At 48.5% G+C, this 57,671-nt stretch carries 55 protein-coding genes (2 of these 55 cut by a window edge); 2 read left to right on the top strand and 53 right to left on the bottom strand.

Annotated elements, in window-relative coordinates; genetic code table 11:
* The 7 genes from Q9R23_RS02040 to Q9R23_RS02010 form a co-directional block, all read right to left on the bottom strand.
* Window positions 1-889 carry the beginning of a PTS fructose transporter subunit IIABC gene (locus Q9R23_RS02040; protein ID WP_035408791.1) on the bottom strand. 1,046 nt of this gene lie to the left of the window's left edge, so the window shows 889 of its 1,935 coding nt (coding positions 1-889); its start codon is at window positions 887-889; its stop codon lies beyond the left edge, outside the window.
* A 17-nt stretch (window positions 890-906) separates the two neighbouring features.
* Window positions 907-1,827: a 1-phosphofructokinase gene (gene pfkB, locus Q9R23_RS02035; protein WP_311246323.1), complete on the bottom strand. Its 921-nt coding sequence runs from the start codon at window positions 1,825-1,827 to the stop codon at window positions 907-909.
* On the bottom strand, window positions 1,824-2,570 hold the full coding sequence (locus Q9R23_RS02030) for a DeoR/GlpR family DNA-binding transcription regulator (RefSeq protein ID WP_290782013.1): 747 nt from the start codon (window positions 2,568-2,570) through the stop codon (window positions 1,824-1,826). Before Q9R23_RS02030 ends, pfkB begins: the two co-directional genes overlap by 4 nt.
* Window positions 2,571-2,857: 287 nt before the next feature.
* Complete coding sequence (locus Q9R23_RS02025; protein WP_290755477.1) at window positions 2,858-3,682, bottom strand: fumarylacetoacetate hydrolase family protein; 825 nt, start codon at window positions 3,680-3,682, stop codon at window positions 2,858-2,860.
* A gap of 241 nt (window positions 3,683-3,923) precedes the next feature.
* Window positions 3,924-4,376, bottom strand: a complete 453-nt coding sequence (locus Q9R23_RS02020) for a hypothetical protein (RefSeq protein ID WP_214855308.1) — start codon at window positions 4,374-4,376, stop codon at window positions 3,924-3,926.
* A 197-nt stretch (window positions 4,377-4,573) separates the two neighbouring features.
* Window positions 4,574-6,016, bottom strand: a complete 1,443-nt coding sequence (locus tag Q9R23_RS02015) for a SulP family inorganic anion transporter (RefSeq protein ID WP_311246322.1) — start codon at window positions 6,014-6,016, stop codon at window positions 4,574-4,576.
* Window positions 6,017-6,088: 72 nt separating this feature from the next.
* Complete coding sequence (locus Q9R23_RS02010; protein WP_214855302.1) at window positions 6,089-6,997, bottom strand: TetR/AcrR family transcriptional regulator; 909 nt, start codon at window positions 6,995-6,997, stop codon at window positions 6,089-6,091.
* Between the two features lie 162 nt (window positions 6,998-7,159).
* Here Q9R23_RS02010 and Q9R23_RS02005 point away from each other — a divergent pair, with 162 nt between their 5' ends.
* Window positions 7,160-8,632: a DHA2 family efflux MFS transporter permease subunit gene (locus Q9R23_RS02005; RefSeq protein WP_035408812.1), complete on the top strand. Its 1,473-nt coding sequence runs from the start codon at window positions 7,160-7,162 to the stop codon at window positions 8,630-8,632.
* A gap of 40 nt (window positions 8,633-8,672) precedes the next feature.
* Here Q9R23_RS02005 and Q9R23_RS02000 read toward each other — a convergent pair whose 3' ends face one another.
* The 38 genes from Q9R23_RS02000 to Q9R23_RS01815 all read right to left on the bottom strand — a co-directional run bounded on the left by Q9R23_RS02000 (window position 8,673) and on the right by Q9R23_RS01815 (window position 51,156).
* Window positions 8,673-9,137, bottom strand: coding sequence for a 4Fe-4S single cluster domain-containing protein (locus Q9R23_RS02000; protein WP_035408815.1), 465 nt, complete (start codon window positions 9,135-9,137; stop codon window positions 8,673-8,675).
* On the bottom strand, window positions 9,109-10,938 hold the full coding sequence (locus tag Q9R23_RS01995) for an anaerobic ribonucleoside triphosphate reductase (protein ID WP_251137914.1): 1,830 nt from the start codon (window positions 10,936-10,938) through the stop codon (window positions 9,109-9,111). Before Q9R23_RS01995 ends, Q9R23_RS02000 begins: the two co-directional genes overlap by 29 nt.
* Window positions 10,939-11,175: 237 nt before the next feature.
* A complete protein-coding gene (locus Q9R23_RS01990; RefSeq protein ID WP_214855297.1) occupies window positions 11,176-13,215 on the bottom strand; it encodes an ATP-binding protein in 2,040 nt (679 codons plus the stop codon).
* A 101-nt stretch (window positions 13,216-13,316) separates the two neighbouring features.
* Entirely contained in the window at window positions 13,317-13,856 is a 540-nt protein-coding gene (locus tag Q9R23_RS01985) for an AAA family ATPase (RefSeq protein ID WP_290755467.1), read from the bottom strand.
* 86 nt (window positions 13,857-13,942) lie between these two features.
* A complete protein-coding gene (locus Q9R23_RS01980; protein WP_290755465.1) occupies window positions 13,943-14,626 on the bottom strand; it encodes an LrgB family protein in 684 nt (227 codons plus the stop codon).
* The gene (locus Q9R23_RS01975; protein ID WP_214855291.1) at window positions 14,619-15,008 is read right to left on the bottom strand and encodes a CidA/LrgA family protein; all 390 of its coding nucleotides are present in this window, start codon (window positions 15,006-15,008) and stop codon (window positions 14,619-14,621) included. Before Q9R23_RS01975 ends, Q9R23_RS01980 begins: the two co-directional genes overlap by 8 nt.
* A 432-nt stretch (window positions 15,009-15,440) precedes the next feature.
* A complete protein-coding gene (gene mutL, locus Q9R23_RS01970; protein ID WP_311246321.1) occupies window positions 15,441-17,273 on the bottom strand; it encodes a DNA mismatch repair endonuclease MutL in 1,833 nt (610 codons plus the stop codon).
* Window positions 17,274-17,283: 10 nt separating this feature from the next.
* On the bottom strand, window positions 17,284-19,815 hold the full coding sequence (gene mutS / locus Q9R23_RS01965; protein WP_311246320.1) for a DNA mismatch repair protein MutS: 2,532 nt from the start codon (window positions 19,813-19,815) through the stop codon (window positions 17,284-17,286).
* Window positions 19,816-19,877: 62 nt separating this feature from the next.
* Window positions 19,878-20,315 carry a YlbF/YmcA family competence regulator gene (locus tag Q9R23_RS01960; RefSeq protein ID WP_023467714.1) on the bottom strand — a complete coding sequence of 146 codons (438 nt, stop codon included), beginning with the start codon at window positions 20,313-20,315 and terminating at the stop codon, window positions 19,878-19,880.
* Between the two features lie 112 nt (window positions 20,316-20,427).
* The gene (locus tag Q9R23_RS01955; RefSeq protein WP_311246319.1) at window positions 20,428-21,255 is read right to left on the bottom strand and encodes a DNA-3-methyladenine glycosylase family protein; all 828 of its coding nucleotides are present in this window, start codon (window positions 21,253-21,255) and stop codon (window positions 20,428-20,430) included.
* Window positions 21,252-22,520: a DUF445 domain-containing protein gene (locus Q9R23_RS01950; protein WP_311246318.1), complete on the bottom strand. Its 1,269-nt coding sequence runs from the start codon at window positions 22,518-22,520 to the stop codon at window positions 21,252-21,254. The genes Q9R23_RS01955 and Q9R23_RS01950 overlap by 4 nt, the downstream gene beginning before the upstream one ends.
* A 105-nt stretch (window positions 22,521-22,625) precedes the next feature.
* Entirely contained in the window at window positions 22,626-22,913 is a 288-nt protein-coding gene (locus Q9R23_RS01945; protein ID WP_029341204.1) for a hypothetical protein, read from the bottom strand.
* A gap of 124 nt (window positions 22,914-23,037) precedes the next feature.
* Window positions 23,038-24,492 carry a phytoene desaturase family protein gene (locus tag Q9R23_RS01940; RefSeq protein ID WP_214855281.1) on the bottom strand — a complete coding sequence of 485 codons (1,455 nt, stop codon included), beginning with the start codon at window positions 24,490-24,492 and terminating at the stop codon, window positions 23,038-23,040.
* Window positions 24,489-26,105: an alpha/beta hydrolase gene (locus Q9R23_RS01935; protein WP_214855966.1), complete on the bottom strand. Its 1,617-nt coding sequence runs from the start codon at window positions 26,103-26,105 to the stop codon at window positions 24,489-24,491. The genes Q9R23_RS01940 and Q9R23_RS01935 overlap by 4 nt, the downstream gene beginning before the upstream one ends.
* Window positions 26,106-26,250: 145 nt before the next feature.
* A complete protein-coding gene (locus tag Q9R23_RS01930; RefSeq protein WP_214855278.1) occupies window positions 26,251-27,426 on the bottom strand; it encodes a glycine C-acetyltransferase in 1,176 nt (391 codons plus the stop codon).
* A complete protein-coding gene (gene tdh / locus Q9R23_RS01925) occupies window positions 27,426-28,514 on the bottom strand; it encodes an L-threonine 3-dehydrogenase (protein ID WP_214855275.1) in 1,089 nt (362 codons plus the stop codon). Before tdh ends, Q9R23_RS01930 begins: the two co-directional genes overlap by 1 nt.
* A gap of 99 nt (window positions 28,515-28,613) precedes the next feature.
* Entirely contained in the window at window positions 28,614-29,480 is an 867-nt protein-coding gene (locus Q9R23_RS01920) for a 2-oxoacid:ferredoxin oxidoreductase subunit beta (protein ID WP_023467707.1), read from the bottom strand.
* Window positions 29,467-31,215, bottom strand: a complete 1,749-nt coding sequence (locus Q9R23_RS01915) for a 2-oxoacid:acceptor oxidoreductase subunit alpha (RefSeq protein ID WP_035398188.1) — start codon at window positions 31,213-31,215, stop codon at window positions 29,467-29,469. Before Q9R23_RS01915 ends, Q9R23_RS01920 begins: the two co-directional genes overlap by 14 nt.
* Before the next feature lie 191 nt (window positions 31,216-31,406).
* On the bottom strand, window positions 31,407-31,667 hold the full coding sequence (locus Q9R23_RS01910; protein ID WP_023467705.1) for a stage V sporulation protein S: 261 nt from the start codon (window positions 31,665-31,667) through the stop codon (window positions 31,407-31,409).
* Between the two features lie 29 nt (window positions 31,668-31,696).
* A complete protein-coding gene (locus Q9R23_RS01905; RefSeq protein WP_035408850.1) occupies window positions 31,697-32,491 on the bottom strand; it encodes a TIGR00282 family metallophosphoesterase in 795 nt (264 codons plus the stop codon).
* A gap of 49 nt (window positions 32,492-32,540) precedes the next feature.
* Entirely contained in the window at window positions 32,541-34,103 is a 1,563-nt protein-coding gene (rny, locus tag Q9R23_RS01900) for a ribonuclease Y (protein WP_023467703.1), read from the bottom strand.
* A 193-nt stretch (window positions 34,104-34,296) separates the two neighbouring features.
* Window positions 34,297-35,340: a recombinase RecA gene (gene recA, locus Q9R23_RS01895; RefSeq protein WP_195865458.1), complete on the bottom strand. Its 1,044-nt coding sequence runs from the start codon at window positions 35,338-35,340 to the stop codon at window positions 34,297-34,299.
* A 111-nt stretch (window positions 35,341-35,451) separates the two neighbouring features.
* Window positions 35,452-36,684, bottom strand: a complete 1,233-nt coding sequence (locus Q9R23_RS01890) for a competence/damage-inducible protein A (RefSeq protein ID WP_311246317.1) — start codon at window positions 36,682-36,684, stop codon at window positions 35,452-35,454.
* A gap of 71 nt (window positions 36,685-36,755) precedes the next feature.
* Window positions 36,756-37,334: a CDP-diacylglycerol--glycerol-3-phosphate 3-phosphatidyltransferase gene (pgsA, locus tag Q9R23_RS01885; protein WP_214855267.1), complete on the bottom strand. Its 579-nt coding sequence runs from the start codon at window positions 37,332-37,334 to the stop codon at window positions 36,756-36,758.
* A 64-nt stretch (window positions 37,335-37,398) separates the two neighbouring features.
* On the bottom strand, window positions 37,399-38,298 hold the full coding sequence (locus Q9R23_RS01880; RefSeq protein WP_214855264.1) for a helix-turn-helix domain-containing protein: 900 nt from the start codon (window positions 38,296-38,298) through the stop codon (window positions 37,399-37,401).
* A gap of 27 nt (window positions 38,299-38,325) precedes the next feature.
* Window positions 38,326-39,108, bottom strand: coding sequence for a DUF3388 domain-containing protein (locus tag Q9R23_RS01875; protein WP_023467698.1), 783 nt, complete (start codon window positions 39,106-39,108; stop codon window positions 38,326-38,328).
* 94 nt (window positions 39,109-39,202) lie between these two features.
* Window positions 39,203-39,907, bottom strand: a complete 705-nt coding sequence (gene ymfI / locus Q9R23_RS01870; protein ID WP_214855964.1) for an elongation factor P 5-aminopentanone reductase — start codon at window positions 39,905-39,907, stop codon at window positions 39,203-39,205.
* Window positions 39,907-41,178 (bottom strand): EF-P 5-aminopentanol modification-associated protein YfmH, encoded by a 1,272-nt coding sequence (gene yfmH, locus Q9R23_RS01865; RefSeq protein ID WP_231496875.1) that lies wholly within the window; start codon window positions 41,176-41,178, stop codon window positions 39,907-39,909. Before yfmH ends, ymfI begins: the two co-directional genes overlap by 1 nt.
* A complete protein-coding gene (yfmF, locus tag Q9R23_RS01860) occupies window positions 41,175-42,428 on the bottom strand; it encodes an EF-P 5-aminopentanol modification-associated protein YfmF (RefSeq protein WP_290786313.1) in 1,254 nt (417 codons plus the stop codon). Before yfmF ends, yfmH begins: the two co-directional genes overlap by 4 nt.
* Window positions 42,428-42,976 carry a cob(I)yrinic acid a,c-diamide adenosyltransferase gene (locus Q9R23_RS01855; RefSeq protein ID WP_035408870.1) on the bottom strand — a complete coding sequence of 183 codons (549 nt, stop codon included), beginning with the start codon at window positions 42,974-42,976 and terminating at the stop codon, window positions 42,428-42,430. The genes yfmF and Q9R23_RS01855 overlap by 1 nt, the downstream gene beginning before the upstream one ends.
* A gap of 33 nt (window positions 42,977-43,009) precedes the next feature.
* Entirely contained in the window at window positions 43,010-44,737 is a 1,728-nt protein-coding gene (locus Q9R23_RS01850; RefSeq protein WP_311246316.1) for an ATP-binding protein, read from the bottom strand.
* The gene (locus Q9R23_RS01845; RefSeq protein ID WP_214855255.1) at window positions 44,734-45,456 is read right to left on the bottom strand and encodes a response regulator transcription factor; all 723 of its coding nucleotides are present in this window, start codon (window positions 45,454-45,456) and stop codon (window positions 44,734-44,736) included. The genes Q9R23_RS01850 and Q9R23_RS01845 overlap by 4 nt, the downstream gene beginning before the upstream one ends.
* A gap of 171 nt (window positions 45,457-45,627) precedes the next feature.
* Window positions 45,628-46,794 carry a c-type cytochrome biogenesis protein CcsB gene (gene ccsB / locus Q9R23_RS01840; protein ID WP_035408879.1) on the bottom strand — a complete coding sequence of 389 codons (1,167 nt, stop codon included), beginning with the start codon at window positions 46,792-46,794 and terminating at the stop codon, window positions 45,628-45,630.
* On the bottom strand, window positions 46,791-48,338 hold the full coding sequence (gene resB / locus Q9R23_RS01835; RefSeq protein WP_081780387.1) for a cytochrome c biogenesis protein ResB: 1,548 nt from the start codon (window positions 48,336-48,338) through the stop codon (window positions 46,791-46,793). Before resB ends, ccsB begins: the two co-directional genes overlap by 4 nt.
* Window positions 48,339-48,360: 22 nt before the next feature.
* Window positions 48,361-48,951: a redoxin domain-containing protein gene (locus Q9R23_RS01830; RefSeq protein ID WP_290755429.1), complete on the bottom strand. Its 591-nt coding sequence runs from the start codon at window positions 48,949-48,951 to the stop codon at window positions 48,361-48,363.
* Between the two features lie 126 nt (window positions 48,952-49,077).
* A complete protein-coding gene (locus tag Q9R23_RS01825) occupies window positions 49,078-49,839 on the bottom strand; it encodes a pseudouridine synthase (RefSeq protein WP_023467688.1) in 762 nt (253 codons plus the stop codon).
* The gene (gene scpB / locus Q9R23_RS01820; protein ID WP_056060419.1) at window positions 49,839-50,411 is read right to left on the bottom strand and encodes an SMC-Scp complex subunit ScpB; all 573 of its coding nucleotides are present in this window, start codon (window positions 50,409-50,411) and stop codon (window positions 49,839-49,841) included. Before scpB ends, Q9R23_RS01825 begins: the two co-directional genes overlap by 1 nt.
* Complete coding sequence (locus Q9R23_RS01815; protein WP_035408886.1) at window positions 50,401-51,156, bottom strand: segregation/condensation protein A; 756 nt, start codon at window positions 51,154-51,156, stop codon at window positions 50,401-50,403. Before Q9R23_RS01815 ends, scpB begins: the two co-directional genes overlap by 11 nt.
* A gap of 92 nt (window positions 51,157-51,248) precedes the next feature.
* On the opposite strand from Q9R23_RS01815, the gene Q9R23_RS01810 reads away from it, so the two are divergent.
* Window positions 51,249-51,713, top strand: coding sequence for a DUF309 domain-containing protein (locus Q9R23_RS01810; protein WP_311246315.1), 465 nt, complete (start codon window positions 51,249-51,251; stop codon window positions 51,711-51,713).
* A 17-nt stretch (window positions 51,714-51,730) separates the two neighbouring features.
* Here Q9R23_RS01810 and Q9R23_RS01805 read toward each other — a convergent pair whose 3' ends face one another.
* The 8 genes from Q9R23_RS01805 to deoB all read right to left on the bottom strand — a co-directional run.
* A complete protein-coding gene (locus tag Q9R23_RS01805; RefSeq protein ID WP_214855243.1) occupies window positions 51,731-52,078 on the bottom strand; it encodes a GNAT family N-acetyltransferase in 348 nt (115 codons plus the stop codon).
* A gap of 152 nt (window positions 52,079-52,230) precedes the next feature.
* Window positions 52,231-52,758: a type 1 glutamine amidotransferase domain-containing protein gene (locus tag Q9R23_RS01800; protein WP_035398198.1), complete on the bottom strand. Its 528-nt coding sequence runs from the start codon at window positions 52,756-52,758 to the stop codon at window positions 52,231-52,233.
* Between the two features lie 98 nt (window positions 52,759-52,856).
* The gene (locus tag Q9R23_RS01795) at window positions 52,857-53,294 is read right to left on the bottom strand and encodes a peptidylprolyl isomerase (RefSeq protein WP_023467682.1); all 438 of its coding nucleotides are present in this window, start codon (window positions 53,292-53,294) and stop codon (window positions 52,857-52,859) included.
* Window positions 53,295-53,397: 103 nt separating this feature from the next.
* On the bottom strand, window positions 53,398-54,402 hold the full coding sequence (locus tag Q9R23_RS01790; RefSeq protein ID WP_290755422.1) for a S66 family peptidase: 1,005 nt from the start codon (window positions 54,400-54,402) through the stop codon (window positions 53,398-53,400).
* An 82-nt stretch (window positions 54,403-54,484) separates the two neighbouring features.
* On the bottom strand, window positions 54,485-55,129 hold the full coding sequence (locus Q9R23_RS01785) for a hypothetical protein (protein WP_311246314.1): 645 nt from the start codon (window positions 55,127-55,129) through the stop codon (window positions 54,485-54,487).
* Window positions 55,130-55,235: 106 nt separating this feature from the next.
* Window positions 55,236-56,537: a pyrimidine-nucleoside phosphorylase gene (locus Q9R23_RS01780; RefSeq protein WP_311246313.1), complete on the bottom strand. Its 1,302-nt coding sequence runs from the start codon at window positions 56,535-56,537 to the stop codon at window positions 55,236-55,238.
* A 47-nt stretch (window positions 56,538-56,584) separates the two neighbouring features.
* On the bottom strand, window positions 56,585-57,397 hold the full coding sequence (locus tag Q9R23_RS01775; protein WP_029341181.1) for a purine-nucleoside phosphorylase: 813 nt from the start codon (window positions 57,395-57,397) through the stop codon (window positions 56,585-56,587).
* An 18-nt stretch (window positions 57,398-57,415) separates the two neighbouring features.
* A protein-coding gene (gene deoB / locus Q9R23_RS01770) for a phosphopentomutase (protein ID WP_311246312.1) crosses the window boundary here: on the bottom strand, window positions 57,416-57,671 show its end. Its footprint extends 917 nt past the window's final position; only the last 256 of its 1,173 coding nucleotides appear in the window; its start codon lies off the right edge, out of view; the stop codon is at window positions 57,416-57,418.

Genomic DNA, 57,671 nt, shown 5'->3' with positions numbered 1-57,671 from the left:
CGGATACCCCACTCATCAAATGTTTGTAGAATCCGCCACGAGCTGGTTTTGAGCTTTCGCTTGAACCGCTCGCTTTATAGACAGGTGCATCCTGTTTGACGGCACGGTTGATCAATTCTTGTGGTTTCCGAATTCCTTGTGCAACTGGTACTTCAACGACGTGTTTACCGTTAAAACGATCCATCTCAACTGCTTTATCCGCTGCGACGATGATGGCTGTCGCATCGTTGATATCTTGTTGTGTCAAACCGTTCTTGACGCCTGTCGATCCGTTCGTCTCGACTTTGATACGGACACCCATCTCTTCCGCTTTTTGACGAAGGGCATCAGCTGCCATATACGTGTGTGCGATTCCTGTCGGACAAGCTGTGACGGCAAGGATATATGGTGCGTCTTGATCGACGTTGTCGCTTGAGACGTCAACTGGACCTTCTTCTTCGCGTTCCTTCGCTTCGATTGCTGCGATGACTTCGTCTTTCGTTTTAGCCGCAAGGATCGTATCGCGGAAGTTCATATCCATTAAATAAACGGATAGTTTCGAAAGTGTTTCAAGGTGTGCATTATCTGCGTTCTCACCCGCCGCAATCATGAAGAACAACCGACTTGGTTGACCGTCGAGTGCTTCGTAGTCAACGCCTGCCGAACGCCCGAAAGCGATTGCTGGTGTTTTGACCGCTGCTGTTTTTGCGTGTGGGATGGCAATACCTTCTCCTAAACCTGTCGTACTTTGCGCTTCCCGTGCGAGAATTGCTTCTTTATATGCCGAGCGATCGTTTAGTTTTCCTGCCCGATCGAGGACGTTGACGAGTTCATCGATGACAGCGGCTTTAGATGACGCTTGTAAATCGAGTTGAATCGTATCACGTGTCAAGAGATCAGTAATTTTCATGAGTAGTCACACTCCTTTTAGGATTGAATGAGTTCAACGACGTTGACGTCTTTGATGAGACGATCGATATCTTCTTTCGTACAAAGACCGAAGGAATAAGCAGACGCGCTGCCAGTCGTTACCGCATAGCGGAACGCTTCTTCTGGTGTTTTGCCGAGCGCGTGGCTGGCGACGAATCCAGCGACGAGTGAATCTCCGGCACCGACGGAATTGACGAGCTTTCCTGCCGGTATGTTTGCCGTGTAGGCACCTTGACGATTGACGAGCAGTGCTCCGTCTCCTGCAAATGAGATAACGACATTCTCGGCACCACGCTCGACGAGCTGTTGCGCATATGGAACGGCCATCTCCTTCGACGTAATCTCGACGTCGAAAATTTCACCGAGTTCATGGTGATTCGGCTTGATTAAAAATGGACCGAGCGGTAAGACTTCAAGCATCGCTTCCTTCGTCGTATCGACAGCGAAGCGGACGTTCCGTTCATTCAAGATCGTCGCGATATGACGATAGAGATCATGCGGTAGACTGCTTGGGATACTGCCTGCGAAGACGACGATGTCACCGGCTTGCATCGTCTTGAATCGGGATAATAAATGCTCCAGCTCTTCCGGTTGAATCTTCGGTCCCGCTGCATTCAGCTCAGATTCTTGATCGGCACGAATCTTTACGTTGATCCGCGTCTCATCTTGAATCGGTGTGAAGTCCGTTAACACGCCTCGTTTCTCGAGTTCCGTCCGGATGAATTGTCCGGTACTTCCTCCAAGGAATCCGAGTGCTTGTGTTTCTACCTCATAGTTTTTTAGGACGAGAGAGACGTTGATTCCTTTCCCTCCGGCCACTTTTTCCGCCTGTTCGACACGATTGACTTGTCCTGCCTCAAATACCGGTAACGTGACATAATAGTCGATTGATGGGTTGAGTGTCAGTGTATAAATCATTTCGCGTTCACCACCTCTGTGTATTGACTGTATTTCGCTTCTTGCTCACTGGATGTCGTCGTGATGATCGTCGCCGCTTGCAAGGACGCCACCCGACTGAAGCTGATCGCATCCAGCTTCGTCTCATCGACGAGTACATACGATTGTTTTGCTAATTCGATCGCTGTCTTCTTTACGAGTGCCTCTTCCGGATCTGGTGTCGTGAAGCCTTGTGCTGGATGAACACCGTTCATCCCAAGGAACGCGACATCAAAATGGTAAATCAACATTCCTTCACGTGCGTTGTAACCGACGAGTGCCTGCGTTGAATGCTTGAGTTGCCCTCCGACGACGAACGTCGGGATACGGTGATAGAGTAACGTGTTCGCTAGAGGAAGACTGTTCGTTACGACCGTAATCGCCTTCTCTTCGAGATACGGAACGATGGCAAGCGTCGTCGTTCCGGCATCGAGATAGACATACATACCGTCTTCAATCAGGTCGGCAGCCGCTCGCGCGATCCGTTCCTTCTCTTCGACATGTTGGTCACTCTTCTCGAAGTAACTCAGTTCTTCAATTTGCAAATGATTTGCTGTTGCTCCCCCGTGCACTCGACGCAGGTGACCTGCTGTCTCGAGTTGTGATAAATCCCGACGAATCGTGGATTCACTCGCACCGGTTTGTTCGACGATCTTTTGCATCTTGACGACTTCTTCTCGGGCTAAAAGCTCAAGGATGAGTTGATGGCGTTTTTTGGTTAACATAAGGTTTCCCTCCGCATCTTTAATATAAAGCGTTTACATATAAAAATCAATCAAAAACGTTCAAAATTTATATAAATTCTTTATAAAACGTTCAAAATACGACTTTTTTCGACATGAAACCGTTCTTATAGTTTCATTATACATCAAAAACAGTCATTTTATGACTGTTTTATTTTTTGAAATCAATCATTTTTTAAATTTTTGACGATTTTCACAAAATAAAAAACCACTTTCCAAAGTAACTTGGAAAGCGGTGAATGCAATTCAATCAATTCGGTCATCTTCGTTCACTGGACTTCATTTTGTAAACGACCGATTCCTTCAATCGATACTTCGACGACATCCCCTGTCTGAAGGTAGACCGGTGGTTTCATACCATGTCCGACACCAGCTGGAGTTCCTGTCGCGATGACATCTCCGGCTTCAAGCGTCATCCCACGTGACACTTCCACTAAAATCGTTACGACGTCACGCAACATTAAGGCGGTTGATCCTGACTGTCGGAGTTGCCCGTTCACACGTGTCTCGACGAGGACGTCACTTGGATCAAAGCTATCCGCTGAGACGATGACCGGTCCAAACGGACAGAACCCATCGAGTGATTTACCACGGAAGAACTGGACGTGTTCTTTTTGTAGATCCCGTGCCGTCACGTCATTGACAATACTGTAGCCAAACACATGATCAAGCGCATTTTCTGGTGTCAGATCACGCCCCGTCTTGCCGATGATGATGGCGAGTTCTCCTTCATAATCCAGTTGCTTCGTCAAATCCGCATGCCGTTCGATTGGTTCGAACGGACCAACGATCGATGTCGGTGCTTTCGTGAACAAGACGAATTTCCCCGCTCCCGCTGTATCCATCTCCTTGATGTGATCGGCGTAGTTCTTGCCGACACATATGACGTTTCGTGCCGGTACATAAGGTGTGAGCTGTCGTACATCCCCTTTAAGTAGTGGCGCGATATCTAAATCAAGGTCAACTTCGAACTCACGTGAAATCACTTCAAACAATGAATTCGTATAGACTTGTGCCGTCACATCATATGTAGAGCCATCCCGTTCAACCCCGATACCTACTTTTCCTTCTTGCTCAAATCGAAACCATTTCATTCTAATTGCCCCCTTTGTTTTTAGTATAGCGAAACTGAAAACACGTCGCACTTATCCTCTCCAGCACATGTTCAATCCTCAAATCGTTTTACTATTATTTTTAGTGATAAAACATAATTCATACATGGTATTCAGTCATTCTTTGACTTTTAGTTCGTTTCAACAGTTGAAGATCATATAGATATCTTATAAATCATATCGGACGAGTAGTAGGTTTGAATGTTAAAACATCACACATCATTTATTCTTGTGATAAGAAGTTAAATTTTTCTATAGGAATATGATGAATATTTATAGGACACTTGTACTTTTCTAATACATTTTGGAGTAAAGGAAAAATTTCATCCAAATTATTTTTATGTTTGAAATTACCAATAACTTCAATATCCAAATTCCATCGACACTCTTCTTTATCCTCTAAAAAACCACCTGCCACGGTACATAATTCATCATATGTTTCTTGAGTAACTTTCTCAGGTGAAATAATGATTGCTTTTATAAAATTATCATATCCAAAGTCGTCTTCCGAGATTCCATCAATATTTTTTAAATAAGGAAAATCGTCAATTGTGCTAGGACGTTGATAATCAATCAGTATCATGCAATAAATAGGTGGTGTTAAATAACCAGTTCTCAAAAAATATGCTTCGACCGACCTTAAATTGATTATTCTATTCAGGTGGTAATTTTTCATTTAGTGAACCTCGTTTATTTATTAGAGTGAGTTGAATTAAAGTTTTTTAACGTTAGTTCAGATAACTTTCTTTAATAGTTTACACCTTATCACATCATACAACTATCGGATATATAGTACTTATATGACTCGTCAAGATAATAGAAAGGGGTAGCATTCCCATGTACCTAGGAATGCTACCCCTTTGATAAAATTCATTATGCAATCCGTTGCGCTAATCGATCAACAAGAGCCTGAGACTCTTCATTTAATCCAACAAGTTCGACTTTTTTGCCGAGTCGTTCATATTTCAAGACGACGTTCTCGATCGCTTCGATGGCTGAATCATCAAATAAGTGACACGCTGAGAAATCGAGCGTGATGATCGATGATAGATCAGCATCGAGCTGGAACTGTTCCGCAAATGCAGTCGTCGACGCAAAGAATAACGGTCCACGGATCGTATAACGGACTCGTTCTGTTTGTTCCTTGCGCTCGACTTGGATGCGAGAAATTTTTGACGCGAATAATAACGCTGCAAGCAAAATCCCGACAAGGACACCCATCGATAAGTCATGCGTCAATACCGTCACGAGCACGGTCGCGAGCATGACCGCAGAATCACTTTTCGGTGACGTCTTGAGCATCTTGAATGATCCCCAGTCAAACGTCGCATACGAGACGAAGAACATGACGCCGACGAGCGCTCCCATTGGAATCGTCATCAATAGATCGTTCATCGTGAACATCAATAGCATCAAAAACACACCTGCTGTCAACGTCGACAAGCGACCGCGTCCACCGGATGTGACATTGATGACTGATTGCCCGATCATCGCACAACCTGGCATTCCACCGAACATACCGGCGATGATGTTCGCAATTCCTTGTCCGCGCGATTCCATCGCTTTGTTCGACGTCGTATCCGTCATTTCATCAACGATTCGTGCTGTCAGTAACGATTCGATCAAACCAACGAATGCGAGTGACAAGGCATATGGGAAGATGATTTGAAGCGTCTCGAGTGAGAACGGGACATCTGGCAAGAAGAAGCTTGGTAACGCCGCTTCGATTTGTCCCATATCCCCGATGACACGGGTATCAAGCGAAAAGACGACTGTTAATACCGTCATGATCGTGATCGCAACAAGTGGTGCCGGAATCGCTTTCGTGACCCGTGGAAATAACAAGATGATGGCGAGTGACGCGGCGACCATCGCATACATGATCCAGTTTTGCCCTTCGAACTGTGGCAATTGCGCCGAAAAAATCAGAATGGCGAGCGCATTGACGAATCCGACCATGACAGCTCGAGGAATGAATCGTAATAACTTGGCAATTCCTAAAAAGCCGAACGTGATTTGTAGAATTCCGGCAAGTATACCGGCAGCTAGCAGATAATCAACACCGTGATCTTTGACAAGCTGAACGACGACGAGTGCCATCGCGCCAGTCGCAGCCGAAATCATTCCAGGGCGACCACCAGCAATCGAGATGACAATTGCAATGATAACGGAAGCGTATAGCCCAACCATCGGGTTGACACCAGCGATCAGCGAAAACGCGATTGCTTCCGGGACGAGTGCTAAGGCAACGACGATTCCGGACAACAAATCCGCTTTTGGTTGCAAGAACCACTCTTTTTTCCATTGAGTAAACATATGATGATTGAGACCCCTTTTCTAACATGAATGATCTCAGTGTAATTGGATTAGTTCCAAAAAGCAACCTTTTTAGGAATTTTTGGTCCGAATGCGGGCAATCTCATCGACCATCGTTTTATAAGTCGCCATGATTTCCTGGCCCGCGAAGACCGGATCTTCATCCATCGTCTCGAGTGCCCGGCGCAGGAGATGGATTTTCGGTTTCTTACGTTCGAGCAATTCCTCATAGATGAAATCGAGAACTTCTTCATGTGCTTCCTTCGATTCTTCGGAAATCGAAGACAAGGTGATCAAACGCTTCATGTGTTCGCTCGTCTTTTCGAATAAATCCTTCCGAATGACGACTTCATCTTGTGGACGATCGAGCCAGACCGATAGGAATCGTGGCGGAATCAACTGTTCCTCCGTCCGACTAACGTCTTCGACGAGATGCGTCAACCGATTGAACACATAGCGGACGACCCGTTCCGGTTGAGTGTTCGGCTCAGATTGACGGAAGAAGTACATTGCATATTGCAACATCCCCGTATAAATGACTGCTAAATCTAGAAGGTACGGTTCCTTCGTCTGACCGAATAAATCACGTAATCGTTCGAACGTCCACTCGATCTCAAGAAGACGATTGTTTTCCATGAACGTCTTGAGTTCTTTTTCATTTGAAGCAATCGCCTCTTCGAACAATGTATATAGTTTATATTTTTGCATCAATTCCAAATAACAGTTTCCTTGTTGAATGAACGTCTCGTAATCCGAGACATCCCGTCCGACAAGAATTTCCTTACGCGCGATCCGCATTTTTTCAAAGACGGTATTAAAGACATCAATGAATAATTCGTTTTTAGAGGAGAAGTAATTATAGAACGTCCCTTTAGAAACGTTACTGTGTTCGAGAATATCCTGAATGGATGTCGATTGATAACCCTTTTCGACGAATAGTTGATAGGCAGCATCTAATAATTGTTTCTTTTTTGGATTCATGGTCTTGTCCTTTTCTGTTCATAATTGGTTCGACAACCACTTATTTTAGTGTATAAAGCAAATAATTTGAACTCATTCGACTTCTGCTGGTAAGATAGCCAAGTCAGTCATAGAATTCAAGTCTAACATTTTAGACTCGTAGTACAAAAGGAGCATAACGAAATGCAATCAAGCAAGCAATCATCACGACTTTATTTAATTTTAGCTGTCCTCATGGCAGGTGCGTTCGTTGCGGTCCTAAACTCGACGTTACTCAACATCGCCTTACCATCGATCATGAAATCGTTCGGTATTCAGGCAAGCACCGCCCAGTGGTTGACGACGGGATATATGCTCGTCAATGGAATCATGATTCCGACGTCAGCATTCCTCGTCCAAAAGTTCTCAACGCGCCAACTGTTCTTGACGGCGATGACATTGTTCTCACTCGGAACGATTATCGCCGGACAAGCACACATCTTCCCGCTTCTACTCGGTGCGCGCATGATGCAGGCGTCGGGTTCTGCGATCATGATGCCACTGTTAATGAACGTTCTCTTGACCGGTTTCCCAATTGAAAAGCGTGGGCAAGCGATGGGAATCTTCGGACTCGTCATCACCTTCGCTCCAGCAATCGGACCGACATTGTCCGGGTGGATTCTTGAACATTATGAGTGGCGGATGTTGTTCCATCTCGTCACACCGATCGCATTGCTCGTACTCTTCACGGGTGCTTTCTTATTGAAGAAAGAGACGGTTCAAAGTTCACTTAAGCTCGATTTGTTCTCACTCGTCCTTTCAAGCTTCGGCTTCGGTGGTTTGTTGTATGGATTTAGTTCCGCCGGTTCTGCCGGATGGGGATCTTGGACGGTCATCGGATCATTGATCATCGGTGTAATCAGTTTGACTTCCTTCATTATACGTCAATTCATGCTCGAAGAACCGATGCTTGAGTTCGGGATTTTCCGTTATCCGATGTTCGCTTTATCGCAAGGGATTTCAATGGTCTTGAACATGTCGATGTTCTCCGCGATGATCTTGATGCCGATCTACATCCAGACAATTCGTGGCATCTCACCATTTCACTCTGGTCTCTTGATGTTACCGGGTGCGATCGTCATGGCGATCATGTCACCAATCACAGGTCGTCTCTTCGACCGATTTGGTGCTCGCATCCTTGCCATCATCGGCTTATCACTGACGGTCTTGACGACGTTCTCATTCAGTCAGCTAGCTGCGGATACGTCATACGCGTTCCTCGTCATCATGTATACGTTACGTTTCCTTGGAATCTCGATGGTCATGATGCCGGTCATGACGAACGGATTGAATCATATTCCACAACATTTGACACCTCACGGTACGGCATTAAACAACACGTTGTCACAAGTATCGGGTGCGATTGGTTCAGGTCTGCTCGTGACGATCATGACATCGCGGACGAAACACCACGTTCCGGAACTCGCTTCACAACCTGAAGCTGCAAATCCGGAATGGTTGCAGATGCAGGCGATGATCGAAGGAATCAATGATACGTTCTTCATCGCGACGTTACTCGCACTTGCTGCTTTGATTTTATCGTTTTTCATCAAAAAACGACGGACAACGACACTCGCAGTCGTCGAATCCGTCGATCAAGAACAAAAATATGCATGATTTGATTCTCCCCTGTCTAAAAAGATGGGGGAGTTTTTGTCTAATCCAAACGTTTGTTTAAATGCTGTCGATCATACATTCGTTGATTCGTACTCCCCCGAAAGCTTGTCGTTCGGTCAAGTTTCGATAGGATGAACGGACCATCAATCAATCCATCTAGTCGGCGTAACAAGGGGTGCCATTCTCGGTGCTTAATGATCTCTTCCAACACATAGCCCGTATACAAGATCACTTCATAGTCTGGTCCGAGTCGTTCTAGTAGCCGATAGAGCGCTATTGCTTGTAACAACGGTTCCCCACCGGATAGCGTCAGGCGCCGGTGACCGGTTGCTTGAATCCGCGCGACCGTCTCGTCAATTGTCCAAGCTACGCCACCTGCAGGATCCCAGGAGGACGGATTATGACAGCCGGCACAGTGATGCGGACAACCGGCAAGAAATAACACCGTTCGTAAACCGGGACCATCGACGACGGAGTCAGGAAGAAGCGAGAGGACCCGTAACATCGTGTTTCACCCGATTCTGCTCTTCTGCCCGTTTCGCTTCATTCCAGCGGTCCAGCGTACCGACGAGATATCCGGTGATCCGTCGAATGCGTTCGATCGATCCACTCCCGCAAACCGGACATTGATCCTCGATCGTCTGCTCTGTTCGGCAATCAAGACAACGATCGACGGGATGATTGATTGATCCATAACCGATTCCAGCCTCCGCCATTAAACGAACGATGTCTTCGATTGCTTCCGGATTTCCAGCAAGCGCACCATCCGTCTCGACATAGGTGATATGACCGCCATTACATAATGCATGGAACGGGGCTTCGAGTTGAATCTTCTCACGGATCGTCACCGGCGCATCGACAGGAATGTGAAAGGAATTTGTATAATACGGTCGATCTGTCACTCCTTCGATCTCACCAAAGTCACTGACATCGCGACGTGTGAACTTACCGGATAATCCTTCGGCCGGAGTTGCGAGTAAACTAAAGTTCAACCCTGTCTGTTCGCCAAAATCGTCGACTACCGTCCGCATCGCTTGAATCAATGCAAGACCAATCCGGTGTGCCAGTTCGGAATACCCATGATGACTCCCCGTCAGGACGGTCAAACATTCCGCGAGACCGATGAAGCCGACCGCCAACGTCCCGTGCTTGAGGACCGGACCTACCTGATCCTTATTTCTTAGCGTCTCACCGTCTTTCCAGACGTGTTGATATAAAAATGGAAACTCGTCAGCCGTTCGACTTGCCTGGAACTCATACCGTGCGATGAGTTGCCGGCATGCAAGTCTTGTCGTATCTTGGACGACTTCGAACATTTGATCGACGGTTTGACTCTGGAGTGCCAAACGGACGAGATTGATGCTCGTGAAGGATAAATTACCACGACCTGTGACGGACGGTATGTCTCCACGATCCTCGAATACACGGGTTCGGCATCCCATATACGCGACTTCTGCTTTTCCTGGTTGCTCCTGGCGATTAAATGGCGCATCGAGAAACGCAAAATTCGGAAACAGTCGTTTTCCTGTCACGCGGGTAGCAAGCTGAAACAAATCGTAATTCGGGTCTGTCGGTGACAGGTTGACGCCTTGTTTGACTTTAAAGATCTGAATCGGAAAAATCGGTGTCTCACCCTTGCCCAGTCCACGCTCCGTCGCTGTTAGCAAGGCTCGCTGGAATAGCCGCCCTGCTTGCGTCGTATTCGTTCCGTAATTGACGGATAAAAACGGAACCTGTCCACCACCGCGCGAATGCATCGAATTCGTATTATGAATGAATGCTTCACATGCTTGAAACGTTTTTTCATACGTCTCCTGCCATGCATGTCGCTCCCGCTTACGCCGCTTCCAATGCGGAACGAGGTCATTTAGTTTCGTCCATTCCCGTTGATAGGTCTTTTCAACGAACGGCGCTAAATCATCATCAAAGGTTGCGAAGGCTTGTCCGCCATGCTGCATGTTTTGATTCGCCTGGACGATGATTGCCGCAAGGGCGAGGGCAGAACGAATGTCTTGCGCCGGACGGATCGAACCGTGCGTTGTCTGAAATCCGTTTGAGAGTAACTGACCGAGCGGAATTTGGGCACAAGTCGTCGTCCCAGTCACATAATAATCGGCGTCATGAATATACAAAATGTTGTCGTCAAGCGCCTGCAAGACATCCGCTTCGAGATGTCGTCGCATCATCTGCCGTGCTGCTTCCCCAGCAATCCGTTGTAACTTCGCAAGTGGTGTTTTGCCATCAATGTTTGCATTCTCTTGTTCGATCTCTTGCGGTGGTGTGAGTAACGCTTCTAAGCTCTCCATGATTCTTCTTCCTCCCATGTTTTTTTGTAATCACTATAGCGAGAGTTCAGAAACGTTCGCAATCCCTGCACAATTTACGATTTTTTCAACTGTTTCAGCCGTTTTGTCATCAATCTGTTCGGTTTATTGCGTAAAAGCCCGATTCTTCTACATTTTAGCCGATCTCCTGAATTGGACGAATCTCACACGAAAAACGACAAAAAAAGAAGAGGCATATTAGCTTGCCTCTCCTTCTCCTTATTCTGCTTCGAGTAACGCGTCCGTCGCACTTGGTAACTTGACCCGAAAAACCGTCCCTTCTCCCAAGATCGATTCGACTTCGATGTTGCCATCATGTGCTCGAACGATTTCCTTACAAATCGATAATCCAAGACCTGTTCCGCCGATTTTTCGGCTGTCTGAGTTATCGACACGATAGAACTTGCTGAATAGATGCGGCATCGAATGACTCGGAATCCCGATTCCGAAATCACGGACGCTGAGTTCAATCTGATTGTGCTGATGGGTCAGCGTCACAACGACATCCCCACCGTCCGGTGAGTATTTGACTGCATTATTCAATAGATTTCCAAGTAGCTGTTTCATACTGTTCGCATCTGCTTCGACCATAAAGTCCTGTTCGTCATTCAAATCAAGCTGCAGACTATGTTGTTCCGTCGCTGCTTGATAAAACTGAATTTGTTCCTTGACGATTTCTTTCAAATCAAAGATTTGTTTATCATACTCTTGCTTTCCTGACTCCATCCGCTGGACGTTCAAGAAGTCGCTGACAAGATTGGTCAGACGTTTTGATTCATCGTGAATCGTCTGCAAATACCTTTTGTTCCGCTCGGGATCCAAATCTCGTTTCAACATGAGCTCCGTAAAGCCATAAATCGAAGAGAGCGGTGTTCGAAGTTCATGCGAAACCGTCGAGACGAGTTCTGATTTGACCCGATCAACCTCTGTCTCAGCCGTGACGTCACGAAAGACGAGGATCGTTCCCTTCGACTGTTCTCCATGCGCGATCGCTTCGGCATAAACTTGAATGAAATATTCACCCTGGTCGATCGACAAAGAGAACATGCCCTCAGGGATCTCACCCGATAAAACTTCTTCAAAGTACGCTTCAAAAGCTTCTTTCTGGTCCATCTGCTCGAACATCGTCTCTGGTCGGACTTCAAGAAACGTCATCGAGTCATTGTCTTCCTCGACCTGTAACGACTGGAAGATATCAAATAATGCCTGATTCCCTAAGATCGTCTTTTCCTCATGTTTGATATAAAGAATCGCTTCCCGAACGGAATTCAGCAGTTGTGCTGTCTCTTTTCGTTCGTATTCCATCTGTTCGTAGAGTGACATTCGCATCAATGAGATCGCAATCTGTTTCGAGAACGATTCCAGTTCCGCCAAATCCTGTTGATTGAATGGTGCGTCAAACCGTGCTAGATAGAGACAGGCAATCAATTCTTCTTTTGCCGGATCCATGATCGGAATGACACCTTCATAGACGTGATACGGATATTTGATCAGATCGTCGTTCGCGACCTTTTTTGAGGAATGTGCCGTTTCCTTTGAAATCATGACTCGCTTTAGTAGTAACGACTCCGTCTTCAGACTCTCTTGTTGTTCTTCCGTCATTTCTTTTGGAACGACTTGCGCGATTTCATTATTCTTAATCAATAACAATGCCCCGAACTCTGTCTTCGTCAACCGGACGATCGTACTGATGACAGACGAGTAATCAAATAAACTCTCCTTTGACGCAAGCGTTTCGATTAATTCATTCCGATCTTGTAGATGCAACTCGTTTGTCCGGGTCACTTCCAAGGCACGCTCAAGCTCATTCTGTTTTTGCTTCAATACTTCCTGATTGTGTTCCATTTCTTGATTCTTTGCTGACAATTCCGCATGTTGTGATGAGATCGACCGTGCCATCTGGTAAAACGATGCCGTCAATTGACCGACTTCATTATGGCTGTCGACATCATGCTCGAGCGAAATCGACTTTCCTTCCGCAAGACGACGACTTTTGACATTCAATTCGCGGAGCTGTGACGTCACCCGATGAATCAATGGACGGACGATGAACAATAGACAAAATAAAAAAACCATCAAGTTCAAAAACCAGAACCATTGTGTCTTTTGTAACTGGTCGAGTACCTGTTCTTTCGTCCGACCGTCTGCATTGTCCACGTATAAATAACTGGCAACCGATGTGATGACACTTAGTGCAAAGACACTATAAAAAATTGCCATCAACTGTCTGCCTAACTTCTCAGTCATCCAGTGTTTCATGTTCATAAATCCTCCTAGCAGTATATTGCCCTTCGTTCAAGATGGTTTCCTCCTCATGTATTATCATCTAATGATTTCCGGAAACCTCTTTCTTGAACCCTTCACGATCGGGCAGGCGAGAGTCCAATCCCAGTCACGAGAGCAATCGCATCGATGACTTGCCCTTTCGTCAGATCATCCGTCTCGATCTGTTGACTGAACAGCGGATCGGATAATTGCCGTAATCGTTGTTCCGCTTGTTGACCGCCCCACGAGTTCGGACGCTCGAAGCGGCTAATTAGCCGGCGTTTGACAGTCGTCTCTTTCGCCATCAATGCGATATGACGGACGTCATGACCGTTCGCTCGTAACGTGCCGATGATTTCCTGAAAGTATGCCGGGTTCGTCAAGGTCATCGGCACGATGATACGCGCCTTTTCCGTATCGAGCTGCTCGAGGAGCTGTCGGTTAAACGTGCGCCACAACGGCTCATCTTGAAAATCGTCCTTGTTTTCCGGCAGTTGCGCCCGTAGAAAATAACCTGTCTCTTCCGGGTCAAAGATGTGTGATCCGCTCCAGCGCTTTTGTAACCCAGTTGCTGCCGTTGTTTTCCCGACGCCAAACGTACCGTTAATCCAAATGATCATCTTCTTCTCCTCCACCCTGTTTTCTGTTGTACTATACTGCTAAAACGGTCGACAAGTTTCAATCGGCTACAAAAAACACTCCGTTGAAAAAAACAGAGTGTTTATCCATATAACCATGTGATTAAAAACGGTGCGATGACGCTGGCACAGACCGCCGTCAAGACCATCGTCAACAGACCGACCGCCCCTTCGCGCTGGTCAAGACTCATCGATTTCGTCGCACCCATGACGTGGGCAATCGATGCCAAGCCTACTCCACGGCTGACGAAGTGCCGAATCTTCAAGCCCGTCATTAATTTTGGTCCGACGATTGATCCTGTCAATCCGGTCAATAAAACGAAGGCAGCCGTCAGCGTCGTCGTCCCGCCAGCTTTTTGTGAGATCGCTAAAGCAACGGGTAACGTGACCGATTTCGGTAACAAGGCAAGGTTCGTCGTCCGCTCGAGATGAAGCAACAGACCGAGTAACAGATCTGAACTCATTGCAATACAGGTTCCAAGCAAAACACCAAGTCCGATTTCTGGTAGAAAACGCCGAACTTGATGCCGGACGCGGTAGAGCGGAATCGCAAATGCCGTGATTGCCGGACCAAGCATCTTCGATAGATATTGTCCACCTTGCATGTATTCTGCGTGTGAGACTCCAGAATAGACGAGAATTAAGATCAAAATTGCCGTTACCGTCAGGATTGGTAACGTCCAGACTCGAGGATGACGTTGATAGAGGAACATCGCTACGCTAAACAATAAAATAGTCAGAATGATCCAAAACAGTGCCTCATTCATGTCGTGTCACCGCCTCTTTTCGGTGTGCTAAACGATCGACGATGTACGCTGATCCGACTAATGTCAGAAGGCTACTGACGACGACGATCAACACGATCTGTAAACCGGATGTCCGGAGAAATGCCGTATAATCCATGATTCCGGATAGTGCTGGAACAAAGAACAATGGCATGACGAACAGAAGAAATGTCCCGCCCCGTTCGACGGCCACAAGCGGAATCAGACGGCTTTTTAACGCTAGGTACAGTAGAATCAAGCCGATGATGTTACCTGGTAATGGTAATTGAAAGGTTTCGCTCACCCAGTCCCCACTGAGTGAAAAGCAAAAAATGAGTGCGATTTGAGCAATGATTTGAATAATACGCATAACGCGTGACAGCATGATAAAGGTCCCCTTGTTAACAGTTTCGGGTCTTATTATCCGCCTCTTTTCCTTAACAATCAATGAAATTTGGTTAATCAACCGAAGTAACCGTTCTCATGAAAAAACACACTTCTTTTGTATTAGAACAAACAAAAAATTACTCAATCGTGTATCAGTACAATAAATGATTCGAGACGAACGAAAAAGAGGCTGACTCCAAAAAAGAATGACGCGTCTTTTCACGCACTTTCCTCAGGCGAGACACAAGCCAGTTTTCCTACTTTATACAAGCAGGAAAGCTGGTCTTGTTTGTCTCTGAAGCGCATAAATGCGCTTTTTCCTGTAGGAGTTGCGTATGACGCGTCATTCTTTGTAGAAACTAACTTTTGAGTCAGCTCCCTTTTCTATAATCTGAGACGACACCTGAATGGGATCGACTCCTCTTCTTGATCACATGACCCGTTTGAATAACTTCTCGAGTTCATACGTCGTCCATTCAATGATGACCGGACGTCCGTGTGGACACGTGAACGGCATCTCTGTCTTCGCTAAATCATCAATCAACCGACGCATCATCTCATCGTTCAACGGATGATTCGCCTTGATCGATTTCTTACATGCCATCATGATGGCGGCATCTTCCCGATACGTCTCAAGATCGATTTTCCGTTTCATCAATGCCTCATCGAGTAATTCTTGAATCGTCTCTTCCTGTCGATGGGACGGGAACCACGTCGGAACTTCTCGGACGATGAAGCTTTGTGGACCGAACGCTTCGAATTCAATGCCGACGTCTTTTAGTAACGGAAGGATTTCCTCCATTCGTTTCATGTCATCTGACGAGATTTCAAACGTATATGGTAAGAGCAATTGCTGCCGTTGCTCTGGTGGTCGACCGAACATGACTTTATACGTCTCGTATTTGATCCGTTCCTGAGCCGCATGTTGATCAATCATATACATCCCGTCTTCTCCGGCACAGACGATATAGGACGAATGAAGTTGTCCGATGACGTCGAGGTGTGGAAAGCGCGGACGCGCGTGAGATTCTTCCATCGGTTCGACAACGTCCTGCTTGACCGGTGCGATGGGCTCGAATAGATCATCCTCGTTACTAAACGGCAATGGTTTCTCTACAAAGGGTCGATCGTCCTCTTGCGGTTTTTTCGGAATCGGATAATTCCAGACTGCTCGCGATGACGTCTCCTCGACCGGTTCCGCGACGTAAGAAAAATCGAGTTTCTCTTGACTACTCGGATCCTTTTTCGGTTTCGGTGGCGTCACCTTCGGAATCAACGTCTCTCGGCTGAGCGTCATCTTGATTGTCTCTTGAATCAACTGACAGAGCTCCATCTCTTTTGAGAGACGAACTTCCCGTTTCGCCGGGTGGACGTTGACGTCAATCAGGAGTGGATCCATCGTCACCTCAATGACCGCAATCGGATACCGTCCAATCGGTAAGAGCGTATGGTAACCGTTCAAGACCGCTTGCGTCAGGGCGAAGTTTTTGACCGAACGTCCATTAAGAATCAACGTGATGTAATTCTTCGAGGCACGGGTCACTTCCGGTTTGACGAGATGACATGTCAGTTGATAATCGGCATTCGCTCCCTTAGCGACCAACGTCCCTTGGATCGTTTGATGACCGTAGACACTCGCCAGTGCTTGCCGGACGTCTCCCGATCCGTTCGTCTGAATCAGCGTCTTCCCTTCATGGGTAGCCCGAAGCTTGACGTCCGGATGGGCGAACGCCATTCGGTTCAACACGTCCGTGATTGCGGCAAGCTCCGTATGTGTAGTCTTCAAGTATTTCAAACGAGCCGGTGTATTGAAGAATAGATGTTCGACCGTCAATTCCGTTCCTCGGTTCATGGCAGCTGGTGTCTGCTTTACGACCGTCCCGTACTCAAGCGTCACTTGAATTCCTTCTGCGTCCTCGCGTTTCGTCTTCAACGTCACTTTACTAACGGATGCGATCGAGGCAAGTGCCTCTCCGCGAAAACCAAGTGTCTTGATTCGGAACAAGTCATGCTCGTCCTTAATCTTACTCGTCGCATGACGAACGAAAGCCAGTTCGGCGTCATCCGGGTAAAACCCATGTCCGTTGTCGCGGATCGTCATCCGTTTCATTCCGGCTTCTTCGAGTTCGACATCGATTTGGGTCGCACCGGCATCAAGTGCATTCTCAACCAGTTCCTTGACGACCGATGCCGGTCGTTCGACGACTTCTCCCGCCGCGATTCGGTTCGCTAAACTATCGGATAATTCACGAATGATTCCCACTGCATTCTCCTCACTTTCTCGCTTCAGCTTGTAGACGGTATAGCGTATTCAGTGCCTCGAGTGGCGTCATATTAATTAAATCAAGACTAGCCATCGTCTCTCGCAGAGGATCCGCTTCTGAGAACAGACTGAGTTGATCAATCGGCTCCTCCTGAACAGGGGCTTTTACAGGTGCTGCGACCGGAACAGGCTCAGCCTGCTCGAACTCGGACAAGAGGACTTGCGCCCGCTCGATCAGACTATCTGGTAAATCAGCTAGACGCGCGACATGGATTCCGTAAGATTGATCGGCTTTTCCGTCGCGTACTTCATGCAAGAAGACGACGCGTCCCTCTTGTTCGACGGCGCGGACATGAACGTTCGCTAATCGATCAATCGATTCTTCGAGCACTGTCAATTCATGATAATGCGTCGAAAATAGCGTCTTTGCCCCGACGTGCCGGGCGATGTGTTCAACGATCGCTTGTGCGAGTGCCATCCCGTCGTACGTCGAGGTCCCGCGACCGATTTCATCTAGCAGGATCAACGACCGGTCCGTCGCGCGCGTCAACGCTTCTTGTGTCTCGACCATCTCGACCATGAATGTCGACTGTCCACTGACAAGGTCATCTGCCGCCCCGATCCGCGTGAAGATTTGATCGAAGATCGGCAGTTCCGCTTGAGCAGCTGGTACGAACGAGCCGATTTGATGCAATAAGGAAATCAAGGCGAACTGTCGCATATAGGTCGATTTACCGGACATGTTCGGTCCAGTGATCAACAGCATCTCGCGTCCTTCGTTTAAGGTGATCCCGTTCGCAACATATTCGCCGCGCGGTAAGACAGTCTCGATGACCGGGTGACGCCCTTGCTGAATATCAACCGTTCGTCCCGTCGTCGTGATTGGTCGGACATAGTCGTGTGTTTCGGCAATCTCAGCCAGTGCGACGAGGACGTCGAGTTCCGCAATCCGGCGACTGACGCGTTGTAAGCTTTCGATATGTCCTTTGACTTCATCGCGCACTCCACAGAAGAGATCGTACTCGAGCGTGACACTCTTCTCTTCCGCACCAAGGATCAACGCTTCTTTTTCCTTCAATTCCGGTGTGATATAACGCTCAGCATTAGCGAGTGTCTGCTTCCGTTCATACCGTCCTTCCGGTAACAGTTTGGCATTTGCACGCGAGACCTCGATGTAATAGCCGAAGACACGGTTGTAACCGATCTTCAACGTTTTGATGCCGGTTGCTGCTCGTTCATTTGCTTCAAGCGTCGCTAACCACGTCTTACCGTCTTTTGAAGCAACAAGTAACTCGTCGAGGTCTGGTGAATAACCGGACTTGATCATGCCGCCCTCTCTCGTTGAGATCGGTGGGGCTTCAACGAACGCACGATCGAGTAGATCGCTCAATTCGTCGTGTGGATCGAGTCCGAGACTAAGTTGACCGAGACGTTCGCTCATCATCTCTTCAAGTGCTGATTGAATACGGGGAATCAATCGCAACGTCGACTTCAATTGAACGAGATCACGCGCTGACGCTGTTCCGTAACCGACTTTTGCGACGAGTCGCTCAAGATCATAGACTTCCCGTAACGTATCTTTTAATTGCTGACGCTCGAAATAGTGCTGCAACAGTTCCTCGACAGCGTCGAGCCGTTCCGTGATGACGCGCTCCGATAACAACGGTTTTTCCAGCCAGCGTTTCAGCATCCGTCCACCCATCGCTGTACCTGTCACGTCAAGTAGACCAAGCAACGAACCCTTTTTGTCTCCTGTCCGTGCCGAGCGGACGAGCTCAAGATTTTTGACCGTATTTGGTTCGAGTTGCATGAAATCGCTCGCTTCGTAGACAACGGCCGGTTGCAGATGTGTCAACGCTCGTTTTTGTGTATCGTGCATGTAGGCATAGAGGACCGCAAAGGCTTCCGCTTGGGCTGTATCAATCGCGCGATCTCCATGTGGATGTGTCTCGCGTCGTGAACTGCGCGTCAGCGGGATCCGTAAGGACGCAAGTGCCGTCTCATGTTCCTCTGTCGTGACGATGATTTCCCGTGGCAAGATAATGCTTAATTCTTTGATTACACCATCGAGTGTCGCAACGCTTGTCAAGGCACTCTCACCCGTCGAGACATCTCCTCTGGCAATCCCAAAGCGACCGTCCTGTTCAACGACTGCAACTAAGTAACGATTTTCTTTTTCCGTTAAAGCGGACATCAACGTTCCCGGTGTGATGACTTGGATGACTTCGCGTTTGACAAGTCCTTTCGTCAACTTTGGATCCTCGACTTGATCACAAAGCGCCACTTTATACCCACGCTCGATCAACTGTTCGATGTAGCCGTTCGCTGCGTGATGGGGTACGCCACACATCGGAATCGGATGCTCCGCGTTTTTACCGTTTTTCGCCGTCAACGTCAACTCCAGTTCATGGGCGACCTTTTTGGCATCCTCAAAGAATAATTCATAAAAATCACCGAGCCGATAAAACAAGAAAGCGTCCGGATAGTCCGCCTTGATCGAGAAGTATTGTTTCATCATCGGTGTGTTGTGTACTGCTTCCATTCTTCCACCTCATTCGTCGAAAAAGCCGACGGATGTCCGTCGGCTTTTCGTTCATTTCGTGATTAGTAGCCGCAACCGCCGCTTTTGTTTTCTGCTTCCATGCCGCTACCTGTCTTACCTGCAAGAACATCTCCGTCCGTCGCTTCGATGATTTGATCCGTAATCCCGTTCGAGATCGTCACCGTGATGTATTGGAGAAGTCCGTTGACTTCTTCTTGCGTTTCTTGGAACTGTTGGACGACAGGCATCTCATCGAGCTCAGCAAACAATTTATCGAGCTTCGCTTCGACACGTGCGAGTGCTTCTGTTTTGCCGTAATGTTGGCAGTTGACTGCCTCTTTTTGAAGGAACTTGATTTGTTTCATCATCTTTTGGACTTTTTCATTCCCATTGATGTTGGCTTCTGCCGCTTTGAATCGTTCTACTTCCGGTGTCTCTGAAATCATTTTGGCGATTTCATTGGCTTTTTCGATGATTTGTTCATCTGTATACATCCACATTCGTCCCCTCTATCGTTAGCGAACACGTCGCTTCCCTTAGCATTTCTGAACGATTCCTCGTTCTATCGCATTCATTATACCGTTCTGACGATAGAGTGACAAGAATAGTTCCTTATTCAATCGAACGCCATAATAGATAGGCAGCGTGACTGCGAACAGGAGCGAATTCCTCTGCCAGTCGCGTCGCTTCTTCTACTGTCGGTCGATATCCAAGTAATCGTTCAAAAGCCCGTAATATTCCAATGTCCGATGCAGGGAAAAGATCCGGACGACCGTACCCGAACATCAGGACGTTTTGAACCGTCCATGGTCCGACACCTTTCAGTGCAATCAACGTCTCAGCGATTTCTGCGTCGGTCGCTGACGTCAATGCATCATAATCAATCGCTGCTGTTGCTACCCCGAGTAGATAATCGACTTTACGTCCTGATAGTTGCAGAGCGAGCAAGTCCTCGCGACGCGCTGCCGCTAGTTGGCGCGGTGTCGGCGGTAGGATGATTCCATCCTTGACCGTTCCGAATGTCCGAAAGACACGTTCCGTCAACGTATGCGCAAACGACAGATTGATTTGTTGATGGATGATCGAACGAATCAAGGCCGTGAACGGTGAATGATCAAGAACGAGCCGTTCGTCGCCGAACTGTTCGACGATCGCATGTAACGACGTCGTCTTGAGACGCTGCGCAGGATTCGGCTCGTTGAGTCGAAAGCGCCGATTGAGTTGCGTCAGCACCGCTGTTTGCGGTCCTGAACCGTCAATCCGTAACGTATAACCGTCGATGGCTTCCATCATCGTGATGTATGCCTGATCGTTGACGAAGACCGGAACGACGAGTCGCCCATCCTGTTCGATTTGTAACGGGTCTTCCGTCAAACGAGATACGATTCCTTTAAAATCCAATGCTTCCGACAACGTCAGATCATATGTCCACCGGCTCATCCGACGAACACCTTGATCGCACCGAGAATCAAACCGATGATGAATCCACACAATGCCCCGTTGACACGAATCCATTGCAAGTCACTGCCGACCTTATCCTCGATCATGTGAATCAGTGTCTCGGTATCGAACCGATTTAAGTTCTCGCGCACGAGTCCGCCGATTTTTTGGTGATTTTGTTCGACGAAACGCACGAGTTGCTCCTTCATCCACTGATCACTGCTATCCTTGAACGTCGGATGCTGTTCCCAGTCGTCTAAAGCGCGCGAAAGCATCGGCATCGCCCGTTCCGTCCAGAAAGCGTCTGACGTCAAATAGCGTTCGAGCTCGATCAGACCAGCGTCATAGGCACGTTCAATGACCGGAAAGAAGTCAAACCGGTCGACCTCACTTGCCTTCCAAGCATCGATTTTCGCGAGACGCTCTTCATCAATCGACAACTGTGCCAGGTTACGACGCAGATGATCGAGAATCGCGAGTCGATTTGGATGATGGACGTGTCGCATATCTTGAATGACCGTCAACAAGACGCCTTGAATGACCAGACTGAGTTTTTCTTCCGAATAGACTTTTTGGACGGTTCGCGCCGTCACCCGCAAAAACGTATTCTTTTCTTGGTCAATCATCGCCGTATAAGCAAGGCGGCCAATCTGATCGCGAATGATCGGATCTTCGAGAAGACGTTGGCCGTAATCGAGTAACTGATCCATCAGCCACTCGTCGAGTCGACGTTCCTCATTCAACTCCATCGCCCGGACCGCCAGCCGTTTGGACGGATACGCTTTGATCGTCTCCGTCACCCGTGTATTCGCAAACTCAAGAATTGCCTCTTTCGGTAGTTTCCGAATCAAACCCATCAACAGCTCGGTGACGGTTGCTCGAAAGGCAGGTAAGACCAGAATCGAACGTAAAATTTTGATGACACGATCTGCAAGCGTCATATGTTGCAGCTTCGCAACGATACTTTCTTTGTTCAGTAAATCCGTCTCGAGCATATGAACAATCGATTCGATGACCCGTTCCCGATTTTTCGGCAATAGGTTCGTATGGGGAATCTTTAATCCAAGCGGGTGACGAAACAGCGCCGTGATCGCGAACCAGTCGGCAACCCCACCGACGAGTCCGGCTTCAAAACCACTCTGGAGCCAAAAGACCCACGCATTTTCTTTAAATGGCAATGAGACGACGAATCCGACCGCCATGAAAATCAACGAAACGGTTGCAAGCCGCCGTGTCGATGTTTTAGGTTGTTCAAATGATGACACATCGTTTCCTCCTTCAACTGAGTCACTTATCTACCTTACGAACGGGACAAGGATTAGGTTTCGACACGAAAGAGCCCCAGTCATCGACTGGGACTCCCTATGTACTTAAAACGTGTATTCACCAAAACGGTCGCCATCCCATGTCGCGGTTGCCGTTGAGACAAAATAGACCAGTCCGTTGCCGAATGTATTTTCCATTAATGAAACGAGTTGTTGACCATTCGTCTGTTCAACGAACGCTAATCGGACTTCTTCTTTCCCTTGATAAATCCGTTCGTAGACACTTAAACCGCGTGCATTGAGAAACGTACGCGCCGACTCGAATTGAATCGGACCGACTTCAGGTCGTCGTTCCTGAATGAACGACTGACATTTTTGTTCGAATGTCTCCATGGTTCTTCACTCCTTCTCTCTTTTTGTTCATGGATATCATGTTCCCGACTCTTCCTCATCATAATCCTCAAATGTGAAAAAAGCGACAGATGCGTCGCTTCTTTCATCAGTTTACGACGATTTCTCACAATCTGACTCCAAACTGTCGGGCAGCATGGATCGCAGACGTCGTCGCACCGATCGTTCCAGCACCCGGAAAGATGGTATCGCCGATTGCAAAGAAATGATCGACACCTGTTCGAAACGGTGCCGCGAATAGGAGACTCGTACTCGGACGTTGCGGATATCCACCGACTCCACCATCCGGGCGGAACGTATAGCGGACCCATGCACCTGGTCCACCCGGATGGCGTTCGATTGCCTGTTGACTAAAACCCGGAAACTGCTGTTCGAGAATGGCTTCGAAGATCGCCGACATCGTCTCGACTTGTCCGTCGTAACGTTTGCGGTTCGTCTTATCAAACGTACCAATCGGAACATGGCATGACATCGTCAGCGTCCGCTGACCAACTGGTGCACGTAATCGATCATCCGGACGGGACAGCGAGATGAAGGCATGACCTGAAGGTAAGGACGTATCATGAACTTGCCGGAATGCTTCGTCAGACAAAATGAGCGCCTCTGGAATCGCCGCATAATACGTAAAGGTCGCCCATTGCTGTAATTTTTCCTGTCGTCGGTACGTTCGTCGTAATGTTCGTCGCATATCCATGCTGACGACTTCTCGGATGCCTTCAAGCGGAACCGCACAGATGACAGTATCAGCAAGCATCAAGCGTCCTCGGCGATCCTCGATCAAAAATCCATCTGATGTCTTTCGGATCGACGTGACTTTCCGTCCAAGGAGACAGGTTGCCCCGCTCGCCTCTGCTGTCTCTTTCAATTGCTCAGCCAGTCGGTACAAGCCGCCCGGAACATAATAGGCACCTTCATGATAAATCGATAAGGCGACGGCTCCTAGTAAAGCTGAGGCCTCCTGCCCAGTCTGCATGCTGTCGAGCAAGATCCCGTCGATCACTTGTGCGAACAACGTATCCGCTAGTTCATGTTTTCGTAACAGATGACCAATCGTCAGCGGAAAATACGGTAAAAGGACGACACTTTTCGCATGTCGGACTAACCGCCGGACGTCTGCTGGATCTTGAAGTGGTAATGCTGGAAGTTCTGCCATTAGCGGACGAATCACCTCGTAAATCTGCTCGATTTCTGCAAAGAAAGCCTGAATCGACGATGCCTGCTCTGGAAAATGTGATGTCAATTCGGTTAGAAACGCAGCACGATCCTGATAATAATGAATCGTCCGTCCTGCGATGCGAATCGTCATGACGACGTCGAGCGACTCGACCTGATGCGTCACTCCAAGATGATTAAGAACACGGGCATGAATACCACCGGGCTCAAACCCCATTCCGAGTGTCGCCCCTACTGGATACGTCAGGTCCCGGCGCGTGAACTTCCCGGCTGATCCCCCCCATTCACGGCTTCCTTCAAGGACGGTAACAGTATGTCCTTCTTGTGCGATCAGAGCCGCAGCCGTTAAACCTGCAATTCCTCCGCCGACGATGACGACGTGTTTCATGATGATTCCTCCTCCGTGACCCGATTTTCTTTAAATAGGAAATTGCGGATTTCGCGGAAGACCGGCTCCCGGCGATGAATCGTGAAGTGATCATATTTATACGATTTTGTCTGGATATTATCCGTGTAGTTCTCGAGTGCAAAGGAACTCTTTAACGAAATCAGATTGAAATCGCCTCCTTTGGCACCAAACGAATAGACGAGTACATCGCGTGGCCATGTCTCGAGCCGCTTAGTTAAATTGTTCATCGCTGGTGAGCCCTTCGCGAGATCACGAATGGCGGGACTGTTCGTATTCGTGCCAAGCGGTGCGAGCGTCAACCCGAGTTTTGCGTAATCGGAACCAGCGATTGGTGAGTCGAGCGTCACGACTTTTCGGACGTGATACGGCATCTCTTCTTGGACCGTATAGGCGACGACATCCACACCACCCATGCTGTGACCGACGAGCTGGATATCGGAAAAGGTCGCTTTTTGTTTCGCATCATACGCAGCAATCGCTGCATTCAACCACTTTTGTTGATCGGCAAGGCTCGCCTCGTCGTCTGCAAAGACGATTCGGACAAGCGGGTAGCCGGTCGGCGAGGGTGTGACGCTACAAGTCGCTTTTCCGGAACGAGTCACGTCACATCGACCACCATCATCGGCGACTTTTTTATTCGTGAAGTTTTGAATCATCGGCACGAACGTCCGCTCCGTCCCGAATAGCCCGTGGACGAGGAACGTCGGTACGATTTCACTCTTTCCTTGTGTGACGATCTGACGCGTTGGTGGCGGCGCACTCGACGTATCCTCCGCGAACACCCACCACGCGCCTCCCCCAACGATCAAACAGACGAGGAGCGAGATACTAATCGTCTTCAACTGTTGCCGGCGCAAACGGCGGACACGGTGAAAGACCCAGTAGAGCAATAATCCGACACCGATTAATAACACGATACCGGTAATGATCCAACCTGTCGGATTCGGTACATACGCAATCAACTGTAGCTGGTTGGCTTTCGTTCCGTATAATTTCCATGACACATCATGATAATTCGACCAGTCGATCTTTTCTCCGTTTTGGAGACCGATCACTTTCGGACCGTGGAGTTTGATCTCGATATCGGCTTGACGGATATACCGGTCGGCGAGTTTCTTGACCTGTCCCGTCGGTTGATAGCCTTTGATATTCAAACGATCGATACTGAGATCGATGTTCGTATCCAGTCGATACGTATCGAACCAAAATCCGTCCGATTTTTTCATGTCGAACTTCGTATCAGGTGGAATGAGAATCCCTCCGATACCTGTCTTCCATTCGTCCTTGATCGACGTCATGTCCTTGAAGTTCGCGAATGTCTTCTGCATCCGGATCCCTTCATAGTCATCCTTCGTCTTGAACGTTTTCGCCGCATAGCCGTTCTTTTCTGCCTGTTTGACATAACTATTCCAATTCGGATTTAGGTTCAGTAAACGCGCTACTGGGTGTTCCTTTGCGGCATATGTCGTTTTTAAGGTGACACTCTGATCGGTATGAATCGTCGCATCATATTGGATGCGAATACAACCCCCAAGGAGCAGCGTCAGCATCAAAAATGAGAGCAAAATCCCTTTCTTCTTCGTACTCATCAGGTCACATCCTTTCCTCATCTGTTATTCCCTATCTCGCAAAAGTAAAAACGGTCGACGTTGATTCTTTCGTCATGACGCACTTCAGGCAGCGGATCGCTGATCCGCTGCCTGAAAGTATGCGGACCTGGTTCGTCCGTGATCGATATCAACCGATCAAGTTTAATTCACGACCGACTTTTTCGAAAGCTGCAAGAGCCGTCGTTAAATCTTCACGCGTATGTTCCGCCGTCACGATCGTCCGGACACGTGCTTTTCCTTTTGCGACCGTCGGGAAGGCGATGCCTTGAGCGAAGACACCTTCTTGACGGAGGCGATCCGACAATTCGTGGCAACGTGCTTCATCCCCGACGATGACCGGTGTGATCGGAGTCGTCGACGTGCCGATGTCGAATCCAAGATCCCGGAGTCCTTGTTTGAAGAATTCCGTGTTTTCCCACAGACGTTCGAAAAGTACCGTTTCTTCTTCCATAACGCGGAGTGCTTCGCGGTTCGCTTCGACGACCGCTGGTGGATGTGATGTCGAGAACAAGAACGGACGTCCTTTATGGATCAGATAATCTTTGACGTGCTGTTCACACGCGACGTATCCGCCAAGGACACCGATGGCTTTTGAGAGCGTACCAACTTGAAGAGCAACACGTCCGTCAAGACCGAAGTGATTGACCGTACCGCGTCCCGCTTTCCCAAGCACACCTGACGCATGAGCGTCATCGACCATGACGAGTGCGTCATAACGCTCGGCTAATTCAACGATTTCTGGAAGTGGTGCGATGTTTCCGTCCATCGAGAAGACACCGTCCGTGACGATAAGGCGCGTCCGCGCGTCTTGTGTTTCTTGTAAGGCCGCTTCAAGATCCGCCAAGTCGACGTGTTTATAGATCCGGCGTTTCGCTTTCGTCAGACGAATCCCGTCGATGATCGAAGCGTGGTTCAACTCATCCGAGATGACGACGTCTTCCGGACCGAGCAGTGCCGATAAGACACCTAAATTCGTGGCGAATCCAGACTGGAAGACGAGTGCTGCTTCCGTGTGCTTGAATGTCGCAAGTTCCCGTTCGAATGCTTGGTGCATCTCGAGTGTCCCGGCAATCGTCCGAACCGATCCTGTTCCAGCACCGAACGTGCGCGCTGCTTCCGCTGCTTGTTCAGCAAGACGTGGATGTGCGGCGAGTCCGAGGTAGTTGTTCGACGACAGTTGAATGAGTTCCTTACCATTGATCGTCACGCGGTTATGTTGCGCGCTCTCAAGTGCTACGAGGTTGCGGAACGTGCCCGCCTGTTTCATCTCTTCTAGTTCTGTCCGTAAGTGTTCAAATCCCATTAATTCGTCCCCCTTGGTTGTAATACGACTTTCCCGCATTTCCCTTGACGCATCAATTCAAATCCTTCTTCGAACCGCTCAAGCGGCAACGTGTGTGTAATCAACGGTCGGACATCAACTTTTCCACTTGATAAGAAAGCAGAAACCTGACTCCATGTCTCATACATCTTCCGACCGGTGATGCCTTGAACCCGGACGCCTTTGAAGACAACGTGGTTCGTCAAATCGATTTCGACCGGTTTGACCGGCAGACTGAGGATGTTGACGTCTCCACCTGCTGTCACCATCTCGAAGGCTTGACGAATCGCAACCGGATGACCACTCATCTCACAGACGACATCAATTCCATCCCCGTCCGTCATGCGCTCGATCCGCTCCAAGACATCGTCATGACGTGAATCGATGACGACATCCGCCCCCATCGTCCGTGCGAGTTCAAGACGATATGGATTGACGTCGATTGCGACGACTTCCGCCGCACCGGCTGCTTTTGCGACCGAAACTGCCATCAGACCAATCGGACCACAACCGACGATTGCGACCGTTTTCGCGCTGACATCGCTCGCGAGTACCGTATGGACGGCATTGCCCATTGGCTCTTGAATCGAAGCGATCCCTGCTGGCATATCTTCCGGGTTGACCCAAAGGTTTTCTTCCGGCATGACAACGTATTCCGCAAAACAGCCTTGTGTATCGACACCGATGATCTTCGTGTTCTTACAGATGTGATATTGTCCACGAAGACATTGTTTACATTGATGACAGACGATATGCGTCTCCGCCGAGACACGATCACCGAGCTTCAAGCGTTTCGTGCCTTCTCCAAGCTCGACGACTTCGCCCGAGAACTCGTGACCGAAGACATACGGCGGATTGACACGCGAGGCTGCCCACGCATCCCACTCATAGATATGCACGTCCGTTCCACAGATCGATGTTGCCTCGACTCGAATCAAGACTTCCCCACGACTCGGTACGGGTACCGGTACTTCTTTCAGTGCCGCACCGAATCCGCGCTCTTCTTTGACGAGTGCACGCATCGTTTTCGTCGTTGCCGTCTCTTCTACCGTCGTTACTAATTTCGTCATCTTTCCCCGACTCCTTCGCGGAAGTTCGCGTTTATGTATATGTGGCGAACTTCCAAATGTTTAGCATCCCCAAAAAACCAAACACATCTTTCCTCTATCTTACATGAATTCTGCCGCTAGTTTACCGAATGTTTCTTCGTTTAGCTCAAGATCCGCATATGCGAGACCTGATTCTTGATAGCCGTCGATTTGTGACTGGTAATCAGGACGTGTTTCATCCTGATAAATCAATCCCATGACGAGTCCGTCGTGAGCATGAACGGTCTGTTTTGCAAGATCCAAGTTCGACGGATCGTATCCTTCGATGTCGGACAGCTTCGTCAAGTTCTGTTTGAACCAATCGTACGTATTGACCTTGTTGAACGTGACACACGGACTGAAGACGTTGATGAACGCAAACCCCTTATGTGCCGTCGCTTGCTCGATCAGTTGCGTCAAGCCCTTCAAATCGTTCGAGAAGCTTTGGGCAACGAACGTCGCACCAGCCGTCAAGGCGAGTTCAACCGGTGAAACACTCTTTTCGATCGACCCTTTTGGCGTCGATTTCGTCTTGAATCCAGGTGCAGAAGTAGGTGATGTCTGTCCTTTCGTCAAGCCGTAAATCTGATTGTCCATGACGATGTACGTCATGTCGACATTGCGCTTGAATGCATGAATCGTATGTCCCATGCCGATCGCAAATCCATCACCGTCGCCACCAGACGCGATGACTGTCAATTCGCGGTTCGCCATCTTAACACCTTGGGCGATCGGAAGGGATCGTCCATGAACGCCGTGGAAGCCATACGTATTGATATAACCGGAAATCCGACCAGAACAGCCGATCCCGGAAATCAATGCCAACTCTTCTGGCTCGAGACCGACGTTCGCGACAGCACGCTGAATCGCTGCTTGAATCGAGAAGTCTCCACACCCTGGACACCAGTTTGGTTTGACATCATTTCTAAAATCCTTAAAGGTTGCCATGATATACCCCTCCTACGACCTGCTCGACGACCTCTGCTGGGTAGAACGGGTCGCCATTGAATTTCAGGATATGCTCGATCTTCGATGCATGTCCACAGTTCATCTGGATCAGCTTCGCCAGTTGTCCCGTTGCGTTGTACTCGACGACGATGACTCGTTTGGCCCGCTCTAAGTGCGGCGTGACGAGCTCACTTGGGAACGGATGGACTTGACGGATATGCAAGTGATCAACCTTGATTCCTTGTGCTTCGAGTCGTGGCATGATCTCTTCGATCGTTCCACGTGTCGAGTTGAAACCGACGAATAAGATATCCGGTTCTGCATGATGCTCCGTTACGAGAACGGCATCCTGTAAGCGGAACGTGTTCAGCTTACGAAGTCGCTTCGTCATTTGATCGACCCGGTTCTTCGTCGCTTCCGACGGACGCCCTTCCTCATTGTGCTCAACACCCGTTACGTGGTGAATTCCGTGCTTGACGCCTGGAATGACACGTGGGCTGATTCCATCTTCCGTCACTTCGTAGCGTTTGAAGTACGCTTTTCCTTCAAGTTCCGGTAAGTCTTCCTGGATCAACTTCCCGCGACGGATCTCAACGCGTGACATATCCGGTGGTTCAACCGATTGTTTTCCGAGCGACAGCATCAAATCCGTCAATAGAATGACAGGGCATTGATACTCCTCTGCGATATTGAATGCTTCTGCTGCATCGTAGAACGCTTCTTCGACCGTTGACGGTGCCAAAACGACCTTCGGAATCTCACCATGTGTACTATAGATCATCGCCATCAAGTCCGACTGTTCCTGTTTCGTTGGTAGACCTGTTGACGGACCACCCCGTTGTGTATCGACGATGACGAGCGGTGTTTCCGTCATCCCGGATAATCCGATCGCTTCCGCCATTAGTGACAATCCTGGACCAGCAGACGCCGTCAAAGCACGGACACCTGCGTAGTTGGCACCAATTGCCATCGTGACCGCTGCCAGTTCGTCTTCCGTCTGGACGACCGTTCCACCGAACTGCGGTAATTTCTTGATTAAGTATTCCATGATCTCAGATGATGGTGTGATCGGGTAAGCTGCCATCAGACGCGCTCCACCGGCAATCGCGCCAAGAGCAATTGCATCGTTTCCAATCATGAACATCCGTTGTTTTCCGTCAGCCGGTTCCAAGACGAACCGTTCGCCCTCTCCTGCAAGAGCTTCAAACGCTGCTGCTCCTTCACGAATCGCTGCTAAGTTCTTCTCGACCATATCTGGACCTTTTCGTCCGAAAATCTGTTCGACGACGGCTTGGAAACGCTCTGGTGCAATGCCGAGAATCGCACTCGATGCACCAATCGCGACCATGTTCTTCATCAAGGCCGTACCGAGATCAGCTGCGATCTCCGTAAATGGAATCGCATACAAGGAAGCGCGTGCTTCGTCCGGATTCGTCGGATTGAATTTCGCATCCGCGATGATGATGGCACCTTGACGCAATTCATGGAAGTTGACGTCGATCGTCTCTTGATCGAACGCGACCAAAATATCGAGATCATCGGAAATCGTCCGGACTTCCTGTGTTGCGACACGAATCTTATTATTCGTATGTCCTCCCTTGATACGTGACGAAAAGTGACGGTAGCCATACAGGTAATAGCCGAGTCGATTCAAGGCAATCGCAAAGATTTCGCCTGTTGATTCGATCCCTTCTCCCTGCTGACCGCCAACTTTCCATGATAACTGATTATACATCGACGTTCGCTCCTTCTCTGTCCCCTGAAATGATAGTTCTCTCTATCCTCCCTCATGATACCGATTTACCGGAAGTAGTACAATGCTCCCTCGGTGGAAAGGTGAGAAAAATTCGAAGACGCAGCAAAAAGACCATCTACTCCAGTCGAGTAAATGGTCTACTTGTAAATATAGGACCTATGTCCAATTCATCATCGTGGTTCGATGATGAGTTTGATGGCGGTTCTTTCTTCTCCATCAATTAAAATGTCTGTGAAGGCTGGGATACAAATCAAATCGATGCCAGAAGGCGCCACGAATCCGCGTGCGATGGCGACGGCTTTGACAGATTGATTGAGCGCTCCCGCACCAATGGCCTGAATCTCGACGGAACCTCTCTCTCGAATGACACCCGCGAGTGCACCTGCTACCGCGTTTGGATTCGACTTAGCTGATACTTTCAGGACGTCCATGCGTGTACCTCCCCATCCAGAAATGGCAATCAGTCGAAGAATACTGACTGATCCGTCAGATGAATCCGTTCAATCTTCGTTGCTTTTTTGGTTGTGTCATCGATATGAATCAAGACTCCATTAAGTTGTTCCCGTCCTTCGGCAACTTCAAACCGCGTTGGGAGCTGTGTCTTAAATTTTCGTAGGACATCTTCCTGACGCATCCCGAGCACACCGTTCAGCGGACCTGTCATCCCGACATCCGTGATATAAGCCGTTCCTCCGTCAAGAACACGCTCATCTGCTGTCTGGACGTGCGTATGTGTGCCAACGACAGCTTGTACACGACCATCGAGGTGATAACCCATCGCGATTTTTTCACTCGTTGCTTCCGCATGGACATCAACGAAGATCGCATCGACTTTTCCTTCGACTTCCGCAATCAGTTCATCAACGGTACGGAACGGGTCACCGAGAGGTGGTAAGAAGACCGTTCCTTGGACGTTGATGACGGCAATCTTTTTATTGCCTGCCTTGACGATCATCATCCCACGACCTGGTGTGCCTTCCGGATAGTTCGCAGGACGGATGATCCGGTCCGCGTCGTCAATCCAGTCAAAGATGTCACGGTTATCAAACGTATGGTTCCCCATCGTGATGCCGTGGAATCCGAGTTCGAGGAATTGATGATAGATCGACTTCGTGATGCCGCGTCCGTGTGCTGCATTTTCACCGTTGACGAGCATGACGTTCGGATTGTATTTCGCTTTCAAGCGTGCTGTGAATTGTTGCAGGATGTGTCGACCGGGTGCACCGACGACGTCTCCGACGAATAAAATCTTCATTGCTGTTCCTCCGTTCATTAAAAAAAGTGGCGGTCGCCCGCCACTCCACTTATTTCGCGTATTCGACTGCTCGCGTTTCCCGAATGACCGTGACTTTGATGTGTCCCGGATAATCGAGTTCTTCTTCGATTTTTTTCCGGATGTCACTCGCCATCTTGTGAGCCAGTACATCATCGACGACGTCAGGTCGAACGATGATGCGGACTTCACGACCCGCTTGGATCGCAAATGATTTTTCGACACCGTCGAACGATTCCGAGATTTCCTCGAGGCGTTCGAGACGGCGGATATAACTTTCGAGTGTCTCTTGACGTGCACCTGGACGAGCAGCAGATAATGCATCCGCAGCTGCGACCAAGACGGAAATGACAGATGTCGCTTCCGTATCCCCGTGGTGGGACGCGATCGCGTTGATGACGGTTGGATGCTCTTTATACTTCGTACCGAGCTCGACTCCGATCTCAACGTGACTGCCTTCGACTTCGTGGTCGATCGCTTTCCCGATATCATGTAGAAGACCCGCACGCTTCGCAAGCGTGACATCTTCTCCAAGTTCAGCTGCCATCATACCTGCAAGGTGGGCAACCTCAAGTGAGTGATACAGGACGTTCTGTCCGTAACTCGTACGGTACTTCAAGCGACCGAGAATTTTGACAAGGTCCGGATGAATGCCGTGGATTCCGACATCATACGTCGCTTCTTCCCCGATTTCTCGAATCCGCTCGTCGACTTCACGACGGGATTTGTCGACCATCTCTTCAATACGGGCCGGGTGAATCCGACCATCCTGAACCAATTTCTCGAGCGCCATTTTAGCGACTTCGCGACGAATTGGGTCAAAACCAGACAAAATGACGGCTTCCGGCGTATCATCGATGATCAAGTCGATCCCAGTCAAGGTCTCGAGCGTACGGATGTTGCGGCCTTCCCGTCCGATGATCCGACCTTTCATCTCATCGTTCGGCAAGTTGACGACCGATACAGTCGTCTCTGCGATATGTTCAGCGGCGAACCGTTGAATCGCAAGTGACAAGATGTTACGTGCTTTCTTGTCGGCTTCTTCTTTTGCTTTTTGTTCGATTTCTTTTTGAAGAATGGCTGCGTCGTGTAAAGCAGCCTGTTTCGTCTCATCCATGATGATCGTTCTTGCCTCGTCTTGCGATAAATTCGCGACGCGGACAAGCTCTTGACGTCCCTGTTCATACAGGTCCTCTACTTTGCGCTCTAGTTCTTCAGCTTGATGCTTCCGTTTCGCGATCTCTGCATCACGTGTATTGATTTGATCTTCCTTACGGTCGATAGCGTCAACACGGCGATCGAGTGTCTCTTCTTTCTGGAGCAACCGGGCTTCTTGTTTCGCTAGCTCTTGGCGACGTTCACGCAATTCTTTTTCCACTTCGTTACGAAGTTTGAATGCTTCATCTTTCGCTTCGAGTACTGCTTCTTTTTTCGTTGCCTCAGCCGATTCACGCGCACGTTCAACGATTTTGTTCGCTTCCGTTTCTGCGCCTTGAATTTTCGCTTCTGCAATCGATTTCCGCAAGAAGTAGCCTACGATGAATGCGATCAGCAAAGTGAGGAGAAGTATGACAATCCAAGTCAGTGTACTCATGGGTTCACCTCCCCTTTGCAAGGTGTTTCTTAGTTCATTTCGGTATTTCATCGAAGCTGTCTAAAAAACGTACATCTATATTGTAAGGATAGCACTCGTTCATTGTCAACGAACGGACGGGAAAGAATTCCACTGTTTTCCTCTTTTACACTAAAAAAGAGAGGATTCGCATGCGAATCCTCTCTGAAACGGTTTATTCAGCAAATAGATCTTCTGGTTGTTCTGCTTCGAAATCAACCGGCTCTTCGCGATCGACGAGACCGTGGTGTTCACGAATCAAACGTTCGACCTCTGCTGCGACTTCCGGATGCTCGACCATGTATTGCTTCGCGTTCTCACGTCCTTGACCGAGACGCTCTGAGTTGTACGAGTACCATGCACCACTCTTTTGAACGATATCGAGGTCTGTTCCGATGTCGATCAACTCACCGACCTTCGAAATCCCTTGACCGTACATGATATCAACTTCCGCTTGTTTGAACGGAGGTGCGATCTTGTTTTTGACGACCTTAATCTTCGTTTTGTTACCGACGACGTCCGTACCGTTTTTCAACGCTTCCGCACGACGCACTTCTAAACGTACAGACGAGTAGAATTTAAGTGCGCGACCACCTGGAGTTGTTTCCGGGTTACCGAACATGACACCGATTTTTTCACGGATTTGGTTGATGAAGATGACGATCGTCTTCGATTTATTCGTTGCACCAGACAACTTACGAAGCGCTTGGCTCATTAAACGTGCTTGAAGACCGACGTGTGAGTCACCCATTTCGCCTTCGATCTCTGCTTTTGGTACGAGTGCCGCAACAGAGTCGACGACAAGAATATCGACCGCACCAGAACGAACGAGTGCTTCCGCGATTTCAAGTGCCTGTTCCCCAGTGTCCGGTTGTGACAAGAGGAGCTCATCGATGTTGACACCAAGTTTGTTGGCATATGCTGGATCAAGCGCGTGCTCCGCATCGATGAATGCTGCTTGTCCACCTTGTTTTTGAACTTCTGCGATTGCATGAAGCGCTACCGTCGTTTTACCTGACGATTCAGGTCCGTATACTTCGATGACCCGTCCACGTGGGTATCCACCTGCACCTAGGGCAATATCTAATGTAATCGATCCAGAAGAGATCACTGAAACCTTCTGATCCGCATTTTCTCCGAGTTTCATGATGGAACCTTTACCGAACTGTTTCTCTATCTGGCGTAACGCCATCTCAAGTGCTGCTTTACGATCACTCACGTAGCAGGCCTCCTTTTAATTATCTTACTGAGATTATTGTACTTCTTTTGAGACCGAATGACAAGCATTTTACGAACATTTATTCGCATACTTGCACATTGACCAATTTTCTCACTCGGGTGCTTTTTCGAGATGTTTCAGTAGAAGGAAATAGGTATCCTTGACGGCGCGCAGTCGAATCATTCCTCGGTCGAACGATGGATATTGCCATTCGACGATGCGTGTTCCACGTGCGTCCGCAACAGCACAATAGACGGTTCCGACCACTTTTCCGCTGTTGCTCGTCGGACCTGCTTCCCCTGTCAACGCGACGGCGATATCGGATTGATACAGTTCCCGTACCCCTTCAGCCATCGCGATCGCGACCTCTTTACTGACAGCAGTATGCTCTCGTAACAAAACTTCCGGTACCGATAACACGGCTTGCTTCGCTGCATCATCATAGACGACGGCGCTCCCGCGCAACACTTGACTCGCACCGCTGACATCAACGAGACCACTCGCGACAGCTCCTCCCGTCAGTGATTCGGCGAGTGACAGTGTCAATCCTGCTTCTTGATACCGTTTCAGTACGACTTCCGGCAGACTCGTCTCGCCATATCCATAAAAGTACATGCCCACTTCAGCCAGTACGTGTTGTTCCAGTTCATCGAGCATACGGTCGGCTTCCTGTTGATCGAGTGCTTTAGCAGTCAGACGCAACCGGACTTCAGCGAGTTCCGCATAAGGGGCGACCGATGGATTGGTTGCTTCTTTGATTAACGTTTCCAGGCGATCGTTTAGAGCCGATTCTCCGATTCCGAAGAAACGTAGTGTTCGGGAACGGATTGTCTCTTGACCGAACAAATGACTGAAGTGATCTTTGAGGATTTGCTTCATCTCACGTGGCACACCGGGTAAAACGATATATTGATGGTGCTCCGTCTGCACCGACATACCGGGAGCAAGACCCGCATCATTGCGTAAAACCGTCGCGCCATCGATGACTAATGCTTGTTTCCGTTCATTGTTCGTCATCTCCCGTTGACGTGTCTTCAAGAATCCTTCGATTCTTTCGTACGCTGCTTGATCGAGAACGAGATCGCGCCCAAGCAGGTCAGCGAGCACCTCTTTCGTTAAATCATCTTCCGTTGGTCCAAGCCCCCCTGTGATGACAAGGAGATCCGCCCGCTGTTGCGCCTGACGGAACGTTTCCTGCATCCGCTCGCGGTTGTCACCGACGACTGTATGATAATGAACGTCAATTCCTGCACTGGCTAGCCATTCGGAAAGGTACTGTGCATTCGTGTTGGCGATTTCTCCAAGGAGAAGCTCACTTCCGACTGCGATGATTTCTGCTTTCATGTTGATTCCTCACCTTCTTGAAGTATAAGAAAAGACTGTTCGGTATGACGAACAGTCTAAATTGATCCAACTTACATGGATTTCGTAATTAACTTGATGTTTTTCGAGAAATACTCGACGCCTGAGTAGATCGTCAAGATAAGAGCAAGCCACATCGTGATATCTGCGAATGGAATGTTCCACATCGCAAAAACGATATCGTGCAATAAATACGCTGTAATCGATGTCAACTGGACCCAAGTCTTGGCTTTCCCAGAGTTTCCGGCAGCAAGAACGATGCCTTCGTCAGAAGCGACAAGACGCAGACCCGTGACTGCGAACTCACGGCAGAGAATGATGACGACGATCCAAGCCGCGACGAACTCAAGTTCCACGAGGTAGACGAGCGCAGCAGCGACTAACATCTTATCAGCAAGTGGATCCATGAATTTTCCAAAGTTCGTCACTAGTTTTTGTTTGCGGGCGATATACCCATCAAGCCAGTCCGTCAGTGAAGCAACAAGGAAGATGATGGCTGCAACGAAGTGTGAGACGGGAAGTTCAGCTCCTAGTACATCCCACTGTCCCCAGTTCGGATCAATCGCAAGTACGATGACGAACACAGGAATTAATAAAACGCGTAATACTGTCAATTGATTCGGTAAGTTCATGTAACGCCCTCCTCCTTCATTTCATATGTAGATGAATATGCCATCTAAAAGAAGGCACGCCGGTTTACGGCGTGGCTACTTTCTTCAGATAGATGTTTTGGACGAGAAGCGAACGGTTCAGTTTCAGTTCTTGGTCATTGACGACGATTTTATCAATCCCTTTAATCGAACCGATCCGGATCCGGATCAAGTCAGTCTTCGCGTCCTTCACGACGATCGGATTCGGATCCGACGCGTTGATGTGATCTGGCGCGAGTGCTTTTCCTTCAAGGGATGTATCACGCACACCAACGAATGGTGATGGAGAGGCATCTTTCTTGATTTGAATCGAGACACTCATCGTATCTTTCGTTGCGACTTCATAGGTGACATCTTGACCAGATGTCGACTTCGCAGCAAGCGCTTCTTTTTTAGGTTTTTCTTTTGTTTCTTCTTGTTTCGCCGGTTCTTCCTTCGGCTTTTCTTCTGTCTTCGCAGGCGCATCCGTTTCTTTACTCGGTGCGTCTCCTTGGTCGATCGTGACATCGTTTTGCTTCGGTGCAGACGTTTTTGCCTCTTCGTTACCGTCGAGGAACATCTGAAGTCCATAATACAAGGCAGCACCAATCGCAAAAATCAGCACGATGATGATGATGTTCGGAATCCAGCGCTTTGCAACGCTTTTCTTCGGTGCACTTGATTTCGAATACGTCGCGCGTCGTGATAATTCGACGACCGGTTGTGTCTCCGGTTCCGGAAGATCACGCTTATAGGTCGTGAAGACTTCGTCGACGTCAAGACCGAGTGCTTCCGCATATGTCTTGATGAAGGCCCGGGCGTAAAAAGCACCTGGTAATTGATCATAGTTGCCTTCTTCAATCGCGACGATGTAACGCTTTTGAATCTTCGTCGTCGTTTGAATTTGTTCGAGAGAGACGCCTAGCGCCTCTCGTTGTTCCTTTAAGTAGGTTCCGAGCTCGGTCATCGGTAACACACCTTCCATTTTTCATACTTATTCAAAGTTGAACCAATCATTTCCCCCATGGGAACGAGGCAGTTCAGTCACAATGATTTCTTCTGTCGTGTTGCGTAACTCAATGATGTAATCAAAATCATCCCACGTATATTCACTTGATTTGACGAAGGCATCCGGATGTTCGACGATTTTCGTCGCCGGTAGTCGCATGACTTCGCGTAAAATCTGCCAGTGCCGTTCATCGAAATTCCGTTGCGACACCAAGGCATCGATGATGTAGACATAATCCCCAGTCCGTTCGTCATCGAATAACGACGTTCGGACCGTCTGTTTGATCAGCGTCGAAGAAAGGAACAACCATTTCTTGTTCGCACTGACGCTTGCAGCGACGATCGATTCCGTCTTCCCGACTCGTGGCATACCGCGGACACCAATCAACAAGTGCCCATCCTGTTTGCATAGTTCTGCCATGAAATCGACGAGAATCCCTAAGTCTTCCCGAACGAAGCGGAACGTCTTTCGTTCATCACTGCTTTGATCGATATAACGACCGTGACGAATCGCGATCCGGTCGCGCAGTTTTGGTTTTCGTAGTTTGATGACCTCTATGGTTGACATCGTCTTGAGAATAGCAGCGAGTCGTGGAATTTGATCCGGTTGTTTCGTTTGGAGCAACATACCGCGTCGTTGATGATCGACACCATTGATCGTCACGATCGAAATATGTAACATTCCCATCAACGAAGCAATGTCCCCGAGTATACCGGGACGGTTGACCTTTAATTCATATTCGAGATACCATTGCTCGAACTCACTCACGCGCCCATCCTCCTCTATTGATACGATTATCCATTCCTCATGTTAAATGATTTTTTGAAAAATGAAAAGCATTCCTGAACTGAAATTCCAATGCTTACATCCACGCACCATCTATTTTAAGGATGGCTCCCGACACATAACTCGATTCTGGTTGCACCAAGTAACGGATTGCAGAAGCCACTTCCTCTACTTTTCCGAATCGTCCGGCAGGGATTTCAGCAATCGCTTCTGCCTTTTCATCCTCAGAAAAAATCGCGTTCATCGGCGTATCAATCCATCCTGGCGTAATCGCATTGATGCGTCCATGCATTGGTCCAAGTTCTTTACTGTATGCTTTGACGAAGCCCAGCTGTGCTGCCTTGCACGTCGAATAGGCAACCTCACCCGCGACACCTTGTTCCCCTAATACACTACTGATGACGACGATCGCAAGCTGCGACGTAAACGGTTTCGTCCGCGTCACCGTTTGGCTGATGCGCATCAACGCATCGACATGTATTCTCCAAAGTTCACTCATTGATGTTGCCGATTGATCGAGCAACAGACCGCTATAACTCGTTCCGGCACAATGGACGAAGGCATCGACGACAGGTAACGCCGTACAAAATGCTTGCAAGTCCTCATCATCCGCTAAATTCGCCGTCAAGATGTGGTGCTCTCCTTGCCACTCCTCTATCATCCGTTCCAAAACCGCTTGCTGTCGATACGTCTGAAGCACCAATTCATGTCCGGCGGCAGCAAGTTGTTTTGCTGCCGCAAGACCAATGGCGCCACTCGCACCGGTGATGAGGATTCGCATCACGCGTACGGTTTGACGATTGAGATCGCCCGGTTTTCAATGGCGAACAACTCGTCGAAACGGGCTTCGATCTCTTCTTTCGTAATCGAAGCAATCAATGTCGGAAGCGTGAACAGATTCGTACCGGCAAGTGCGTGACGCGAGAACTGATTCGCAATGAATTCCGGTGAATTCAAGGCACGGAGGAATTTCCCTTGCATCATGTTCCGCTTGCGCGTGACTTCATCTTCCGTGAAGTCAGGACGCGTTTGCAGAAGTGTCTCATATGCTTGGATAAACTTGTCTGGATCCTCTGTCTCCATGCCGAACGTCGCGAAGGCGAACTCTTCTTCACTCGAGTAATCAAAGCTGAACGTATCGTCGATCAGACCGTCTTCATACAATTCCAAATACGTCGATGATGTTTGATCGAATAAGAGGTGCAATAATAATTCACTCGTCAACTCACGACGGACTTGTGCTTCGCCGCGGACAGATTCGTCTTTGTAGCCGATCAATACCTTCGGTGTCTTGACGTCGAGCTCGAGTTCAAGACGTGGACGATGCACGCCGTGCGGTTCTTGACCGTAATCCCGTTCAATCGCTGGACGATCCGTATAATCCTTCTTCGCCTGGTTTGCTTTAATTAACGCTAGTGTCTCTTCCGGGTCGATGTTTCCGACGACGAACAACACCATGTTTGATGGATGATAGAACGTACGATAGCACGTGTATAGGTCATCGGCTGTGATTTGATTGATCGATTCCGGTGTTCCTGCGATATCGATTCGGACCGGATGCGTCGCATACATCGATTCGATTAGACCGAAGAACAGACGCCACCCTGGATTATCTTGATACATCTGAATTTCCTGCGTGATGATCCCCTTCTCTTTTTCAACGCTTTCCGGCGTGAAGTAGGGATCTTGTACGAAATCGATCAATGTCTCGAGGTTTTGTTCGATCAGTGACGTTGCTGAGAACAAGTACGCTGTTCGTGAGAACGAGGTAAAGGCGTTCGCTGAGGCACCGAGACGACCGAACTCTTGGAAGACGTCACCTTTTTCGGATTCAAACATCTTATGCTCGAGGAAGTGGGCGATGCCGTCCGGTACCGTGATCCATTCCTCTCCTTTTTTAAATCGTTGATCAATCGAACCATAACGTGTCGTAAACGTCGCATACGTCTTTTCGTATCCTTTTTTTTGCAACAGATAGACGGATAAGCCGTTATCGAGCTGCTCGTGGTATACCGTTTCGTCTGTATCGTGATAAGTCAGTTGTTCCATCATGCTTCACCTCGCAATAGATATACGGCATCTAGATCGATTGCCGCTGCTAATCGAACGACGTCTTCACGTGTCGCCGTCTCGATGATGTGGATCTCATCTTCAAGTGTCAGTCCACGCATCTTCGAACCATTCAACCAACCAATCAATTGCCCCGGCTGATCAAGAATTTGACGGCGCGCATTGATCAACATCGCCTTCGTCTGTGTCAATTCTTCATCCGTGAACTGTCCCGCCTTCAAATCAACGAGTTGCTCTAGGATGATTTTCTCGGCACGTTCCGCTTCTTTTGTGTCAACCCCTGCATAGACGTAGAGTGCACTGTTTAATGCCGCATATCGTGAAGCCGCATAATACGCGAGACTCTCTTTTTCACGGACATTCATGAACAGTTTCGAATGTGGGAATCCACCGAACAGACCGTTGACGATTTGCATCCGGATTGAATCGGCAGACGTCGGATCGACCGCTACCCGGTAACCAAGGTGCAGCTTCCCTTGTTTGATCGGTTGCGTTTCGCTCGACCGTTTCACACCGTTGACCGGTTTTTGTTCAGGGATGTAATGGCTGACTTTTTCTGAGTGCGATGGCAAGAAGGACAACGCATCTTCCATTTCCTCCTTCGTCACCTGTCCGACGACGAAGACATCGATTCGATCGTCTTCGATCATCGAACGGTATGTATCACGCAAGGACGATGGAGTGATCCGTTCTAGTTCTTCGATTGTCCCAAGCGATGGTAACGAGACGGCTTCACCTGGTGCCATCAATTCAAGGAGACGCTGCTGTGCGTAGCGCATCTTATCGTCGTACAGCGAGCTGATTCGTAAGGCATGCAGTCGCTTTTCTTGTTTGACGAACTGTTCGCGGAAACCACTTTCCGTCAAGTCTGGATACAGCACCATTTGCTCTAGCAATTCAAGTGCTTCTTTTAATAACGACGGGTGATGGACGAGTTCTCCACGGACGACATCAAGTTGGAACGAGATGACGTGCTCTTCTCCGAACTTCGACGCGTCCGCATAAAGCCCCGCATCATATAATGTCTCAAGTGGCTCACGTAATGCTTTCATCGACGGATAAGCAGCTGTCGATTTTTCCATGATGTATGGTAAAATCGCGCGGCTAGTCAGTGTTTTCGCCTCAAGCGGTGCTGAAAACGTGACGAGGATCGTCGTCGTCTTGAATTTATCGGTCGGAACGAGGTGGAAGCTCGTTCCTTCCTTTTTCCATGTGCTAAATGACTGACTCATTACTCTCCATCCTTTCGTTTGAACACATGCGCACTGCGAACGTATTCAATATCTGCTTTTTGGTTAACGGCATTCTCATAACGGGCTGCTGTAAAAAAGAAATCACTGAGCCGATTGATGAACGGTAACAAATGAGCCGCTTGGGGAACATCGATCATCGAACGTTCGACGCGACGGCAGACCGTCCGTGCCACATGCAATGTCGCGGCCGCTTCCGTTCCGCCTGGTAAGATGAACTTGTCGAGTGGTGGCGATAATTCCGTTAAACTATCAATCCAACTTTCTAAATCAACTGTTGCTTCCTGACTTAACCGTGATGGACGAGGTTCGACATACATCAAGTCACTGCCACAGTCGAACAACGCATGCTGGATGACCGTCAATTGTTCTCGTACTTCGATCGATGATGCTTTGGTCCGAGCAAGTCCGACGAAGCTATTCAATTCATCGAGTTCTCCCATCAAGCTGATCAATCGATCATTTTTTTTGACTCTCCCACCGACAAGGGATGTTTCTCCTTCATCGCCTGATTTCGTATAAATTTTCATGTTTTATTCACTCCTATAGCGAAAGGAAGCGACTCATAATGTTCGCTTCCTTTGTTTTTTTGGTAATCGGATTCGGAAAGTCGCTCCTTCTCCTAAGCGGCTGTCGACTTCGACCTCTCCACCATGAGCACGGACGACGTTCGCGACGATCGCAAGACCAATTCCTGTACCGGTCTTACCGCGCGTTCGTGCCTTGTCCGCCTTATAGAAACGATCAAAGACGAAAGGTAGATCTTCTTCCGGAATCCCGTCACCTGAATCGATGACGGATAATGTAATGTTTTCCCTATCTTCGTCAATCTTAATCTTGATTTCTCCGTTCTCCGTATAACGCAGGGCGTTTCCAAGAAGATTCGTCAAGACTTGTTCCATCTGATCCGGATCGGCATCAAATGTGATGTTCGGACCGGAAACCGAGAAAGTGACCTGCTTATCGCGTCCCATTTGTTTGAATTTCTTGATGACTCGCTGTGCAAACGAGACCGTTTCGATGGCTTCAATCCGTAACTCCTGATAACCGGCTTCCATCCGCGCGAGATCGAGTAGATCATTGACGAGACGGGACAAGCGTTGCGATTCATCATAGATGATTGATGCAAATTCTTTCGTCGCCTCGTCACTTTCCGTCATCCCGTCGACGATCGCTTCCGAATACCCTTGCAACATGACGAGTGGCGTCCGCAGTTCATGGCTGACATTCGCGACGAAGTCGGCCCGCATCTTCTCCAGTTGTTGTGCTTCCGTCATGTCGCGCAGGACAGCGACCGCTCCGATCTGCTCTTCTTGTTCGAGTAACGGACTGACGATGATGATGTAAAAGCGTCCTTCCCGTTCAAAAGAAACCGTCATCTCCGTCTCTTCCTTCATGACCGTCTGGAACAGTTCAATCAGTTCATCCGGTACGGGAGAACCTGCAAGAAATGCTTCAGCTGGTGGATTCGTCGCGAGTAGCTCACCTGATTTTGAGAACGTCAACACGCCGTCTGCCATACAGCGCAGAATCGAGGAGAGCAAATGCCGCTCCTTATCAAGATCCGTGACGTATTGATTGAGTTGGCTACTCATCTCGTTAAAGGCAAGCGCTAAGTCACCAATCTCATCACGTGAACGTTGCGTCAGGCTTTGATCGAATTTCCCTTCACCGGCCTCAACGACGGCTTGACGAATCGTCCGTAGTGGTGCGGTGATCCGTGTCGATAGGAAGAAAGCAAAGACGGTCGTCCCGATGATCGCTAACAAGACACAGAGCTGAATGATTTGACGTGCGCCTTCATTCGCTTGCTCGATATTCGTCAATTGTTCGATCAAGTAGATCGTTCCGTTGTCGCTATCCGTAATGAGCGGTGCTCGATACGCGAGTGCCGCCTTTCCATCGAAGGTCTCGTAATTACCGATTGCCGTCTCACCTTCTTCACCATCGATCGCTTTCCAGTTCTGACGTTCGAGCTCCTTGATGATCCGGTTCGCTTTCGCTTGTGAAATATTCGCTTCGACAGAATCGTCCTGGGTCTTCGCAATTAATGTCGCGCCATATATATCCGTGATTTCGACAGCAGTACTCGATCCTTCCTCGATACCGGAGTGCGCCTGAAAGACGGTCTCGACTTGTTGACCGAGCTTTGCAAGGTGCCCCCGCTCCTGTTCGATATGAAAAGAGTTGAAAAATTCAAGTAACAAGATCGTCAAGGCGATCAAGACGACCGAGACAAGCAATAGGATCGTGCCCCATAGTTTGATGACTACACTTTGCAACCATTTCATCGTCCGGTCGGACTATTCTCGAACTTGTATCCGACACCCCAGACCGTCGTGATCATTTGAGCAGCATTCGGAGACAAACGATTCAGCTTTTCACGCAGACGTTTGACGTGTGTATCGACCGTCCGAAGATCCCCAAAAAATTCATAGTTCCAGACTTCCTTGAGTAGTTGTTCCCGTGAGAATACTTTGTCCGTTTGTTTTGCCAAGAAATACAGGAGTTCATATTCTTTTGGTGTTAAATTGACTTCTTGTGATTCAACCGTCACGCGGTGTGCGTCATTATCAATCGTCAAATGTGGGAAGACGATGACATCTTTTGTTTTCGCATCCGTATGGAGGAATTTCGTTGCACTCGCTCGGCGAAGGATTGCTTTGACACGCAAAACGACTTCACGTGGACTGAATGGTTTGACGATATAATCATCTGCCCCCATTTCAAACCCATGGACGCGATTCGTTTCTTCACCTTTTGCCGTCAGCATGACGACCGGCGTCGCTTTCGTTTTCCGTAGTTCTTCACAAACTTGCATCCCGTCCATCTTCGGCATCATCAAGTCGAGGAGAATGACATCGTATTCTGTCTCAAGCGCCATTTCAAGCGCCGCCTCTCCATTGTCTGCTTCCTCGATCGTGAAATTTTCCCGCTCCAGATACATCTTCAACAGGCGACGAATTCGTTCCTCATCGTCGACGACTAAAATACGTGCTTCTTCTGACATGCTGTCTCCTCCTATAAACTAAACTCTACTCCTCTATCCTACTACTCTTTTAGTATACTATGAAACGAAAAGAATGGCTTGCACTGGCTGATTTCTCCTAAACGATACTCTTTTGTCAGAGAAACATGAAAAAGCAGCGGACCGTTTCCGGATCCGCTGCTTTTCTTTTCCTTATGCGTACGAGTGTAATCCCGCTACGACAAGGTTGACGAAGACAAGGTTGAACATGATGACAGCAAAACCACCAACACATAACCATGCTGATTTTTTACCAATCCATCCACGCTGGATGCGCATGTGGAGATAGAACACGTAGAAGAGCATCGTGATCAGTGCCCAAACCTCTTTCGGGTCCCAACCCCAATAGCGGCTCCATGCCATTTGCGCCCAAATCATTGCGAAGATCAATCCGCCAAGGATGAAGATTGGAAGACCGATCGCAATCGCACGGTAACTAATCTCATCGGCTGTTTCTAGATCAATCTTCCGCGCGATTGGTTTCAGACTCTCTGCGACACGCTTACGGAGAACTACGAAACGTAGCAACACATATAAGACGACCCCACCAATGACTGACCATAAGACCGTATTGACCTTATTCGCATTCAAGAAGTTCGGCAATTCAATGACGGCACCTGAACCAGATAAGACTTTTCCGTTCTCAGGACCTGTCAGAACCGGCATCGTGTATTCATGTGTCATCTTCGCACCATTCTTCGCGACGTATTCGATCGTTGATGCAGAACCTGTTGCTTTGAACAAGAGGCCGACGAGGATGTAACCAACGACACAAACGAGTGAGAACATGACGATTTCAAGCCATGTCCGTGTTTTCGATTCTTTATTGAAATCCGTCGCGTGGACCAGATAGAGCAATCCGGTCGCAAAACTGACAGCGAGAATCCCCTCACCGAGCGCTGCCGTCGTAACGTGGATTTTGAGCCAGACACTTTGAAGTGCCGGAATCAAGGGTTGGACCTCATCCGGGAACATCGACGCATAAGCGATGACGAGCAAGGCAACCGGCATTGCAATCAAGCCAAGGACATTGTTTTTATAGATGGCATAGACGATCAAGAATCCAAGGACCATCATCATACCAAAGAATGTCGTGTATTCGTATAAATTTGAGACCGGAACGTGTCCAGCACCCGCCCAGCGCGTAAAGAAATACCCTAACTGAGCAAGAAAACCGATGATCGCGAGCGTATAGGCGATCTTACCAGAACGTGTCGGACCTTTTTTACCACTCGTCGCAACAGCGAAAAAACCTGTACTGACGAGGTAGACGATGAATGACGTTAGGAGCAGATTACTGCTCAACTGAAGCATATTCATTTAGCTTCCCCCTCTTCCCGCAACTTTTGTCGGTCCTCAAGTTCTGGTAGACCAACTTCCGTCAACGCGAGATTGGCTTCTTTTTGAAGCCCTAATGCGTTTTTGTTTGTAAATCCAGCAATCTGAATGCGACCGTTCTTCTCACGTAACCAGAGACGACGGTGCGGCCAGTACATCCCGATCAATAGACCTGCCATGAAGATGATGCCACCCGCAAAGAGGAACGGGAGCGTCAAGTCTTTCTTGATTCGGACACCTGAGATGTTTGAGAGCTCCGTACCGGCAAACGCCATCTTGTACTGGTTCTCATCCCCACCGACATTCAGCTTGATACCAATCAAGCTACGCTCCCCTTTTGGGTGCTCCGGTGATTTGATATTAAAGACGAACGCCGGATTGACAGGACGTCCAGAATTGGTCGTCGGCTGTCCATCCTTGACGACGAAATCAGGCAAGAAATCCTTCAATTCGACATCATAGCCGTTTTTCAACTTGTAGGTCTCTTTTGGTTCACGTAAATCGACCTTGATCGTATCCACGACTTTACCTGTCTTTTGGTTGACGATGCTAAACGACATCGTCTTAAATTCTGGATCTGCCGCGTATTGTTCTTGGAAGACTTGGAAATCATCGAATTCGAATGGACGGTTGACTGCCGTCTCACCTGATTTGACTTCTTCGAGTTTCGGTTTGAAATCACTTGTCTCTCCGACTCTTTTATAGAGCGTCATCTTCGTGTCGTAGTTTTTCGGTACATTTCCGCCCGCTGCTTCAAGTGATTTCTTGAATTTCGCATCCACCTTCTCAGGATCATAAAACTCGATATTGAACGCCTCATTCTTCAAGTAATACTTGTTGTCTGTCGCCTCGATCGGTAATGTCTCTCCTTCACGTAGCCAAAGCAGTTCATCTTCATGCATGCCCGGTACGACCCGAAGCATCGCCCCTCCGAAGAATAGTACAAGACCGATATGGTTGATGTAAGGACCCCATCGTCCAAAACGTTGCTTTTCCGCTAAGAGCGCCCCGTCTTGCCGACGAACTTTATAGCCCTTTTTCTCAAGTAACGGTGCGATCGCATCGATTTTTTTGACGTCTCCAGTCGCTTCAGCGCCAAATCGCTGACCATTCATGAAACGGTCCGACTGGATGACCGGTTGTTTCTTCAATGCTCGGTAGAGCGGGAAGAAGCGGTCAATCGACACGATGATGATCGATAAGAGTAACAGTGTGATTAATCCGATGTACCACCATGATTCAAACAGGTTGTGGAATCCTAACGTATAGTAGATATCCCCTGCCGTACCGTATTCTTTTTGATAAAATTCTTCCGGTGGTGTTGCCTGCGGAATATACATCTCTTGCGGGAAGATCGTACCGACCCCACTCGCGATGATGATCAGACCGATCAGCCATAACCCGACCTTGACGGACGAGAAGAACGTCCATGCCCGGTCGATCCAAGATGGATTTTTACGTTTCGAACGAAGTTCTGCTTCCTCGTAACGCATGTCCAGTTGTTTAAAATCTTCTTGCTCCTGCATCCTTAAATCCCCCTTCGATGCGTTACTCGTTCGCCTTCTTCACCATCTCTTCCAGCTTCGCTTGATCAATCTCACCTTCGTATTTCTCGACGACCTCACCTTTTTTGTTGATGATGAACGTCACAGGTAAGTTGTAGATCCCGTAAGCCTTCTCGACCGAACTATTCGTATCCATGAGGATCGGATAGTCCGTTCCGCCGATATCCTTGATGAAGCTTGAGACACGAACCGGTGTTTCTCCGACATTGACCGCTACGAAATTGACACCTTGATCCTGCATCATCTGATAGTTGTCATTGATCAAAGGCATCTCTTTCTTACATGGTTCACAGAATGTCCCCCAGAAATTGAGTAAAAGTCCTTTTCCTTTGTATTCATCCATTGAGTGCTGTTTCTCACCGTATAAATCGACGAGCGCGAAACCAGGAGCATCATCGCCTGCCATGACACGACCGTTTTTATCACGTGTCGCTTGATCGACGAATTGCATGATGACAACTGCGCCTGCAAACAAGACCATCGTCATGATCATCAGACGCCAGAAGGAGCGTTTCTTCTTTTTTTGCTGGGCTGCTGCTAAGCGTTCTTCCGGATTTTGTTTTGTTTTTTTCATATTTTACCGCCTCCACCCATATTGTACTTGAAATCGCTTAAACGTTGATAAAATGTGAAATTCGTTAATCGTTTTGTCACAAAAAAAGAAAACTCAACCCGGAGGATGAGCTTCTCGCTTTACAAATTAACGTTTTTTTGTGTTCTTACGTCTTTTCGTAGGTGGAGCGGCTGGATCCGCTAGCTCACGCAATTGATTGACTTCTTTTTTTGAAAGTTCTCGCCACTCGCCAGAAGTAAGACCTGCCAGTGTCAAGAAACCGAACTGTTCACGTTTCAACTTCAAGACTTCTGAACCGAGTGTCTCGACCATTTGACGGACTTGGCGGTTATGTCCCTCGTAGATGACCATTTCGAGGATAGCCGTGTTTTTCTTCTTATCGATGTCACGCATCTCGACGCGTGCTTTCCCTGTCTTAAAGCCGTCCGGCAAGACGACGCCTTTTTCAAGACCTTTGACGTGGAAATATTCCGGTACGCCTTTGATTTTGACGATGTAACGCTTCGGTACCTTATACTTCGGGTGAAGCAGAAGGTTTGAGAATTCACCGTCATTCGTCATCAACAGAAGACCGCTCGTATTGTAGTCGAGACGACCGACTGGGAAGACACGATGACCTGGTGGTACGAGATCGACGACCGTCTTACGTCCTTTATCGTCTTCAACCGTCGAGACGACACCTGTTGGTTTATATAGCATGTAATAAACGTGTTCTTCCCGCTCGAGCTTGACGCCATCGACTTCGACTTCAGCACGCGCTCCAACTTTCGTTCCGAGCTCCGTGATGACTTTCCCGTTGACCTTAACGCGACCTGCTGTGATCAATTCCTCTGCTTTACGCCGTGAAGCGACACCTGCTTGTGCGATGATTTTTTGTAACCGTTCCATTAATTCACTCTCTCCTCTAATGAAGGATCATTCCGGAAGAAGAGATCTCCATCTGATTCGAACGTTTCTTCGAACTCGAGTGGTGGTAACTCCTCAATACTATTCAGACCAAAGTGGTCCAGGAAATGATCCGTCGTCTTATACAATTTCGCGCGACCAACGCCTTTGGCGCGTCCCGCTTCTTCAATCAAACCTTTTGCACTTAACGTATGGATGACGCGTTCCGTCTTGACGCCACGGACGACTTCGATATCAGCACGCGTGACGGGTTGTTTGTACGCGATGATGACGAGTGTCTCCATCGCTGCTCGAGACAAGGAGTCTTCTGCAAGCGAACCCGCATACGCCTGAATATACGGCGACATCTCTTTTCGTGTCACCATCTTAAAGACGCCACCCGACTCCACGATTTGCAACACCCGTTGCTCTGCTTCAAACATCGTCTGAAGAGCCAGTAACTGTTCACGCGCCGCCGCTTCACTGATCTCTAGTGCTTGACTGAGACCACGTGGGTCGATGCCGTCATCCCCGACGACGAATAACAAGCTTTCAATGATTTGTTCATACGCCAATCTGACTCTCCTCCTTCACCATGCTACGCAACAAAATGTCATCGGTCATTTGTTCACAATCAATGACGCGTTGCTTCACGAGTTCTAGGACGGCGAGGAAACTGACGACCAGTTCTTCGACCGTCGGCTGCTCCACAAAAAAGCCAAAGAATGTCGTACGCTCACGCGTCGCGACGTAACGGGCGACAGACTCCATCTGTTGCTCAAGCGACCGTTCTTCCCGTTTGACCGTCTTCGAACGACGTACCTTCCAAGCTTCCCGTTGGCGCATTTTTTCATAGGCACGTAATAAATCACTCAGTGATAACGTACCATTATACTCTTGTGCATCCGTGTCGAGATAACGCATCAAATCCTCTGGTTGTTTCGAAAATAGCTCAAGACGTGCCTCTTCCTTTTCTTTCAGGACGAGTGCTGCTTCCTTATATGCCTTATACTCGATCAACTGTTGAATCAGACCTTCTCGTGTCGGTTCTTCCTCGAAATCAGGAATCTCATCGTATTCCGTCTGTTCGATCGGCAAGAGTTGTTTGCTTTTCAGTTGCAACAGCGTCGCTGCCATGACAAGATATTCACTAGCAACATCTAGTTCAAGATGCTGCATCGCACGGATATAGGACACATATTGATCCGTCACCATGGAAACGGATATATCATAAATATCGATTTCTAATTTACCAACCAAGTGTAACAGCAAGTCCAGCGGGCCTTCAAACGCATCCATCTTTACACTGTATGATTCCATGATTCTCCCTGCCCATCAACGTTTTTTGCGCCTTAGTATACCATACAACTGGTGGGTTCGACTATGTTATATTCCAAGGAAGAGGTGATTCCATGAATCCGATCGAGCGATTCGTATTTGAATTCAACATCCGGCACGATTACTTCGAGTGCCATGAAATCTTAGAGGAAGTCTGGCAAGAAGGACAACGCCAGGACGAGGCGCTTGTCGGTCTGATCCAGCTGGCCGTCGCCCGCTATCATCACCGCCGCGGCAATACGACTGGGGCACAGCGGACATATGCGAAAGCATTTGATAAGATCGAACGTCACCGAGCTATGCTGATTGCGTCCGGGATCGACGTCTCATATTTGCTCGATCATCGCGACCATTTTACGGATAAGGTCTATCGGCACATCCCGTTACCTGTCTTCCCGGACGTCATCCGAACCGTCGCACTTGAAGCGACAGCACCTGATCTCGACTACGTGACGCATAAACATCGTTTGCGTGATCGTACGGATGTCGTTCTTGCACGGCAAGAAGCGCTACAAAACCGAAGAGACCGGTCCATCTAAGCCATGGACCGGTCTTTTTATTGATTTTTCCATTTGTCGACGAGGCGTTGCGTCTCTTCGGTCGCACCAATGATATCCGTTCGAAGAAGTTTGGCTGCTTCATCGAGTAGGAGATACGACATCCGTTCTCCACGGAAAGACGGTGATAATGCGATATGTTTCAATTCAGCATGGCCATCCATTAATTGAAACCCGATGACACCGACGAAATCCTCATCTTGTTTGTACAAATACAAGCGTTGGTCTTCTTCCTGTTCATAGGCTTGAACCGTTTCAAGCAAATACTTCGGATCCTTCACTTCGCACGAAAAGGCGATCAGCCCCATCGCGGTCCGTTCATTCAACTTCTTATATTTTACTAGCATGTGATTCTACACCTTCCTAATTTCAACAACTCTCAGGAGCATGAACGACTGAGACTCATTCATTCTACACCTTCTCACACAGAATTACTGCATTTTTTTCATAATCCATGAAAAAGGCAGGAGACCGTCATGTGACGTCCCCTGCATCTGAATCATGCTTGTTCTTCCATCACTTGGATGAAAGCACGCATGTAATCTGGTAGATCAGGCGGGCGACGGCTCGAGACGATATGTCCGTCGACGACAACGGCTTCATCGTGCCAAATCGCACCTGCATTCGTCATGTCATCCTTGATTCCTGGCGTACTCGTGACATTAACACCTTTTAAGATGCCAGCAGAGATCAACACCCAACCAGCGTGGCAGATTTGACCAATTGGTTGTTTGTTCTGGTCAAAATGACGCACCATGTTCAGGACAGAGTCAAAGCGGCGTAACAGATCGGGTGACCAACCACCCGGAACAAGAATCGCATCGTATTCTGCTGGATTGATCTCATCGAACGTCTTATTCGATTTGATCGGAACACCGTACTTCCCGATATACGTCTCATCTGCCTTCTCACCGACGATGTCGACGATCGCGCCTTCTTCACGTAAGCGATGGACAGGATACCATAATTCTAAATCCTCGAAGTCATTGCTGACGACTTGGATGATTCGTTTTCCTTCTAAACGCATGACAAACACTCCTTTACAAGTTGAGTTCCCTTACTGATTGTACCCGCTTCTAAAAAAAAGAAAAACTCCTCTTCAAACGTTTGAAGAGGAGCAAGAACTTATGCTTCGACGCGGATTTCTTTGATGCCAGCGCCTTGCTTCATTTTTTGTGCATGTTCGAGACCTGAAGTCACTTGTCCGAAGACTGTGTGTACACCGTCGAGGTGCGGTTGTGGCTCATGTACGATGAAGAACTGGCTTGATCCAGTGTTACGACCAGCGTGTGCCATCGAAAGTGAACCCGCTTTGTGTTTGTGTGGGTATGATGTAGACGTTTCGCAAGGAATCGTTTTTCCTGAACCGCCTGTACCGTTTCCGATTGGGCATCCGCCTTGTGAGACGAAGCCTGGGATGACACGGTGGAAGTTCAATCCATCGTAGAAGTTCGAGTTTGCAAGGTTTTCGAAGTTTTCAGTCGTGATCGGTGCTTCATCGTTGAACAATTCGAATTCGATTTTATTTCCATCTTCTAATAAGATATGACCAGTTTTTTGCATGTTTGACCAACCTTTCGTGCTTTTCAGCAAGAGATTCGTCACGATTCAAGATCGTGATTCCATGGTACAGTGTACCAAATTTCAGGACGTCGTGCAGACCTTTTTACTCGACGGCTGCCTCTAACACATCGAGTGTCACCGAATCCGTTGCTTCGACACGAATCCGAATTCCATTCGCGAGTGTCGTGACAGGATCCGTATGCCCGAAGTCCGCATCGAGAATGATCGGGAAATCATAGCCCCGCGTCGCGCGCAGAATGATGTCTTTGAGCGGGAAGTCCGGATCAAAATCGACCTTGCTCGGGAAGCGTCCGACGACGAGCGCCGCAATCTTGTCATACGCACCCATGTGTCGCAATTGCGTGAAATACCGGTCGATCGTTTCTGGTGTCTCACTTTCGTCATCCTCAAGCATCAAGACGACACCGTCAAATGATGGCAAGTATGGTGTCCCAGCAAGCAGCAAAAGTGTTCCCGTGTTCCCCGTCAGAATCGGACCTTCTGCGACGCCCGTCTTGACGATCGTGTACCCTGCATTCGGCTGATGCTCTCGTCTGCGATCATCCGCGACATCCCAGCGTAAAATCTCGTCCGTCCACTCTTCCGATGCTTCGATTCGACCGATCGGTTCCGTCTGCATGAACGTACGATTAAACGACTCTTCCGTATACGGATCAAGACCATCAAATTGACCGAACTGTGTCAGTAGCGCTGGTCCGACGAACGTCGTCAATCCTGTTTTCTGATAGATGCCAGCAAACAATGCGGTGATATCACTGTATCCGACGAAGATTTTCGGATTGTTTCGGATCAACTCATAATCAAGTTCATCGAGTAATTGGTGCGAGTTAAATCCACCGATTGTCGAGATGATCGCCTTAATCGACGGATCAGCAAACGCCATATGTAAATCTTGCAGACGTTCGCCGATCGTTCCTGCTGTATGACTATGAACAGCTGTTGCATTCGGCATCAAGACGACCTCGAACCCCATTTTTTCAAGTGTTGCGATACCGCGGGCGAGACGACGCGGTACGTATGCTGCGACAGCAGACGCCGGCGAGACGATAGCAATCTTATCCCCTTTTTGTAAGCGTGGTGGTTTCATGAAAGTTCCCCCTTATTCATTACAAGTATTTCCAGTATAACAAATCGAAAGGGAACCGCGTACTTTCATTTTTTAATCCATTTTATAGCGTTACGAACAACGAATTCCCGTCCTCCAGTAACTCACCTTTTTCCGAGACATAGTCAACCTTGACCGTCATGTATTGAAGGATCTTTTGTTCGCGCAACGACTTTGCCCACGCTGTAATCTGCGTTTTATCCTGTTCGCTTTGCTTGCGTGGAACGCTAATTAAAATCGTCGGAGCGACTTCCGTACGTAAATAAGCCTTTGAATCAAAACGCGCATTACCAAGCTGTTGAATCTTATCGTTATCAAACAGTACCACCATATCTAGTTCCGCGTTCACATCATTAAGAGTAGGCAACGTGATCCGTCGTTCTAACTGATCTTCCCAAAGTGACGCATGATACGTATCGACGAACCTTCCCGACTCCTCATCTTGATATACGAAAAACTCAGTATTCGTTTTTTCGTCAATCGCTCGTGCTGCGTACTCAAACGAAAAATTACCCATATTGTCGTAAATACTGCCAGTCACCTTCGCTGTCGGAAGATGCTTCTCTAAGTAAGTCTTTGCTTTTTGTTGTATTTCAGCCTCTCTCGTTTCATCCGAGTCCATGTCCTGTGTAAAAGCGTACGTCATCATCAATGCGCCACCCCCGATGACTCCAATTAGACTGACAATTCCAATCAACCAATGTTTCATGCACTCACCCCTTATTAAAAAAACCCATATTTTCACACCTTCAATTTTATCATAAAAAAAGAGTAGCGGACGAAGTCCACTACTCAAGTATTGCTGATTGGATTGCTTACTGAATGACAGCGTGAACGAGCGGACGTGCTTCCGGTTTCGTTTCACTGATGTGGTACGCGTGATCCATTTTTTCGATTGCTTGATCGAGTGTATCTTTGTTTGAACGAAGTGTTGCGATGACATCGCCGACTTCGACACGATCGCCGACTTTCTTGTGCAGCGTGACGCTTGCTGCGTGATCGATCTCATCTGCTTTCGTCGCGCGTCCTGCACCGAGGATCATTGCTGCAACACCAACTTCGTCAGCGATGATTTCAGAGACATAACCTGCTTTTGAAGCGACGAATGTTTTTTCGTATTTCGTTTCAAGTGCTTTTGTCATATCGTCAACGAGTGACGCGTCGCCACCTTGCGCTGCGATGAACTTCTTGAAGACGTCAAGTGCTGCTCCGTTACCGAGACGTGTTTCGAGATCCGCATATGCTTCGTCGAATGTCGGGTAGAAATCACCGAGGACCGCCATGTGTGATGCAATCGTCAAGGCGATGACTTTCAAGTCACGGACATCTTTCCCTTGAAGGACTTCGATCGCTTCCTTGACTTCGTTTGCGTTTCCGATTTCAAAGCCGAGCGGCTGATCCATGTCTGTAATGACAGCAACCGTCTTACGGTTGACACTCTTACCGATTGAAACCATCTCTGTCGCGAGTGCTTTTGCATCTTCAAACGATTTCATGAAGGCACCAGAACCTGTCTTGACGTCGAGTACGATGCTGTCTGCTCCTGCTGCGATTTTTTTCGACATGATTGAACTTGCGATCAATGGGATCGAGTTGACCGTCGCCGTGACGTCACGTAATGCGTAGAGTTTTTTGTCTGCAGGCGTCAGGTTACCCGTTTGACCGATGATCGCCATCTTAATGTCGTTGACTTGTGAGACGAACGCTTCTTCAGAAAGCTCGACGTCAAAACCAGGGAACGCTTCGAGTTTGTCGATGGTTCCACCTGTATGACCGAGTCCACGACCGCTCATCTTCGCAACCGGAATGCCGATTGACGCAACGAGTGGTGCGACGATCAGACTGATCTTGTCACCAACACCGCCTGTCGAGTGTTTATCGACTTTTTTCCCGTGGATACGTGAAAGGTCGATCACGTCGCCCGAGTTGACCATCGCCATCGTCAAATCAGCGATTTCACGATCTGACATTCCTTGATAGAAAATCGCCATCGACATCGCTGACATTTGGTAATCTGGAATCTCACCATTCGTGAATCCTTCTACCATTGCTTGAATATCAGCTGTTGCGAGTTCGCCACCGTCTCGTTTTGTTGCAATCAAATCTACCATACGCATAATCTAGTTCCTCCTCAGGAGTGTTTTGTGAGTTTTATAAACAGTCGTTACATTTTTTTGATCGAACCGCGAACGAGTGATAGGAAGTGTGCCCGGACACGTTCTGTCGTTTCGATGACTTCATCGTGGTGTAACGGTTGGTCGAGAATACCTGCTGCCATGTTCGAGACACATGAGATTCCAAGGACTCGCATATCGGAATGACGGGCAACGATGACTTCAGGGACCGTCGACATACCGACGACGTCGCCACCAAGCATCCGTGCCATCTTGACTTCTGCTGGCGTCTCATACGTTGGACCAGTGTTTCCGAAGTAGACACCTTGACGGACACGAATTCCGAGTTCATCTGCTGTTTCCTGTGCAAGACGAAGTAATTCCGCATCATACGGCTTCGACATATCCGGGAAACGTGGTCCCATCTCATCGACGTTCTTCCCGATCAATGGGTTCGTACCGAAGAAGTTGATGTGATCTGTGATCAACATCAAATCACCTGGTTCGAACGCTTCGTTACAAGCACCCGCTGCGTTCGTGACGATCAATGTCTCAACGCCAATCGCTTTCATGACGCGTACTGGGAACGTCACCATATCCATCGAATATCCTTCGTAGAAGTGGAATCGCCCTTGCATCGCAACGACTTGTTTCCCTTCAAGAGTACCGAAGACGAGTTGTCCCGCGTGTCCTTCGACCGTTGATACTGGGAAGTTCGGGATTTCATGATATGGAATCGCGATCGGATTTTCGATCTCATCCGCGAGGACACCCAGTCCTGAACCGAGAATCAATCCGATTTCCGGTTTCGCCTGCATCTTGCTTTCTAAAAACGAACGTGTTTCATTCCAGTTGACTGTCATCTGAATCGCTCCCTCGAATTATAGTTCTGTTAAAAAGCTTGTTCCGTGTGCCGGCATTTTGACACCGAAGTTTTCTGCGACCGTCGCTCCAAGATCAGCGAACGTTTCACGGATACCGAGCGGTTTTGCAACACCATTTTTATGGTAGGCAAGCAATGGTACGTATTCTCGCGTGTGGTCAGTCCCAGCATGAACCGGATCGTTTCCGTGGTCAGCCGTGATGATCAAGAGATCGTCTTCGTTTAAGCGAGCAAACACTTCCGGAAGACGCGCA

Source organism: Exiguobacterium sp. BRG2, from assembly GCF_031844245.1.
In the GTDB taxonomy this organism is placed as follows: Bacteria; Bacillota; Bacilli; order Exiguobacteriales; family Exiguobacteriaceae; genus Exiguobacterium_A.
This window is presented reverse-complemented; position numbering and strand designations above follow the sequence as displayed.

What these genes read in the sequence shown, in the direction of transcription:
- pfkB (WP_311246323.1), bottom strand. Translation starts at nt 1,827, where the DNA reads ATGATTTATACACTGACACTCAACCCATCAATCGACTATTATGTCACG.
- Q9R23_RS02030 (WP_290782013.1), bottom strand. Translation starts at nt 2,570, where the DNA reads ATGTTAACCAAAAAACGCCATCAACTCATCCTTGAGCTTTTAGCCCGA.
- Q9R23_RS02025 (WP_290755477.1), bottom strand. Translation starts at nt 3,682, where the DNA reads ATGAAATGGTTTCGATTTGAGCAAGAAGGAAAAGTAGGTATCGGGGTT.
- Q9R23_RS02020 (WP_214855308.1), bottom strand. Translation starts at nt 4,376, where the DNA reads ATGAAAAATTACCACCTGAATAGAATAATCAATTTAAGGTCGGTCGAA.
- Q9R23_RS02015 (WP_311246322.1), bottom strand. Translation starts at nt 6,016, where the DNA reads ATGTTTACTCAATGGAAAAAAGAGTGGTTCTTGCAACCAAAAGCGGAT.
- Q9R23_RS02010 (WP_214855302.1), bottom strand. Translation starts at nt 6,997, where the DNA reads ATGAATCCAAAAAAGAAACAATTATTAGATGCTGCCTATCAACTATTC.
- Q9R23_RS02005 (WP_035408812.1), top strand. Translation starts at nt 7,160, where the DNA reads ATGCAATCAAGCAAGCAATCATCACGACTTTATTTAATTTTAGCTGTC.
- Q9R23_RS02000 (WP_035408815.1), bottom strand. Translation starts at nt 9,137, where the DNA reads ATGTTACGGGTCCTCTCGCTTCTTCCTGACTCCGTCGTCGATGGTCCC.
- Q9R23_RS01995 (WP_251137914.1), bottom strand. Translation starts at nt 10,938, where the DNA reads ATGGAGAGCTTAGAAGCGTTACTCACACCACCGCAAGAGATCGAACAA.
- Q9R23_RS01990 (WP_214855297.1), bottom strand. Translation starts at nt 13,215, where the DNA reads ATGAAACACTGGATGACTGAGAAGTTAGGCAGACAGTTGATGGCAATT.
- Q9R23_RS01980 (WP_290755465.1), bottom strand. Translation starts at nt 14,626, where the DNA reads ATGAATGAGGCACTGTTTTGGATCATTCTGACTATTTTATTGTTTAGC.
- Q9R23_RS01975 (WP_214855291.1), bottom strand. Translation starts at nt 15,008, where the DNA reads ATGCTGTCACGCGTTATGCGTATTATTCAAATCATTGCTCAAATCGCA.
- mutS (WP_311246320.1), bottom strand. Translation starts at nt 19,815, where the DNA reads ATGGAAGCAGTACACAACACACCGATGATGAAACAATACTTCTCGATC.
- Q9R23_RS01960 (WP_023467714.1), bottom strand. Translation starts at nt 20,315, where the DNA reads ATGTGGATGTATACAGATGAACAAATCATCGAAAAAGCCAATGAAATC.
- Q9R23_RS01955 (WP_311246319.1), bottom strand. Translation starts at nt 21,255, where the DNA reads ATGAGCCGGTGGACATATGATCTGACGTTGTCGGAAGCATTGGATTTT.
- Q9R23_RS01945 (WP_029341204.1), bottom strand. Translation starts at nt 22,913, where the DNA reads ATGGAGACATTCGAACAAAAATGTCAGTCGTTCATTCAGGAACGACGA.
- Q9R23_RS01940 (WP_214855281.1), bottom strand. Translation starts at nt 24,492, where the DNA reads ATGAAACACGTCGTCATCGTCGGCGGAGGAATTGCAGGTTTAACGGCT.
- Q9R23_RS01930 (WP_214855278.1), bottom strand. Translation starts at nt 27,426, where the DNA reads ATGGGATTTGAACACTTACGGACAGAACTAGAAGAGATGAAACAGGCG.
- tdh (WP_214855275.1), bottom strand. Translation starts at nt 28,514, where the DNA reads ATGACGAAATTAGTAACGACGGTAGAAGAGACGGCAACGACGAAAACG.
- Q9R23_RS01920 (WP_023467707.1), bottom strand. Translation starts at nt 29,480, where the DNA reads ATGGCAACCTTTAAGGATTTTAGAAATGATGTCAAACCAAACTGGTGT.
- Q9R23_RS01915 (WP_035398188.1), bottom strand. Translation starts at nt 31,215, where the DNA reads ATGTATAATCAGTTATCATGGAAAGTTGGCGGTCAGCAGGGAGAAGGG.
- Q9R23_RS01910 (WP_023467705.1), bottom strand. Translation starts at nt 31,667, where the DNA reads ATGGACGTCCTGAAAGTATCAGCTAAGTCGAATCCAAACGCGGTAGCA.
- Q9R23_RS01905 (WP_035408850.1), bottom strand. Translation starts at nt 32,491, where the DNA reads ATGAAGATTTTATTCGTCGGAGACGTCGTCGGTGCACCCGGTCGACAC.
- rny (WP_023467703.1), bottom strand. Translation starts at nt 34,103, where the DNA reads ATGAGTACACTGACTTGGATTGTCATACTTCTCCTCACTTTGCTGATC.
- Q9R23_RS01890 (WP_311246317.1), bottom strand. Translation starts at nt 36,684, where the DNA reads ATGAAAGCAGAAATCATCGCAGTCGGAAGTGAGCTTCTCCTTGGAGAA.
- pgsA (WP_214855267.1), bottom strand. Translation starts at nt 37,334, where the DNA reads ATGAACTTACCGAATCAATTGACAGTATTACGCGTTTTATTAATTCCT.
- Q9R23_RS01880 (WP_214855264.1), bottom strand. Translation starts at nt 38,298, where the DNA reads ATGACCGAGCTCGGAACCTACTTAAAGGAACAACGAGAGGCGCTAGGC.
- ymfI (WP_214855964.1), bottom strand. Translation starts at nt 39,907, where the DNA reads ATGCGAATCCTCATCACCGGTGCGAGTGGCGCCATTGGTCTTGCGGCA.
- yfmH (WP_231496875.1), bottom strand. Translation starts at nt 41,178, where the DNA reads ATGATGGAACAACTGACTTATCACGATACAGACGAAACGGTATACCAC.
- yfmF (WP_290786313.1), bottom strand. Translation starts at nt 42,428, where the DNA reads ATGAGTCAGTCATTTAGCACATGGAAAAAGGAAGGAACGAGCTTCCAC.
- Q9R23_RS01855 (WP_035408870.1), bottom strand. Translation starts at nt 42,976, where the DNA reads ATGAAAATTTATACGAAATCAGGCGATGAAGGAGAAACATCCCTTGTC.
- Q9R23_RS01850 (WP_311246316.1), bottom strand. Translation starts at nt 44,737, where the DNA reads ATGAAATGGTTGCAAAGTGTAGTCATCAAACTATGGGGCACGATCCTA.
- Q9R23_RS01845 (WP_214855255.1), bottom strand. Translation starts at nt 45,456, where the DNA reads ATGTCAGAAGAAGCACGTATTTTAGTCGTCGACGATGAGGAACGAATT.
- ccsB (WP_035408879.1), bottom strand. Translation starts at nt 46,794, where the DNA reads ATGAATATGCTTCAGTTGAGCAGTAATCTGCTCCTAACGTCATTCATC.
- resB (WP_081780387.1), bottom strand. Translation starts at nt 48,338, where the DNA reads ATGCAGGAGCAAGAAGATTTTAAACAACTGGACATGCGTTACGAGGAA.
- Q9R23_RS01830 (WP_290755429.1), bottom strand. Translation starts at nt 48,951, where the DNA reads ATGAAAAAAACAAAACAAAATCCGGAAGAACGCTTAGCAGCAGCCCAG.
- Q9R23_RS01825 (WP_023467688.1), bottom strand. Translation starts at nt 49,839, where the DNA reads ATGGAACGGTTACAAAAAATCATCGCACAAGCAGGTGTCGCTTCACGG.
- Q9R23_RS01815 (WP_035408886.1), bottom strand. Translation starts at nt 51,156, where the DNA reads ATGGAATCATACAGTGTAAAGATGGATGCGTTTGAAGGCCCGCTGGAC.
- Q9R23_RS01810 (WP_311246315.1), top strand. Translation starts at nt 51,249, where the DNA reads ATGAATCCGATCGAGCGATTCGTATTTGAATTCAACATCCGGCACGAT.
- Q9R23_RS01805 (WP_214855243.1), bottom strand. Translation starts at nt 52,078, where the DNA reads ATGCTAGTAAAATATAAGAAGTTGAATGAACGGACCGCGATGGGGCTG.
- Q9R23_RS01800 (WP_035398198.1), bottom strand. Translation starts at nt 52,758, where the DNA reads ATGCGTTTAGAAGGAAAACGAATCATCCAAGTCGTCAGCAATGACTTC.
- Q9R23_RS01795 (WP_023467682.1), bottom strand. Translation starts at nt 53,294, where the DNA reads ATGCAAAAAACTGGTCATATCTTATTAGAAGATGGAAATAAAATCGAA.
- Q9R23_RS01790 (WP_290755422.1), bottom strand. Translation starts at nt 54,402, where the DNA reads ATGAAACCACCACGCTTACAAAAAGGGGATAAGATTGCTATCGTCTCG.
- Q9R23_RS01785 (WP_311246314.1), bottom strand. Translation starts at nt 55,129, where the DNA reads ATGAAACATTGGTTGATTGGAATTGTCAGTCTAATTGGAGTCATCGGG.
- Q9R23_RS01780 (WP_311246313.1), bottom strand. Translation starts at nt 56,537, where the DNA reads ATGCGTATGGTAGATTTGATTGCAACAAAACGAGACGGTGGCGAACTC.
- Q9R23_RS01775 (WP_029341181.1), bottom strand. Translation starts at nt 57,397, where the DNA reads ATGACAGTCAACTGGAATGAAACACGTTCGTTTTTAGAAAGCAAGATG.